Source organism: Mycobacterium sp. NGS41, assembly GCF_059812725.1.
Genome location: NZ_JCALDF010000039.1, coordinates 1 through 45008, shown reverse-complemented (window position 1 = coordinate 45008; position 45008 = coordinate 1). Strand labels below are relative to the sequence as shown.

The 45008-nt window shown below is 63.5% G+C and carries 40 protein-coding genes and 2 pseudogenes; 18 read left to right on the top strand and 24 right to left on the bottom strand.

Going from position 1 to position 45008, the window contains the following annotated elements; genetic code table 11:
• Window positions 1–769: 769 nt before the first annotated feature.
• The 9 genes and pseudogenes from AC5Y21_RS23590 to AC5Y21_RS23550 form a co-directional block, all read right to left on the bottom strand.
• A complete protein-coding gene (locus AC5Y21_RS23590; protein ID WP_499916090.1) occupies window positions 770–964 on the bottom strand; it encodes a hypothetical protein in 195 nt (64 codons plus the stop codon).
• A gap of 82 nt (window positions 965–1046) precedes the next feature.
• Window positions 1047–3284 (bottom strand): NADP-dependent isocitrate dehydrogenase, encoded by a 2238-nt coding sequence (locus tag AC5Y21_RS23585; protein ID WP_499916088.1) that lies wholly within the window; start codon window positions 3282–3284, stop codon window positions 1047–1049.
• Between the two features lie 99 nt (window positions 3285–3383).
• Window positions 3384–3710: pseudogene (locus AC5Y21_RS23580) on the bottom strand (cytochrome P450); the annotation flags it as partial.
• Between the two features lie 206 nt (window positions 3711–3916).
• On the bottom strand, window positions 3917–4444 hold the full coding sequence (locus AC5Y21_RS23575; protein WP_499916087.1) for a hypothetical protein: 528 nt from the start codon (window positions 4442–4444) through the stop codon (window positions 3917–3919).
• Window positions 4445–4682: 238 nt separating this feature from the next.
• On the bottom strand, window positions 4683–5432 hold the full coding sequence (locus tag AC5Y21_RS23570) for a PP2C family protein-serine/threonine phosphatase (protein ID WP_499916084.1): 750 nt from the start codon (window positions 5430–5432) through the stop codon (window positions 4683–4685).
• Window positions 5433–5442: 10 nt separating this feature from the next.
• Complete coding sequence (locus tag AC5Y21_RS23565; protein WP_499916082.1) at window positions 5443–6801, bottom strand: aromatic ring-hydroxylating oxygenase subunit alpha; 1359 nt, start codon at window positions 6799–6801, stop codon at window positions 5443–5445.
• 5 nt (window positions 6802–6806) lie between these two features.
• On the bottom strand, window positions 6807–8579 hold the full coding sequence (locus tag AC5Y21_RS23560; RefSeq protein ID WP_499916080.1) for an N-acyl-D-amino-acid deacylase family protein: 1773 nt from the start codon (window positions 8577–8579) through the stop codon (window positions 6807–6809).
• Window positions 8580–8719: 140 nt separating this feature from the next.
• Window positions 8720–9175, bottom strand: a complete 456-nt coding sequence (locus AC5Y21_RS23555) for an ATP-binding protein (RefSeq protein WP_499916078.1) — start codon at window positions 9173–9175, stop codon at window positions 8720–8722.
• A gap of 16 nt (window positions 9176–9191) precedes the next feature.
• The gene (locus AC5Y21_RS23550; protein ID WP_499916076.1) at window positions 9192–9560 is read right to left on the bottom strand and encodes an STAS domain-containing protein; all 369 of its coding nucleotides are present in this window, start codon (window positions 9558–9560) and stop codon (window positions 9192–9194) included.
• Window positions 9561–9806: 246 nt separating this feature from the next.
• Here AC5Y21_RS23550 and AC5Y21_RS23545 point away from each other — a divergent pair.
• From AC5Y21_RS23545 to AC5Y21_RS23525, 5 genes and pseudogenes are all read left to right on the top strand, one after another.
• Window positions 9807–10332: pseudogene (locus AC5Y21_RS23545) on the top strand (cyclic nucleotide-binding domain-containing protein); the annotation flags it as partial.
• A gap of 238 nt (window positions 10333–10570) precedes the next feature.
• Window positions 10571–11464, top strand: coding sequence for a fructose bisphosphate aldolase (locus tag AC5Y21_RS23540; protein WP_499916074.1), 894 nt, complete (start codon window positions 10571–10573; stop codon window positions 11462–11464).
• Between the two features lie 14 nt (window positions 11465–11478).
• Complete coding sequence (locus AC5Y21_RS23535) at window positions 11479–12294, top strand: enoyl-CoA hydratase/isomerase family protein (RefSeq protein WP_499916099.1); 816 nt, start codon at window positions 11479–11481, stop codon at window positions 12292–12294.
• A 101-nt stretch (window positions 12295–12395) separates the two neighbouring features.
• Entirely contained in the window at window positions 12396–13442 is a 1047-nt protein-coding gene (locus tag AC5Y21_RS23530; protein ID WP_499916072.1) for an ABC transporter permease, read from the top strand.
• 3 nt (window positions 13443–13445) lie between these two features.
• Window positions 13446–14438 (top strand): ABC transporter ATP-binding protein, encoded by a 993-nt coding sequence (locus AC5Y21_RS23525; RefSeq protein WP_499916069.1) that lies wholly within the window; start codon window positions 13446–13448, stop codon window positions 14436–14438.
• A 77-nt stretch (window positions 14439–14515) separates the two neighbouring features.
• Here the strand turns inward: AC5Y21_RS23525 and AC5Y21_RS23520 are convergent, their stop codons facing one another.
• Genes AC5Y21_RS23520 through scoE form a run of 5 tightly spaced genes read right to left on the bottom strand, consistent with a single transcriptional unit; the run spans window position 14516 to window position 21981 of the window.
• The gene (locus AC5Y21_RS23520) at window positions 14516–18718 is read right to left on the bottom strand and encodes an AMP-binding protein (RefSeq protein WP_499916067.1); all 4203 of its coding nucleotides are present in this window, start codon (window positions 18716–18718) and stop codon (window positions 14516–14518) included.
• Window positions 18705–18950: a phosphopantetheine-binding protein gene (locus AC5Y21_RS23515; protein ID WP_499916064.1), complete on the bottom strand. Its 246-nt coding sequence runs from the start codon at window positions 18948–18950 to the stop codon at window positions 18705–18707. The genes AC5Y21_RS23520 and AC5Y21_RS23515 overlap by 14 nt, the downstream gene beginning before the upstream one ends.
• Window positions 18943–20529 (bottom strand): fatty acid--CoA ligase FadD10, encoded by a 1587-nt coding sequence (gene fadD10, locus AC5Y21_RS23510; protein WP_499916062.1) that lies wholly within the window; start codon window positions 20527–20529, stop codon window positions 18943–18945. Before fadD10 ends, AC5Y21_RS23515 begins: the two co-directional genes overlap by 8 nt.
• 22 nt (window positions 20530–20551) lie before the next feature.
• Entirely contained in the window at window positions 20552–21115 is a 564-nt protein-coding gene (locus AC5Y21_RS23505) for an FcoT family thioesterase (protein ID WP_499916060.1), read from the bottom strand.
• Complete coding sequence (scoE, locus tag AC5Y21_RS23500; RefSeq protein WP_499916058.1) at window positions 21112–21981, bottom strand: (3R)-3-[(carboxymethyl)amino]fatty acid oxygenase/decarboxylase; 870 nt, start codon at window positions 21979–21981, stop codon at window positions 21112–21114. The genes AC5Y21_RS23505 and scoE overlap by 4 nt, the downstream gene beginning before the upstream one ends.
• Before the next feature lie 160 nt (window positions 21982–22141).
• Here scoE and AC5Y21_RS23495 point away from each other — a divergent pair, with 160 nt between their 5' ends.
• Window positions 22142–22951, top strand: coding sequence for a class I SAM-dependent methyltransferase (locus AC5Y21_RS23495; protein ID WP_499916056.1), 810 nt, complete (start codon window positions 22142–22144; stop codon window positions 22949–22951).
• Between the two features lie 58 nt (window positions 22952–23009).
• On the opposite strand, the gene AC5Y21_RS23490 is transcribed toward AC5Y21_RS23495, so the two are convergent.
• The 3 genes from AC5Y21_RS23490 to AC5Y21_RS23480 are packed head-to-tail and all read right to left on the bottom strand — an operon-like array spanning window position 23010 to window position 26370.
• Window positions 23010–24143 carry a phosphotransferase gene (locus AC5Y21_RS23490; protein WP_499916054.1) on the bottom strand — a complete coding sequence of 378 codons (1134 nt, stop codon included), beginning with the start codon at window positions 24141–24143 and terminating at the stop codon, window positions 23010–23012.
• A 29-nt stretch (window positions 24144–24172) separates the two neighbouring features.
• Window positions 24173–25345, bottom strand: coding sequence for a sulfotransferase family protein (locus AC5Y21_RS23485; protein ID WP_499916052.1), 1173 nt, complete (start codon window positions 25343–25345; stop codon window positions 24173–24175).
• Window positions 25342–26370, bottom strand: a complete 1029-nt coding sequence (locus AC5Y21_RS23480; protein ID WP_499916097.1) for a DUF1214 domain-containing protein — start codon at window positions 26368–26370, stop codon at window positions 25342–25344. The genes AC5Y21_RS23485 and AC5Y21_RS23480 overlap by 4 nt, the downstream gene beginning before the upstream one ends.
• A gap of 192 nt (window positions 26371–26562) precedes the next feature.
• On the opposite strand from AC5Y21_RS23480, the gene AC5Y21_RS23475 reads away from it, so the two are divergent.
• Window positions 26563–27177, top strand: a complete 615-nt coding sequence (locus AC5Y21_RS23475) for a hypothetical protein (RefSeq protein ID WP_499916050.1) — start codon at window positions 26563–26565, stop codon at window positions 27175–27177.
• On the opposite strand, the gene AC5Y21_RS23470 is transcribed toward AC5Y21_RS23475, so the two are convergent.
• Window positions 27167–27763 carry a TetR/AcrR family transcriptional regulator gene (locus AC5Y21_RS23470; RefSeq protein WP_499916048.1) on the bottom strand — a complete coding sequence of 199 codons (597 nt, stop codon included), beginning with the start codon at window positions 27761–27763 and terminating at the stop codon, window positions 27167–27169. The two genes, AC5Y21_RS23475 and AC5Y21_RS23470, sit on opposite strands and share 11 nt — an antisense overlap.
• Before the next feature lie 105 nt (window positions 27764–27868).
• Here AC5Y21_RS23470 and AC5Y21_RS23465 point away from each other — a divergent pair, with 105 nt between their 5' ends.
• The 3 genes from AC5Y21_RS23465 to AC5Y21_RS23455 are packed head-to-tail and all read left to right on the top strand — an operon-like array spanning window position 27869 to window position 31743.
• Window positions 27869–30094, top strand: coding sequence for an acyl-CoA dehydrogenase family protein (locus AC5Y21_RS23465; RefSeq protein ID WP_499916046.1), 2226 nt, complete (start codon window positions 27869–27871; stop codon window positions 30092–30094).
• 9 nt (window positions 30095–30103) lie between these two features.
• Entirely contained in the window at window positions 30104–31312 is a 1209-nt protein-coding gene (locus AC5Y21_RS23460) for a thiolase family protein (RefSeq protein ID WP_499916042.1), read from the top strand.
• Window positions 31313–31326: 14 nt separating this feature from the next.
• Window positions 31327–31743 (top strand): Zn-ribbon domain-containing OB-fold protein, encoded by a 417-nt coding sequence (locus tag AC5Y21_RS23455; RefSeq protein ID WP_499916039.1) that lies wholly within the window; start codon window positions 31327–31329, stop codon window positions 31741–31743.
• Between the two features lie 168 nt (window positions 31744–31911).
• On the opposite strand, the gene AC5Y21_RS23450 is transcribed toward AC5Y21_RS23455, so the two are convergent.
• From AC5Y21_RS23450 to AC5Y21_RS23440, 3 genes are all read right to left on the bottom strand, one after another.
• Window positions 31912–33369, bottom strand: coding sequence for an aldehyde dehydrogenase family protein (locus AC5Y21_RS23450; protein ID WP_499916037.1), 1458 nt, complete (start codon window positions 33367–33369; stop codon window positions 31912–31914).
• A gap of 159 nt (window positions 33370–33528) precedes the next feature.
• Entirely contained in the window at window positions 33529–34506 is a 978-nt protein-coding gene (locus AC5Y21_RS23445; RefSeq protein WP_499916035.1) for a LacI family DNA-binding transcriptional regulator, read from the bottom strand.
• Between the two features lie 103 nt (window positions 34507–34609).
• Entirely contained in the window at window positions 34610–35263 is a 654-nt protein-coding gene (locus AC5Y21_RS23440; RefSeq protein ID WP_499916033.1) for a TetR/AcrR family transcriptional regulator, read from the bottom strand.
• 98 nt (window positions 35264–35361) lie between these two features.
• Between AC5Y21_RS23440 and AC5Y21_RS23435 the strand changes: the two genes are divergently transcribed.
• The 7 genes from AC5Y21_RS23435 to AC5Y21_RS23405 all read left to right on the top strand — a co-directional run bounded on the left by AC5Y21_RS23435 (window position 35362) and on the right by AC5Y21_RS23405 (window position 42172).
• On the top strand, window positions 35362–35760 hold the full coding sequence (locus tag AC5Y21_RS23435) for a nuclear transport factor 2 family protein (RefSeq protein ID WP_499916030.1): 399 nt from the start codon (window positions 35362–35364) through the stop codon (window positions 35758–35760).
• Window positions 35761–35922: 162 nt separating this feature from the next.
• Complete coding sequence (locus tag AC5Y21_RS23430; protein WP_499916028.1) at window positions 35923–37272, top strand: amidohydrolase family protein; 1350 nt, start codon at window positions 35923–35925, stop codon at window positions 37270–37272.
• A 2-nt stretch (window positions 37273–37274) separates the two neighbouring features.
• Window positions 37275–39602 carry a CaiB/BaiF CoA-transferase family protein gene (locus tag AC5Y21_RS23425; RefSeq protein WP_499916026.1) on the top strand — a complete coding sequence of 776 codons (2328 nt, stop codon included), beginning with the start codon at window positions 37275–37277 and terminating at the stop codon, window positions 39600–39602.
• An 8-nt stretch (window positions 39603–39610) separates the two neighbouring features.
• Window positions 39611–39940 carry a hypothetical protein gene (locus AC5Y21_RS23420; protein ID WP_499916095.1) on the top strand — a complete coding sequence of 110 codons (330 nt, stop codon included), beginning with the start codon at window positions 39611–39613 and terminating at the stop codon, window positions 39938–39940.
• 17 nt (window positions 39941–39957) lie between these two features.
• Window positions 39958–41118: a thiolase family protein gene (locus AC5Y21_RS23415; RefSeq protein ID WP_499916024.1), complete on the top strand. Its 1161-nt coding sequence runs from the start codon at window positions 39958–39960 to the stop codon at window positions 41116–41118.
• Entirely contained in the window at window positions 41115–41531 is a 417-nt protein-coding gene (locus tag AC5Y21_RS23410) for a Zn-ribbon domain-containing OB-fold protein (protein ID WP_499916022.1), read from the top strand. The genes AC5Y21_RS23415 and AC5Y21_RS23410 overlap by 4 nt, the downstream gene beginning before the upstream one ends.
• The gene (locus AC5Y21_RS23405) at window positions 41528–42172 is read left to right on the top strand and encodes a MarR family transcriptional regulator (RefSeq protein ID WP_499916020.1); all 645 of its coding nucleotides are present in this window, start codon (window positions 41528–41530) and stop codon (window positions 42170–42172) included. The genes AC5Y21_RS23410 and AC5Y21_RS23405 overlap by 4 nt, the downstream gene beginning before the upstream one ends.
• 15 nt (window positions 42173–42187) lie before the next feature.
• Here AC5Y21_RS23405 and AC5Y21_RS23400 read toward each other — a convergent pair whose 3' ends face one another.
• The 3 genes from AC5Y21_RS23400 to AC5Y21_RS23390 all read right to left on the bottom strand — a co-directional run bounded on the left by AC5Y21_RS23400 (window position 42188) and on the right by AC5Y21_RS23390 (window position 44347).
• On the bottom strand, window positions 42188–42949 hold the full coding sequence (locus AC5Y21_RS23400) for an SDR family NAD(P)-dependent oxidoreductase (RefSeq protein ID WP_499916092.1): 762 nt from the start codon (window positions 42947–42949) through the stop codon (window positions 42188–42190).
• Between the two features lie 92 nt (window positions 42950–43041).
• Complete coding sequence (locus AC5Y21_RS23395; RefSeq protein WP_499916018.1) at window positions 43042–43254, bottom strand: hypothetical protein; 213 nt, start codon at window positions 43252–43254, stop codon at window positions 43042–43044.
• 262 nt (window positions 43255–43516) lie between these two features.
• On the bottom strand, window positions 43517–44347 hold the full coding sequence (locus tag AC5Y21_RS23390) for an alpha/beta fold hydrolase (RefSeq protein WP_499916016.1): 831 nt from the start codon (window positions 44345–44347) through the stop codon (window positions 43517–43519).
• A 67-nt stretch (window positions 44348–44414) separates the two neighbouring features.
• On the opposite strand from AC5Y21_RS23390, the gene AC5Y21_RS23385 reads away from it, so the two are divergent.
• The coding region (locus AC5Y21_RS23385) for a TetR/AcrR family transcriptional regulator (RefSeq protein WP_499916015.1) at window positions 44415–45008 on the top strand (594 nt) is incomplete at its 3' end.

Here is a 45008-nt window from a genome sequence, read left to right as displayed (position 1 = left end):
CTATATCGACGTCTGACGCCATGACTTCACCCTATTGCCTTGCTGAGGGTTTCATGCGTTGACAGGTACTGTCCCGCCGAATAAGCCCGAAGTCGAGTCGAGATCGAATCCTGAGCTACCCGGCCGCGCAGCATGCTGAAGGATGGGAAATCAATTGTGTTGCAGGGAATATCAGAGATGCGTGTGACCGAGCAGATGAAACTAGACTTGCGCGTGCGGCAATGTGTCGATATGGAATTGCCCACTGAGAGTCAGACCAGCAAAGTTTACGAAGGAACGGCCGTAGCGCGACGGACCCAAACTCGGGTGCGGCTGAGCGGCTGCGGAAGCTGCCCTAGCTGGCGTTCTGAGCGGAACGGCGCAAAGCTAATCGATTGAGCCCGCTGGCACGACCCACTGACAGGCTTGGCCCGTTACTCCGGCAATGAGGTCGAAGTCCGCGTTATAGTGCAGGACGGCGAGCGCATGTTCCTCGCCGGCCGCTGCGATAAGCAGATCCGGGATCTTTCGACCTCGCTGGCTCCGCTGCGCAAATAGACGCTGAACCTGAAGCGCGCGCCGATGATGTGATGCAGTCGATTCCAGAAGCTCGAACGCTCCCAACGCCGTCCCGAGCTGGTCCCACTCCAATTCATTGCGCGCAGAAATCCCACCTCCAAATCCGTTATTCGCGCGCGTGCCAGCTCGCGGGCTGCGGCGAGCGGTTCCACCACCTGCCGCACGGTGGGTTGGCCAAGCCGTTTGATCACGCTGGTGTCGACGACAAATCTCAGCGCCATGCGTCGATGCGATCCTCTGGTGGTGCGGCGGCCAATGTATCGAGGGCGGCGGCCACCTGCTGCTCTCGCTGAGACGTAGCGCGCCAGAGGGCCGCGTTTACCGTGTCCTTGATCGTGGCCGTCCCCAGTTCTGTACGGGCCCTCTCCAATGCCTGCTCATCGAGGTCGACGAGATGTTTTGCCATCGCTTGAGTATATATCGGCCTCGCCCCAATATATACGCGTGGTCATCCGTACCGGCACGGCCTGGAGCAGCCTGCAACGACGTCAGTCGTTGGAACCCGCCAGCGTCTCGTTGAGCGTCTTGCTCGGCCGCATCACGGCCGCGGTCTTGTCTGGGTCCGGGAAGTAGTAGCCCCCGATATCCACCTCTTCGCCCTGTGCCTCGTTGAGTTCGGCCACGATGGTGTCTTCGTTCTTGGCCAGTGCATCGGCCAGCGGGGCGAAGTGTTCCGCCAGTTCTTTGTCGTCGCTTTGCGCGGCAAGCTCCTGCGCCCAGTACATGGCGAGGTAGAACTGGCTACCCCGGTTGTCGAGCTCGCCCGTCTTGCGCGACGGGCCCTTGTTGTTCTCCAGCAGCTTGCCGATCGCGGCATCCAGCGTCTTGCCCAGGATCTTGGCGTGCTCGTTGCCGGTCTTGATACCCACGTCTTCGAAACAGGCGCCTAGTGCGAGGAATTCACCAAGTGAATCCCAACGCAGATGGTTCTCCTCCACCAGTTGGTGGACGTGCTTGGGCGCCGAACCGCCCGCGCCCGTTTCATACATTCCACCGCCGGCCATCAGCGGAACGATGGACAGCATCTTGGCGCTGGTGCCCAGCTCCAGAATCGGGAACAGGTCGGTGAGGTAGTCGCGCAGGATGTTGCCGGTGGCGGCAATGGTGTCCAGACCGCGCATCAGACGTTCGATCGTGTACCGCATGGCACGCACCTGCGACATGACTTGGATGTCCAGGCCCTCGGTGTCGTGATCCTTGAGGTACGTATGGACCTTCTTGATCAGCTCGTTCTCGTGCGGGCGGTAGGGATCCAGCCAGAACAGCACCGGCATCCCGGAGTTGCGGGCACGGGTGACGGCCAGCTTGACCCAATCGCGGATCGGCTCGTCCTTGACGATGGGCATGCGCCAGATGTCGCCGGTCTCGACATTCTGCGTCAGCAGCACTTCGCCGCTGTCGAGGTCGACAATGTTGGCGACGCCATCCTCGGGAATTTCGAACGTCTTGTCATGCGAGCCGTACTCCTCGGCCTTCTGTGCCATGAGCCCGACGTTGGGTACGGTGCCCATCGTCGTGGGATCGAAGGCGCCATTGGTTTTGCAGAAGTTGATGAGCTCCTGGTAAATGCGGGAAAAGGTGGACTCCGGCATTACGGCCTTGGTGTCCTTGGGCCGGCCGTCGGCGCCGTACATCTTGCCGCCGGCGCGAATCATCGCGGGCATCGAGGCGTCCACGATCACGTCGCTGGGCGAATGAAAATTCGAGATTCCCTTGGCCGAATCGACCATGGCCAGCTCTGGCCGGTGTTCGTGGCAGGCGTGCATGTCTCGGATGATCTCGTCGTGCAGCGACGCGGGCAGCGTTTCGATTTTGTCGTAGAGATCAGCCAACCCGTTGTTGACGTTGACTCCCAGTTCGTCGAGCACTGCCTGGTGCTTTTCGAAGGCGTCTTTGTAGAAGACCTTCACCGCGTGGCCGAAGACGATGGGATGGCTGACCTTCATCATCGTGGCTTTGACGTGCAGTGAGAACATCACGCCGGTTTTGCGGGCATCCTCCATCTGCTCTTCGTAGAAGTCGACCAGCGCCTTCTTGCTCATGAACATGCTGTCGATGATGTCGCCCTCGTCGAGCGAGACCTTGGGCTTGAGCACGATGGTCTTGCCGCTCTTGGTGACCAGTTCCATCTTCACGTCGCGGGCGCGGTCCAGGGTCATGGACTTCTCGCCGTGATAGAAGTCGCCGTGCTTCATGGTCGCCGCGTGGGTGCGCGAGGCCATCGACCACTCGCCCATGCTGTGCGGATGCTTGCGGGCGTACTCCTTGACCGCCTTCGGTGCGCGACGGTCCGAGTTGCCTTCCCGCAGCACCGGGTTCACAGCGCTGCCAAGGCATTTGGCGTAGCGCTCCTTAATTTTCTTTTCTTCGTCGGTCTTCGGATTCTGCGGATAGTCCGGGATCTTGTAGCCCTTGCCCTGCAGTTCCTTGATGGCGGCCACGAGCTGCGGCACCGAGGCGCTGATGTTGGGCAGCTTGATGATGTTGGTGTCCGGCTCCTGCGTCAGCTTGCCCAGTTCGGCGAGGTTGTCTGGTACCCGCTGCTCTTCGGTCAGGTCGTCGGGAAACTCGGCGAGGATGCGTGCCGCCACGGAGATGTCGCTGGTCTCTATCTTGATGCCGGCCGGCTCGGCGAAGGCCCGCAAGATCGGCAGAAAGCCGTAGGTCGCCAGCAGCGGCGCCTCGTCGGTCAGCGTGTAGATGATGGTCGGCTGGTCGTCGCTCATGGCTGGTCTCCCGGCGTCACTGTCGTTTGAGGGGCTCCATGTTCCCAATGGCTCCCAGTATCGCGGCTCGGCAAGCTCGGTGGATGCCCGGGTCTGCAGTCAGTGAGAGATCGGCGCTGGATCGAATTCGATGGGCAGGGCGATAGGTCCGCCCAGTGCGTTCACCGGTTTCCATGGGGCCGGTCCGGAACGGCGCGCGTTCGGCATGCGCCGGGTCATGACCGTCAGCGCTTCGGCCAACTCGAGGCGCGCGAGATTGGCGCCGAGGCAGTAGTGCATACCGCCGCCGAACGTCTGGATAGGCGGGGCGGCTGCGCGGCTGATGTCGAGACGGTCGGGGTCGTCATAGACGGCGGGATCCCGGTTGGCCGCACCGGTGTTGACGACGACGATTGTGCCGGCGGGGATCTTGATGCCAGCCAGTTCGGCCGTGATGTGCTCGAGCCACCGTCAACTCACGAGCCGGTAAATCTGCAGAAGAAGTGCGAGTAAAGGCCTGCAGAGTTACAGGCTCGGCGAGATCCGATGACGATAAAGCGAAAATCCCGCAAACCCGATACGTCACCTGACGAGCAGACGCAAAAGCACCCATTTCGTGCCGAAATGAGGTGCTTTTGCGTCTGCTCGGCCGGCTAGGGTTCGACGGAAATACGAAGCGATGCAGTGGGACTGGTGCCGATCGGCTCGTGCGTGCTGACGTCGGTCCTCGTCACGTTGATGGCGCCGTCGCCCTTGCTGACCGTGAAATCTTGCTTGGCATCGAGCCGCATCTCGAGCTCATAGGTGACGACTTGACCACCGTGCTTCAGCTGGAACGGCGGGACCAGGGTTTGCTGTATGTAGTCCATTCCACCCGCTTGGCGGACGTACGGCACGGCCATCCAGGTGTTGGTGCTCGAGTCGAGCATGCGCATCGACCCTTGGGGCATCATGTGTTGCTCGGGGGAGCCGCATGAACAGTGGCCCAGAGAGACCACGATTCCCACCTGCGCAATGTCGTTGGCGGTGGTGTTGAGCAGCGTGACGGCGAAGCGCATTGGCGGCCCGCCCGGCCGGACAGTGGTGCCCTCTTGCGGGTAAATGGTGATCTGGATTCCGTCGGCCTTTCCGGTCCTCTTCGGATCGCTTGAGCCTGGCACGCCGGAGGAGGTGGGTGTCACTTGGCTCGACGGTGCAGCCGACGGGGAAGTGGATTGCGCCGCCGTAGTAGTGCCGGAGCTTGCCGGTTGGCTCGCAGTCGAGCAGCCGGCAAGCGTCAGTGCGACGCTCAATGCGGCCACTGCCGTCAGGCGATTGTCGATGACCATTTGTGTTCCTTCTTTGGTGCATTGTGCCGAGCAGACGCAAAAGCCCCTATTTCTGTGCCGAAATGAGGGGCTTTTGCGTCTGCTCGCCAGGCTATTGACCATTCGCGGGGATGTCGATAACCACAGCGGTGATGTTGTCGGGTCCGCCCGCCTGATTTGCGGCGTCGATCAGCGCCGCACATGTGTCGTCTGGTTCGGGATGTGAATCCAGGATCTGCTCCAGGGACGACTCGTCGACGACGCCGTGCAGCCCGTCGCTGGACAGCAGGATCCGGTCGCCGGGCCGCAGCTCCACCGCCGCGGTATCGGGCAGCGGCCGCGGGGTCATCGCCACATGCCGGGTGATGATGTTGCGGGCCGGGTGCTTGTCAGCCTCCTCGAGGGTGATCTCGCCGGCCTCGATCAATTCCTGGATCAGACTGTGGTCACGCGTCAGGTGCTGCAGATGCTGCTCGCGGTACACGTAGCCGCGGCTATCCCCCAGATGGACGACCAGGGCGCGCGACCCCGCGACGACCACGGCCACCACTGTGCTGTTGGCCCCCGCAACGCGTGGATCGGTGTCGGCGTAGGCGCGAAAGTCGTTGCAGAAGTCCGATACCGCGCTGCCCAGCGACTCGTGAGCGTTCGGATCGTCGACGTCATCTGGCTTGAGATAGCGGGCCACATACGTCGGCAGCAACTCAACTACCAGCCCAGCGGCCAAAGCTCCGTCGGTGCTGCACGCCACCCCGTCGGCAACTATGAACAGAGACTGATCGACATCGGCACCCCAGCGGTCCTGGTTGTTGGTCCGTAGCTGCCCGATGTCGCTCAGACCCGCAAACCGCAAACGGTCCACCGCTACGCCGTCACCGCGAGCGGCCGGTATTGCCCCCGGTCATCCGCTCCGATTCGGGTAGGTCGAGGTAGCGCTCAAGATTTCGATGCATATTGATCACGCGGCGCTCCTCGTTGGACAGCACCAAATGCGTGAACCCGGGCTGGTGCATGCCGCGCTGCAAGCCCGCGAGCACCCGGACGTCCTGGGTCAGCACTATGCCAGGTTCGGCCTCCCCGGCGGTGGTGCGGACGTCCGTCGGCTTGTGTCGCGGCGCGTCCGGCGGCATCCGCGTCATCAGGAACATGACCATCTCGCCTTTATCGGGATCCGAGCCGGGCCGCGAGCACATGATCGTCAAGTGGTCGGCGTTGGTCAGAAACGTCATGTTGGGGAACACGTTGTACTGGTGCAGCCGAGTGATCCGGTCGGTGTCGGCCCAGTCCAGATCCACCCCGCGCTGCGCCGCAAATGACCGTGTCTTTGCGGCGATCAGGTCTTGCACCGTCTGTCCTGGCTGGCGTTTGTCGGCGGGGAACGGCGTGCCTTCCGGTGCACCCATGAGTAGGCCCTGGGTGTAAACGTAAGCGTCCCAGACCTCTTCGTCGCTCAGTGTGCCGTCAAACCGTGGGCTCTGCACACCATAGGGTTGGTCGGACTTGCCGGTGTGGCCCCAGATCTGTTGTGGCGCATGGATATCGTCCACACAACGCAGTAGTTCGGGATGCAGTGTCTGTATGTGGTAGGTCTCGCTGTAACCGTCCGCGATCGTCTTCCAGTTGGCGTCGACCTCGATGGTGAGCGTGGCGTAGCAGCGGAAGTCGCGCAGATTGGCCCAGGCGACGTCGTCGGGTATCGCCTCCAGATACTCGAGCAAGGGCATCGCCTTGAGATCGAGGTTGACGAAGACGAGCCCCTCCCAGGTGTCGACCCGCACCGGTGCCAGTGGGAAATCGGACATCCGCAGCGCGCCGAAGCCCTTACGGTTGGGCACCCGCTTGAGCGTGCCGGCCAGATCCCAGGTCCAGCCGTGGTAACCGCACTTGAGTTCGTGCAAACCAGAACCCGAGCCCACGCACACCGAGTTGCCGCGATGACGACAGGCGTTCTGGAACGCGCGCAGCACGCCGTCGTTCCCGCGGACGATCAGCACTCCATATGGGCCGCAACGGTATTCGAAGTAGTCGCCCGGCTCGGCGACATGGTCGACCATGCAGGCGATTTGCCACACCTTCGGCCACATCCGCTCGATCTCGAGTGCGGCGAACGCCGGTGAGTAATAACGTTCGGCCGGAACCAGCGTTGGACTTTCCGGAGGTTTGCCGATTGCGTCCTCTTGGGCATTAGGGCGGGTACGGGCCGGATTTCCGGCGGCGAGCGAATTGCTCATGGGCTTTAACGTGCGCCGCGCACCAGACGGCCGGGGCGGGCCCCGGTGTCGACGTCCTTGCGACGGGTCACCGTTCCGCTGACGATGGTCGCCGTGTATCCGCTTGCGCCCTGCAGGATTCGGTTCCCGCCGGCTGGCAGGTCGAAGGCCATTGCGGCGGGATGCAGCGTCAGGGCGTTCATGTCGATGACGTTGATGTCGGCCTTCTTACCGACCTCGATGGTGCCGCGGTCGGTCAGGCCGAACAGATGTGCCGTGTCGCGGGACTGCTTGCGGATCACGTATTCCAGCGACAATTTCTCGCCCCGTTTACGGTCCCGCGCCCAATGCGTCAGCAGGAAAGTCGGGTACGAGGCGTCACAGATCATCCCGCAGTGCGCGCCGCCGTCGGATAGGCCGAGCACACCGGCGGGGTGCAGCATCATTTCGCGGATCGCATCGCAGTTGCCGTCGGCGTAGTTGAACAGCGGCAGCATCAGCATGGCGGTCGCGTTCCGTTCGAGCATGAGGTCGTACAGCGTGGACAACGGGTCCTCGCCGCGCGCCTTCGCGATGGCCGCGACGGTGCGGTCCGGGGTGGGCTCGTAGTCGGGCGGGTCACCCAGCGCGTAGAGGCGTTTCAGGGAGTGCTGCACCAAGGCGAACATGCCGTCGAACAACAGGGTCGGGTCGGCGGGCAGGTCTTCTTCGGACAGGATCGCCGCCTTCACCGCGGGATCGGCCAGTCGCTGCGGGAGCTCTTCGCGGCTGTACTCGGCCGCCAGCCGGCGGTAGGTGGGTCGATGGCTGAACCCGTGATGACCTTGGAAGCCGATCATCATGCCGAACGGGCGCGCCGCGACCTGCGGGTACAGCCGGCTCCCCGCCGCGTGCGCGTCCGCGGAGAGGTCCAGCATCTCGCGCCACAACTTCGGATCGGCATCCACCTGGATCAGCGCGAACGACACGGGCCGGTCGATCTCGCCGCTCAACCGCCGCATCCACTCCAGTTCCTTCTTGGGGGCGACGATGTCCTCGCCCGCTGATCCCTGCGGCGCCAGCTCGAACACCGCCTGGCCTCCGGCCGCCATGGCGCGGCCGAGACCGAACAGTTCCTCCTCGGCGGCAAAGGTGCCGGGCACGGGTTCGCCGTCCATCGCGCGGTGTCCCATGGTGCGCGAGGTGGAGAAGCCGAGCGCCCCGGCCTCGATCGCTTCGGTGACCAGTCGGCCCATTGCCGCGATGTCGTCAGGCGTGGCGGGCTCGTTTTTGGCACCCCGCTCGCCCATTGCGTAGGCGCGGATGGCGCCGTGGGCGACCTGGCTGCCCACGTCGATCGCAAACTTCTGCTTGCCGACGGCGTCGAGGTACTCGGGGTAGGTCTCCCAACCCCAGGTGATGCCCTCGGTCAGTGCGGTGCCGGGGATGTCCTCGACACCCTCCATCAACTCGATCAGCCATTCCTCAGTGCCGGGCCGCACCGGGGCGAACCCGACGCCGCAGTTGCCGGTCACCACGGTCGTCACGCCATGCCCGCTCGACGGCTCCAGCAAGCTGTCCCAGCTGACCTGACCGTCGTAGTGGGTGTGGATGTCGACGAAGCCGGGGGCCACCACATGCCCTGTCGCGTCGATGGTTTCGGTGGCACCGGCCGTCTCCAAACCGGCCGGTCCGGTGTCGTCGGCACCGCGGCGGACAACGTCGACGACCTTGCCGTCCTTGATGCCGACATCAGCGCGATAGCGTTCGGCGCCGGTGCCGTCGACGACAGTGCCACCGATGATCTTCAGGTCGAACATGAATTCCTCCAGGGCAGCGAACCCAGGCTTGAGGGGCGATTACGCTACGCGACGTAGCGTATGTATCGACGGTAGGCGTCCCGATGGTTGGAGTCAATGAATCCGTTGGCCGCGGTGGCGCAGCCGAGGGCTCACACGGCTCAGGCGGTCGATCTGGGGTGCGTCAGGTTAGTCCAGGTCAGCCTGACGTTCGTCCCGTGCGGGGTGCCGTCGATGACGGCTTCATCCGCGAGCGCTCGCATCAGTGGGATGCCGCGTCCCCGAACCGCGCACCGTCCTCCCGCGGTGACCGGCGCCGGAACATTCTGACGCCAACGCCCGCGATCGTTGATTGTCACGTCGAGCGTGTCGGAATCGACATCGTAGGCTGCGCTGACATCCATCGTCCCGAGCTGCGCGTCATCGGCGTAGGCGAATTCAGCGGCGTTCGCAATCGCCTCATTCACCGCCAGAAGCAGGTCGTTGAATCGTTCGGCACCGAGCGTGAAATGCCTGTCCAGCCAGCTCCCGAACTCGGTTCGGGTGCGAGCGGCGCTGGGCGCGTCTGCGACAACGCGCTTTCGCACAAACCGTGATTGGTCGTCGACGTGAGACATCGAAGACGGCCAACGATCAGCTATCGCTCAGCGCGCTATCAAGCGTGCTGTACAGCGGTAATACGGAGTCAATTCCCATGAGCTTTATCGGACGGCTGGTCGCCGGTCCCTCCGCGACAACCGCGAACCGAGTGGGCGGCGAGATCTCGGCCTGCGCGGTAACCAGGGCGGTCATGCCGGCCGAGGCGAGGAATTCCACCTTCGACAGGTCGACGATCAACGCCTCGGGCTTGGCGGCCAGGGCAGCGTGTATCGCCTCGGTCAGCTTGGGCGCGGTGAGCATGTCCACTTCACCCGCGACGGTGAGCACGATTGCCTGCCCCGCCTGGTGTCTCCCGACGTCGAACGGCGTCGGTTCGATGGGATTGCCGGATTGTTCGACCATGCTGTTTTCTCACATCCGTCCCTGCCGGGACAGTTCCCAGACAACCACTGCTTAGCCGGGGGCTGTTGCTTCAACCCTTACGGGGGAGTGGCGTCGATCCAAGTGGAGGTGTAGCGGAACCTCCAAGCCAGTCCTCATCGTAGGCCACGCGGGCACCACCGGACGTCAACGGCCCGCGGGGGCGGGTCCCGGACCACGTTTTACCAGCCGCATTCACCCCGCCCGCGCGCTCGCAGCCGGGAGATCCGCGCGATCGCCCTGGATCCGCCGCTGATCCTCGCCGACGAACCGACCGCGCATCTCGACTTCATTCAAGTGGAGGAGGTGCCGCGGCTGATCCGTGAACTCGCGGACCGGGAGCGCGTGGTGGTGGTGGTCGCCACCCACGACACGGATGCTGCCGATGGTCGATCGCGTGGTCGAGCTGACGCCGACTTCACAGTGACGACTCGGCCACCCGAAACGCAGGAGCTGAAAGCCGGCGAAGTACTGTCGAGCAGTCCACCATGGGCGAGTTGACTACGTGGTGTTTGAGGGCGAGATCGAGATCCTGCACGAAATAGCCGATGGCGGCGAGGAATTGGTCAAGGTGATCGGGACGCGGGACTATTTCGGCGAAATGGGTGTGCTGTTTCGTATGCCGCGTTCGGCGACGGCGCGCGTCCGCACCGATGCGACCGTAATCGGTTACACCGCACCGATATTCCGCGAGTGTCTCGGTATAGGTGGTCTGCGCGACGTGGTTGAGCACCGCGAGCTTGCCAGCGACTGATTCGTCAAAGGGTTTCCGCCGGTGTGCCAAGCGCCCAGATCGACGCTAGCGCGGGGTCTACTCGTACATTTCCGCGCTTGCGTCGATCTCGACGGGACCGGCTAGAGCCGCCGGACTAGACTCGCGTCTGACAATCTGCCTTAACTGCGCTGTGGATGGCCGAATATCGTCGGTACGATTCGCGCCTGATTGTGGGTAATCACGAACAGGAGCGACCACCACGAGGGAGGAGAATCCTATGCCGAACGACCAGCAAGCGGACCGGATGACGTCGGGCAAGGGGTTCATTGCAGCGCTCGACCAAAGCGGTGGCTCGACGCCAAAGGCACTGCGTCTGTACGGCATCGAGGAAGACGAGTACTCCTCCGAGGAGGAGATGTTCGACCTTATTCACCAGATGCGTTCGCGGATCATCACCTCTTCGGCGTTCACTGGCGATCGGGTGCTGGCGGCGATCTTGTTCGAGCAGACCATGGACCGCGAGATCGCCGGCACGCCGTCGACGACCTATCTCTGGGAGACGAAGGGTGTGGTGCCCATCCTCAAAATCGACAAGGGGCTGGCGGAGGAGTCCGACGACGTGCAGCTCATGAAGCCGATACCGGGGCTGGACGAACTGCTGGAGCGGGCCGTGCGCAAGGGCGTTTTCGGCACCAAGGAACGGTCGGTGATTGGCGGCGCCAACCCCAAGGGCATCGCGGCGGTGGTTGCTCAGCAGTTCGAGGTGGCCCAGCAGGTGCTGTCGCACGGTTTGGTGCCCATCCTCGAACCCGAGGTCACCATCTCCATCTCGGACAAAGGCGAGGCCGAGAAAATCCTTCGCGATGAAATCACCGAGCGACTCCAATCCGTGCCCGATGGGCAGCGCGTGATGCTCAAGCTGAGCCTGCCTACCGAGGCCAACTACTACCGTCCATTGATTCAACATCCGAAGGTGATGCGGGTGGTTGCCCTCTCCGGCGGCTACTCTCGCGAGGAAGCCAACGAGCTGCTGGCGAAGAACACCGGTTTGATCGCCAGCTTCAGCCGCGCGCTGACCGAGGGACTTTCGGCCGACCAATCTGACGAGCAGTTCGACGCCACACTGGACAAGTCGATCCAGTCGATCTACGACGCCTCGGTCGCCGGCTGAGAACGGCGGCGGCCCTGACCGATCTCACGGTAGCCATAGCCGACGGCGTCGCGCTGCTGACCTTCAACCGTCCTGAGCGGCGTAACGCCTACACCGCGGAGATGGCTGCGCTGCTGAACCACGCCTACCGGCAGTGCGACGACGACGACGCGGTGCGCGCGATCGTACTCACCGGAGCCGGTGACGCGTTCTGCGTGGGCGCGGACTTCTCCGCGGCGGCAAGCCCTTTCGACGCGCCGACGGACTCTTCCGCGTTCACGGCCACACCCACCGACCCGGCCGCGTTCGAGCTACGCACGCCGGTCATCGCAGCCGTCAACGGGCACGCCATCGGGATCGGCTTGACCATCGCGTTGCAGGCAGACATCCGGATCATGGCTGCCGATGCGAAATACGCTGTCGCGCAGGTGCGGCGGGGCGTCATACCCGACTGCATGTCGCATTGGACGTTGCCCCATCTCGTCGGGGGCAGCGTGGCGGCCGACATTCTGTTGACCGGACGCACGTTTGACGGCGCCGAGGCCGCGGCCATGGGGATCGCGACTCGTGCACTGTCCGGCGACAATGTGCTCGAGCACGCGATGACGGTGGCGCGCGACATCGCCGTCAATGTTGCGCCGATGTCCGTCGCGCTGAGCAAACGCCTGCTCTGGGACACGATGATCAAGGGCTATACGCCGCGCCAGGTCGCGGCCCTCGAGACCGAACTGCATCACCGGGTGATGGGCAGCAGCGATGCGCGCGAGGGCATCGACGCGTTCCTTCAGCACCGTCCGGCGCGCTGGAGCCGGTCGGTGTCGGCGGATTGGGAACCGCTGCCAAACGTATGACGCTGCGATGAATGCGAAGTGGGCCTACCGCTTGCGCAATATCCGACATGTTCGGGCAGCAAAGCTTAAAAAATGCGGTCTTGAAAAGGTACGTTCTGGGGATGCTCTTTGCGGCCTTGCGTGACATGCAATGGCGAAAACGGCGCCTCGTCATCACGATCCTCAGCACCGGACTGATCTTCGGGATGACGCTCGTGCTGACCGGGCTGGCGAACGGATTCCGGGTGGAGGCCAGGCACACCATCGATTCCATCGGTATCGACCAATTTGTGGTTAAAACCGGCGCGGCCGGACCCTTCGCGGGTTCGATACCTTTCCCCGAGGTTGACCTGGCCCGGGTGGCGTCTGAGCCTGGCGTCGAGGCTGCCGTCCCCCTGGGGTGTGTGGTGACGATGATGCAGGAAGGCAAGTCAACGCGAAACGTCACGGCCTTCGGCGCGCCCGAGCATGGGCCCGGCATGCCGCAAGTCCCTGAGGGTCGGGCACCCTCGGCACCGGACGAGGTCGCGGTGTCCAGCACAATTAGCCGCCACGTCGGCGACAGCCTGGAGGTCGGTGCCCACGTGCTCCGCATCGTCGGCATCGTGCCGAATTCCACGGCAATGGCGGTTCCCAACATTTTCCTGACGACCCAAGGCATACAGCAACTGGCCTACAACGGGCAGCCGCTGATCACGTCGATCGGGATCAAAGGCAATCCCCGAGCCCTGCCCGACGGCTACCAGACCTTCGACCGAACGGGCGCTGTCAACGAGCTGGTGCGCCCGCTGAAGGTCGCGGTCAGTTCGATATCGATCGTGGCTATCTTGTTGTGGATCGTGGCAGTGCTGATCGTCGGATCCGTCGTATACCTCTCCGCTCTCGAGCGGCTGCGAGACTTTGCAGTGTTCAAGGCCATTGGCGCACCGACACGCTCGATCCTGGCGGGGCTTGCCCTCCAGGCCCTCATCATCGCGCTACTCGCGGCGGTGGTGGGCGTGCTCCTTGCGCAGCTGCTGGCACCACTGTTCCCGATGATTGTCGCGGTGCCCGTCGGTGCCTACCTGGCGCTACCGGTGGTCGCAATCGTGATCGGCCTGCTGGCCAGCCTTCTCGGACTCAGGCGCGTGGTGGCCGTCGATCCCGCGCTCGCGTTTGGAGGTCCTTGAGCGGTGGGCGATCTCAGTATTCGGAACCTGGTCGTCGAGTACTACAGCGGCGGCTACGCTTTGCGGCCGATCAATGGATTGAACCTCGACGTGCCAACCAGCTCGTTGGCAATCCTGCTGGGTCCCAGTGGCTGCGGGAAGACGACGCTGCTGTCTTGCCTCGGCGGCATCCTGCGGCCCAAGTCCGGAGCAATCAAGTTCGAGGGCGTCGACATCACGGCTCTGGACGGCGCCGCACTGGCGCAATATCGGCGGGAAAAGGTAGGCATCGTCTTCCAGGCGTTCAATCTTGTGCCGAGCCTCACTGCGCTCGAGAACGTGATGATTCCGCTGCGCTTGGCCGGATGGTCACGCGGGGCAGCGCGAGAGCGCGCCAAGGAACTACTGGCGCGGGTCAATCTGGACGAGCGAATGAAACACCGCCCTGGTGACCTGAGCGGCGGCCAGCAGCAACGCGTCGCCGTGGCTCGTGCGATCGCACTGGATCCGCCGCTGATCCTCGCCGACGAACCGACCGCCCACCTCGACTTCATCCAGGTGGAGGAGGTGCTGCGGTTGATCCGAGAACTTGCCGACGGTGAGCGTGTGCTGGTGGTCGCCACTCACGACGCCCGGATGCTGCCGCTGGCCGATCGCGTCGTGGAGCTGACACCCGATTTCCCGGAGACCGGTCGCCAACCCGAGACCCTGGAGGTCAAGGCCGGCGAGGTGCTGTTCGAGCAGTCAACGGCGGGCGAGCTGATTTACGTGGTGACCAAGGGTGAGTTCGAGCTTGTGCGTGAATTAGCAAACGGCGGTGAGGAATTGATCAAGGTCGTGGGCCCGTGGGACTACTTCGGCGAGATCGCTGTGCTGTTTCACATGCCGCGTTCGGCCACCGCGCGTGCCCGCACCGATGCGACCGTAATCGGCTACACCGCGCCGGCATTTCGCGAGCTTGTCGGTATGGGTGGTCTACGTGATGTGATCGAGCACCGCGAGCTCACCAGAAAGTAATTCGGTAGGGCCATCCGAGCGATTACGGTTCTGTCGCAACGCAAACGATGCAGAAGACGGACCAACGCTTGAGTTGGCTATCTGACAACCTCTTCCAGTGACTGTGAAAAGTTATGAGTCAGAAGGGACCGCAAATACTGTGGTGGCGCGGCCAGCTCTGCGACGGATTCGACCTCGAGGGCGATGGTCGGGTAATCCGCCAGGTACTCCGTGTATGAGCGTGTGCCCAATTTCATGCCCAAGCTGAGCCAGGCATCAACTACCGACCATCTCCGCGGATTTCCCTTGGCCCAGTCACTTTCATCCAGGCGGTACTTCCACTCAGCGACATCAAGCTCGTCGAGCGCATACCCGCTGAGCAACTCGGCATATGCCACCGCTTCACCGCGTACCACAGTAATTCCGCGTCCCAGCTCCGATGAGTCTGCCAACCGGCCCAAGATTGCGTTCGCCACGGCCCGGCCGGTGGTGACCTCTTCGGTCAATGTCAGGGAAGGGTAAGCCCGCACCGCAATACAGGCATCGACAACCGAGAGCAGAATGTCGGCGGAGTCGTGCAGTTGATGGGCTTCGCCAAGTACCCGCGGCAGACGGACGATGGTGAAATCGAGGGCCTGCGGCGATCCGGCCACGACCAGCTCCGCGAGTGACTTCGATGCCGCATAAGGATACGGTGCATCGCGGGGGTCGGTGACGCGCGGCACGGTGACATCCGCATTGACGACAAACGTCGACAGATGCACCAGCCTCGCAGCATTGTTCGCGCATGCCTCGGCGATAGCGGAAACCAGCCCCACGTTGGCCAACCGAAGTTCGCGGTATGGCACAAGCACATTGGTGTTGCCAATGCAGTTCACGACGGTTCCGGCGCCAGTGTCGCGTATCAGGGCCTCCAGCTCTCCTCGGCCGAACTCAGGAGGCAATTGCTCGATCCGTACCCCATCGGCACTGCGGAGATCTGCCCACGGATTGTGTTCGGGGAGTTTTGATCTCGTGGCCAGGATCACCTCGGGACACGGCACGCCCGACCGTCTGAGATCGAGGACCGCTTGGGCGAACCCCGTGCCGAGAATTCCCGACGCGCCCAGCACGACGATTGCCTCTCCTCCGCGGCTGTTAAGGGCTTGTTTGACGCTCGACTCATCAGGCGGGCGTTGTGGCCGCAGCGAACCAAGATCGGCAGCTATCTCGGCGGCGGTGTCAACGTCCATCCATGCATCGGCTGTCGACGCGTCATCGATTAGGTTGGCGGCGGTATCAGCACTGATCAGATCCAGAATCGAGAGGTGCCGGCCCAGATACGTGCGGGTGTCGGGAAGGATTCTGATGAGATCCAACGAGCCGACCCCTTCGCCCAGGAGCGATGAGTCCGGCCGGATGGCCCTCCCGAGATGCCGACTCCAGACTTCCGCCAGGCCAGCCGCCTGCTCAGCCACCCCGGCGTCGTCTAGCACCGTATTCACGAACTGAGGCATCGTCCGCAAGTTGTCGCTGTCGACCTTGCCGTTGGGCTTTCTAGGTATATTCGGCACGCCCACAACGAAAAACGAAGACACCCCCGAGCTTACGAGGATGAGCCTGATTCGTGCCGCTGCCGCAGCATCCTCGTCGGCCTCGCGGGTCCGTGGGGTTTCGAACCACACCCCGAGACTTCCGTTGTGAAGTTCGACCGCAACATCGGATACCGCGGGGTCTTCGGAGATACGCCTAGTTACCTCAGCGGTGTCGACTCGCTTGCCGGCAATCTTGACGATGGCGTCTTTGCGTCCGGAGAAGACCGGAAAACCCTCGGCATCAAGCGTCACACGGTCGGCGGTGGCAAATGCGCGAAGTCGCGAACCGTCACGGGTGGTCACGGTGCCGAAGCTGCGGTCATCCGTCCCCAGATAGCCCGAGGAAACCAAATCTCCCACGATGATCACTTCACCGAAACTTAGGAACACCGAATTCGGTGCTATCGGCCGGCCCAGCCTGAGCCGGGCGTTGCCCGCAACGGTTGTTTCGCCGCAGGCGATCGGCAAATAGGTGACGACGACCGTGGTCTCTGTCGGGCCGTAAGTCGAGAGAAGCGAGATCGTCTGCGAAACACCAGAATCGAGCCACTTGTCGACGGCGCTGGGGCGGATGGCTTCACCGCCGATCACGATCTGTCGGAGACGAGAGCGGCGGATCACGTCAATCGCGTCGCTGTCTTCGCACAACAGGTGCCAGACGGCGGTCGGCAAGTCGACGACTGTCGCCTCCTTGGCGACGAGATCTCTGGCAAGCGCGTCCAGGTCGCCGGTCTTCATTCCGGTGGATCGGACCAGCCCCGATCCGCAGATCGCGCCCCCGAAGATCTCCTCGACGCTGATGTCCGACGTCAGTGGCGCACATTGGAGGATGGTGTCCTGCGGCCCCCAGCCGTAGGCATGTCTGGCCGCGTCACAGAAAAGCGCGAGTGAACCGTGTGAGATTCGGACCAGCTTGGGTTGCCCCGTCGACCCCGAGGTAGGCATGATGTACGCAGTCCGGGCGGCGAGGGAAATATCTTGTGCCACTTGCCTAATGCGCTCGTTCACGAGCTGTATTGACTCATCACTCAGATTCTCCGCCAGCGGAGCAGCACTCACGTCGACCACATGTGCCGAAACGCCGTCGATGTAGTCGGTAATTGCGTTTTTCCGCAGGGAAATCTCGTCGACGGTGTCGCAGACGCTGTAGCCGCAGCCAGCAAGGTGGCACGCAATCAGTAAATCTATGGTCCTGGCGGTGTTGTCGTCGGTTAACACCAAGACGTCGCCGGGGTCGGCGCCGTTCTGCACCAACCAGGCAACCCACTGCGAAACGTAGGGACGGCTTTCCAGTATTCGGTGCACCCCTCCGGTGGCGTCCAAAAACCACGCAGGCGCGGTCGGCAGCTGTGTCCTGGTTGCCGCATCGTCCTGGCAGCGGGCCCCATCCGGACCGACACCGAACCACTCGTCGACGGTCATGGCAATCGGCCGATCCCACATTGTTGCCATCGATTCCAGCGCAGCAGCGATCCGTTCTGCGACCCGGTGGTGCATCCTATGCTGGGTCAGATCCGCTCTGTTCCAGATAGCCAGGTCAAGTGTGCACTGCTCTTCGTCCAGAACACACGCGACGGTCATGCCCTCGACCGGACCGATATCCGTCGCAACCGGTGCTTCCGACAAGAACGGGCGAAGACCGGGCGCACATGCCTGGCGGATGAAATTGAGCGTCAACGCCTCAACGTGAGATGTCCGGTTGGTCGCCAAATACATTCGGCGATAGTGCTCTTCACGAAACCATCGGCGTCGTACCGCCTTGACATACCCCCGGTCGAGCATTCGCACGACGTCCTGTACCGACGCAAATGGAGAAAACCTGACCGAGTGCGCAACTGAGTTGACCAGGCATGTCGCGACATTCAGATCAGGATCGCCGAACCGGTTGTCCACCGGATGAACGAGCAGGCCGTCGGTGCTTTGCCGAAGGCTCGCATCGACCGCGACGGCAGCTGCGGCCACCAGCACGTTGAGCGGGACCCGCTTCGCTTCCGACAGGGCAAGGATTGCGTCGAAGGCGTGGCCGGAGATCATCACTGATTCGTTGAGGACCCCCTTAGCTGCCATACCAGGAGCATCGTTTGTGCCCTGTCCTTGCCCGCCGTAACGCGCCTCGTCGGCGAGCTCACGCTGCACGACATCGGCGAGACGCTGTTGCGATTCTTCGACTTTGGCCGCCTCACGGCGGTGTGCTTCCGCAAGCTTCGTCAGGCCATCTGTGAGAGAAGGGATTTCGGTAGGAGGACTGGTCGCGAGGTGTCGGGCCAGAGCGACCTCGATGATCGCCGTCGCGCCGCCATCAACCAGAATGTGGTGGGTATGGACGTCGAGGCCCGAAACGTAGCCGTTTTCGTCTGTCCGCACGGTAAAGCGCGCCAGTGGCTTACCGAGGATGCCGGCAGACCACGTGCGCTTCAGGTCGTCGGCACTACCATTAGTCTGGTCTGCCCGCACATGCACAATGTCATCGAATGTCAGCCGCGGTACGAGATCTGGATAGCCAATCCCCGTCGCAGACGTCTCGAGAACGCAAAGTTGCACGGCGTTTTCGAGAATCGTCGCTTCCAGGGCAGCCAGGAATCCCGACAGCTCCAGCGGATGGAACCGATAGCTCTTGCCAATCAGATACAACGCGGGATCGCCATCCTGCAGCACCCCGTTGTAGAGGTTTTGTTGCGACCTACTTAGCGGAACCCGATCCACGCCGGGTTCTTCAGGCGCTCTCACGGAGATTCTCCAGCTCCTTAACCCAGGCCTCTATCGACAGGTTTTCCGCCAGTCGGGACGGCACGTCGGATTCCCGGTCCACGCCAAGGTGCTTCATGATGAGAACGAACCGAACAGAATCCAGCCCAAGGTCTCTGAGATCGGTGGCATCACCGTCAGTGAGATCCGCTTCTTCGATGTACAACACATCGCAGACAGCAGCGAAGACTTTTTCCCTCAAGGTGTCAACCACGAACGACCACCCCGACTTTGTCGCCGCTTATCGTCGCGGCCAGTGAAGTCCGCATGACCTTGCCGGACTGCGTTCGAGGAATATCGGTGACGATCGCGATCGTCGAAGGCCGCGCCATCGACTCCGATTCTTGCCGAAAACGAGCCGCAATTGCTTGTTTGAGCTTGCGGGCTTCTGACTCTTCCAAAGGCGTCGAGGGGATCACAGCCAAACCCACCAGGGCTCCGAACTCCGCATCGGGAATTTCGTAACATGCGGCCTCGCGGACGCCCGAAACCCCCTCCGCGATGCGATCAACCTCGTCGGGCGCGATGTTCACACCACCGGAGATGATCATTTCCGATGATCTGCCCTTGATGTAGAAGAAGCCGTCATCGTGGCGTTCCAGAAGATCGCCGGTATTCACCCACCCGTCGACAAGAACCTCTTGGGTGCGTTCTGGGTTATTCCAGTACCCCAGCATGTTCGCCGGCGATTTGATCCACAACGTGCCGAACGAGGCGGAATGATCATGGCCAACTGCGTTGGGCCCACGGTCATCTGGGCCTGCCAGATAAACCTCCACGCCAGGATACGGACGTCCTACCGCACCCGCCTCGATTTTGGCGATCGAGCCGTCATCGGTCGGCAAACACAAAGCGGTGCAACCCGTCTCGCTCAATCCATAGACCTGTGCGGTGCGAACACCCGTAGCTTCGATGAATCGCACGTCGGCCGCGATTGCCCGTGAACCGCCGTATCCAAGCAGTCGCAGCGACGGCAGCTTCGTGTCGGCCAACTTCAGTTCGGCAACCAGTTTCGAAAGAAGAGTTGGAACCACGCACGTACTGGCGACCTCATTGTTCTTGAGCAGCTCCATGAGGGAGGACGTGTTCTCACCGCCGGTGATACACAAACAACCGCGCATCAAACAAGTGAATATCCACCACAGTCCGCCGACATGCGTAGCCGGCAGCGGCGAGTAGGTGGTTTCGCCGTCGACCCAGGTGACCCAATTCAAACCGTTGTCCCGCAAGATGTCCGGGATGGAAAAGAAAGTGCGATTGGCCAGCAGCACCGCTTTGGGCTCGCCCGTCGTACCGCTGGTGAAGATCATCGCCAGCGGATCGTCGGCGCCCAGTTCTGGGGTGTTCGAATCCACTGGGTGAACGGTCTCACGCACGCCCGCGGTCACATCGACCCTGGTCGCCGGTATCGATTGCAGACCATCAGGCAGGCCGGACGATGCGGTCCTGCTTCCCGGTGCGATGAGAATCGCGCTCGGGGTGGTTACCTGACCGAATCGATCGATGGTGGCGGGCGGGAGATTACCGTCCGCCATGACGGCTATCGCTCCGAGCTTCGCGCAGGCCAGCACGGACAGGTATGTCTCGGGTCCGTTGTCGGAGATGACCAGCACACGGGATCCGCGAGAAACCGACTGTGCGGCAAGCGTCGCGGCAAGCCTGTTGACTTCGGCGACAAGTTCGGAGTACCGCAGAGCGCTTTTGCCGTCGCAGCGGCGCAAGGCGATTGCCTCGGGCCGCTGCCGGGCCTGCTCGACGACCCGTTCCAGCACCGTAAGCGGTGAGTGCGACATGGCTGTAAGTGTCCCCCGTAACTTACGGGATGTTAAGGGCCGCTAATTCGACCTCGCCGGACGCGGCTCCGCCGAACTCGTCCCAGAACTCGATCGAGCACTCGATGTTGAGATAGCGCGTCCTGCGGTCGACCACCTGGAAGTTCTGGCACATCAAGCGTGCGGAGAACGCCGGAGCGTGGATCATCCTTTTGAATCGCGATGCCGTGTTCTTGATCAGCATGCTGGGCAGCTGGAGGTCGAAATAGTCCGAGATCGACCAGCCCCGTAGTACCGGAATCTCCTCGTTGAGGATCGCCGGCGCGAACGCACTGTATGCGAGTTGATTGAAGCACATGATGAATTCCGCGGCATTGAAGTGGCCCGTGCTGCGAATATAGGCGGGCTCGCCAATGCTGAAGTTTCCAGTTGCGAGGACCGAGTCAGGGGTAGCTTTGTACTCGGCGTCAAGCAGATAGCGGCATCCCTTGTAGGCGTACGGGTCAAGGACTCTGACGAGCAGATCCTCTCCGATCGGAGTGGTTTCGGTGATCGCTGCGATTTCTGCCGCGGTCTGGGCGGGGAGGGTCAATTCCATGGTAGTCATGCTGCATATCCTGGTGTCGTCAGGCCGTCCAACATGGTCAGCCGGTGGGTGGTTAAATGGCCTGTGGCAGTGCCGTGCTTTGCGCGATGCATGAGAACGCGGTTGTCCCACAGAATGATGTCGCCAACTTCGTAGTGCTGAGTATGTATAAACGGCGATTCGAATTCGGTATCGAGCTGGCCGGTGGCGGCCATGAGTTCTTGCAGAATCGACGGGTCAAGCAAATTCCCGTCCTTGTCCTCGATCTTGGTGGTGCCCGAGGCGCAGATGTAGAGGATTTCTTCCCCGGTGTGCGGGTGCCTGATGACCGTGGGCCACTTGATGGGGGGTGTGGTCCGGGTGATCTCGTCCCAGACGTCGCCGATTGGTTTGTGCACATCGCTAGGGCGGATTTTGATGTGGCGCCGCGGGTCGTGAGTACTGAGCGTTCCGCGGACTGGGTCCTGCTTAGCGGCGGGCAGCGATTCCCACACTTTATTCAAATCGATGAAGTAGGTACCGCGGTCGCTTCCTGGCACTGAAAGAGGCAATACCATGGAAAACGCAAATGGCTCTGGCATGAACATGTAATCGATGTGCCAGAACGCGCCGGTCTTCGGGACGCCATGTCCTTCCTCGGTGGAGGAGACAAAGATCTCTGAATGATCCTTGTGGTGATACATGGGCTCGTAGTAGGTAACGATGTCCCCGATTATTCTGCCAAGTTTTATGAATTCTTCGGGAGAGGGGTGGACGTCTTTAAGAACAACGAGTTTGTTCGTGTAGACGATTTCACGGATCTCCTCGGTAGTGAGATGGTCCAGGTTCTTGGGATCAAGCCCGGTGACTTGGGCGCCGAGTCCCTCGCCTTTCACATTGAGCGTCATGTACTGTCGTCTCCTGAATTCCCACGCCGTTCGATTGATGTGCATAAGGGAAACCCAGGTCACTCAACGGATTCTTGACGGATCCTTGGAGGATTCTTGGAGTCGCCGAGATAATAGGAAAAGTTCGCACTACCCGCGTCTCGGTGCTTAGGGTGAATCCATGTCAGTCGTCGATGGCCGTCATCTCGACGGGATATCCGAAACCGCTCTGCTCACTCTGCATCAGCGGGCCACGGAGGCCGCGCGGCCTGACGGGATCATCGACGACCCAATGGCTATCGTCCTGCGCGACAGCATCGAGTACGACTACCACCACTTCGGCCGCACCCACCAAGCGACCGCCTTGCGAGCCTTGGCATTCGATAGCGGTTCGCGCGAATATCTGGACACCCATCCGCGTGCCACGGTGGTCGCATTGGCAGAGGGCCTGCAGACCAGCTTCTGGCGCCTCGACAATGGCGAGCTGACCTGGCTCTCGGTGGACCTTGAACCGATCGTGCGGCTGCGCCGGCAGCTACTTCCGGAATCGGATCGGCTGCGCTACTGTGCCCAATCCGCGCTCGCCTATTCCTGGATGGACCAGGTAGACGACACCAACGGTGTGCTGATGACGGCCGAAGGTCTGTTCCAGTACCTGGAGCGCGATGTGGTCTTCGACCTGATCGCGGCCTGCGCCAAACGATTTCCGGGTGGCCAGTTACTCTTCGACAGCATCCCGTGGTTTTTAAGCGCGTATTCGCGCAGACGCGGCTTCAGACCCAGTAAGCACTACACGGTTCCGGCGATGCCGTTTTCCTTTACCGCCAATGAGTACGCCAAACTGCGTGCTTTCGCCGGTGTAAGCGCGGTGCGCGAGCTACCGGCTCCTCCGGCGCGCGGCAAGTTTTTGCGGTGGGCTATTTCGCTGGCATACAGGCTGCCTCAGCTCGATCGACTCCGGGCCCCTGTGACACTTGTCGAATTCGGTTGAGGGCGCTGGAGCCGGTCGGTGTCGGCGGATTGGGAACCGCTGTCGGAGGTGGGACGCGCTACAGCGAAGCCTTCAGCGCCGCGATGGTTTCCAGATCATCAAGCGCGTCGACGCCACGTCGCAATCCCTCCATGGCAATGTCTTCGACCTGCATTCCGCCCATCCCCGCCGTGATCAGCGCGGCGACGTACGCGTACAGCGCGCCCTGGCGGAACCGCAGCCACAGATCGTCGCGGCCCAGCTCGGGTCCGCCGGCTGCCGCCAGGGCCCGACGGTAGTCGTCGAGCAGCTCATGCTGAGCTGCCCGGCGGTCTTCCGGCGTCAGGCTGGTGACCAAGGTGTAGGCGAGTTCACGGGACGGGTGTCCGCGCCGTACCGCTTGCCAGTCCAGAAGTCCCGCCTCGCCGTCGCGAAAGTACATGTTGCCGGGATGAGCGTCGCCGTGCATGACCGTGTGCGGCGGAGTGTCGATCAAAGCCGCGACCGCCCGGTAGTTGTCGGCGATGAACCGGCCCTTGTCAATCGGGATGGTGCTGCGCTCCGCGAGCCGCTTCATCGAGGTTTTCATCAGCGTGCCGGTCAACAGTGAAGTGACGTCACCCGACGGCGTGTAGAGCCACCCCAGCGGGCCCCGCCCGTCACCGGGCATGCGGTCCCAGAAGGTGGCATGCAGCTTGGCCAGCAATTCGACGATGAGGCTGGCCTGGTCGGTGGAGATCGGGTGCAAGGTGTCCGGAAAGACGCACGACGCGGGAAGATCCTCGAGGACCAGCAGATAGCGACCCGTCCAGGTGTCGAATGCCGACCCGTAAGTTTTCGGGACGCCGGTGAGTTCGGGCGCGAGTTGGCTGTAGAAACGCACCTCGGTGTGCCCGAGCCGACCAAGTTCACCCATCAACCGGGTGGCGGCGGTTTGCGCGGCGAGTTTGACGAACACCTGGCCCGGTACGCCGTCGCCGGTCAGGGCCAACCGTGCCCGTGACGACGTCCCCGCGTCGTTATCGAGCACGCTGACAGACGCGACGTTGGTGCCCATGACGTCGGAGAGAACGGCGGCATCGAGTTCATGGACGGTGCGCGGCAGCCCCACTCGGCTTCCGATCGCGGCGTCGGTGGCGACCCGGCCGATGCACCGGCTCAAATGAGCGGCCAATCCGAGGACCGGGAGAGCCTGAGCTACAGGGCTTTTCATAACCATCCATTCTGGCTGCGCGGCAAACATCACCGCAGCTGCTCGGTCGGCACTCCGTAGCGATCCTGATAGGCACTGACCCGCCCACGAACCTCATCGGCATTCAGCCCAGTGTCTGACCAGGTGTAGCGCCCGCGACCGCCGTCCCCCGGATGGACAGTCAGGAAGTCGCGCATCTTCTGCTCGGCCTCGGGTCGCAGCTCGCGGCCCAGCTTTCGATAGATGTCCTCGATCGTCGCCCACGGATCGGTCATGAAATCGGTATACAGCACGTCGATTACCCGGGCGGCGGGCGCGGCACCGCTGTCACGCAGCGCCATCTCACGTTCGAGGCCGACGACGATCTCCTCGTAAGACTGGGCCGCGCACTCAGCGATGCTGGACTCGTCGGTGCCCATTCGCCGTAAGTGGTGGGTCAGCGCTGCGATCGAGGAGATGACATTGAGCGGATCGCGGTGCGTCTGCACAATCAACGCGTCAGGGTATTCGCCGAACAGGTCATCCAGGTGCCACAAATGCGCGGGCGACTTCAGTAGCCACTGACCGGGCACTCCAGATTGCAGATGCTGCAAGAAGATTCGGTGGAAGCGGTAAGCGCCGGCATGGTCCGCCTCATGAAGCAGCCAGCGGTAGTAGCTCGGCAGGCGGTACTGCACCGAGAAGATCATACTGGTGAACTCGCTGGCCGTGATACGCACGCACTCCTGCCCGACGAGCGCGCCCATCGGATGAAAGGCCAGGAACCCGGGAATGATCTGTTCGGAAAGCTCGATGCTGGCCTGTGTGGCCGCGATACGCGGATCGTTGTGGTAGGTCTCAGGCCGCGGCACCGGGCACGGCGCATCGACCTCCCACGTCAGCGGTGCGCGCATCTGCGGATCCTGCGCGAGCAAGTCGTAAAGGATCGTGGTCCCGGTGCGGGGTTGGCCGACAATGAAGATCGGTGAAGTGATTGGCTTGCTGGCGATTTCGGGTCGTTGCTTGCGCCACGCGATGACACCGAGCCGGTTCTTCAGCGCGCGCATGATGTCGAGATAGGCGATCTCCACACCAATCGCCGAAAGCCGCGCCTCATTGACCAACCCGTCGGTGAGAAGCTGCAGTCCGGCCTGCCAGCCGTCCTCGCCGAAGTCGTCGCAGCCGGCTTCCTCGCATGCGGTCGCGACCAGCGCGTCAGGGGCGAACCGCTCCTGCAGCGTCACGTCCGCTCCTCACCTCGGCGTCGCACAGACACTTTGACATCGGGTGGAGTTGGGTTGTCCAGCCAGCGCAGCACCACGAAGCCGCGGTGTCGGCCGCCGGTGTCGAGCCAATGGCCAAACCCGAAGTCCTGCGCCGAGATTGCGATGTGTACCCGTCCGTCAGCGTCGGGCTGTATCTCTTTGTTGGTCACGGAGCTGTGTCGTCGACGCGGCTCTGCGCACTCATGCCAGATGTTTTCCAGCGTGACGTTCCAGTACCGAGTGTCGGGTGGCTGGATGTCGAGCACCAGGGCCTGACCAGGCTCGAGCCGGAAGCTTCCCATCATGTACAGGTTGTCGGGCGTGGTATCGGCCGCACCCAGGTCAGCGGCATGAGCGGTCAGCAGAGTGTTGGGACTATCCAGGAGCTCGGGCTTGATGGTCCGATGCAGCGTGGCCAGTTTCATCAGTGACCACGCCATCGCCGTGAACTGGTCGGCGAGTTCGCTGTCGGTAAGTGGCGCAACGGGACTCGGATCAAGCGCCTCGATCGTCAGCGTTGCCAACCGTTCCGTTTCGCGATCACCGATGTACTCCCGAACGACCACCGACGACGCATCCTCGGGAATCTGCACCCACTGCGCCCCCGCCAGATCGGCAGGCGCCTCTGCCGCGAGCACGATCGCGAAGTTGCCGTCGCTCAGTGCCAGGTCGACGTCGCTGATGTGGTTGGACATTCGGCGTGGCGTCAGTCCTGTGCCGGCGAGAATCTGGAGTCCGAGGTAGGCACTTGTGCCCCTGGTGCCGTTGATGCGGTACCGGCGGTCGCCGAGGATCATCGCCAGGTAGTAGTTGCCGTCGGGATTCGGGCCGCCGATCATCCGGTTCGGGGAGCACATATCGAAGAACGACGGCCGGTCGAGGTCGGCCTCGACCGCCATTTGCGAACAGAGCGAGGACACCCGGGCAATCACGCGCAGCCCTTCAAGAAGTTCCCGCTCCGTTTCGGCATCCTCGGTGACTATATTGGTGACGTTGCCCAGCATTTGCTGGAAGAACTGCCACGCTTCATTGGCGCGAGCAGACGCAAAAGCACCCAAATCTTCGGCGTGTCGGGCGCTTTTGTGTCTGCTCGCCGGGTCTTCGGTCATAGACGCCTGCCTTCTGTGATCCAGGTTGGGCTGATCTTAAAGTCGTATTGGCCAGGTTTGCCAGGCCTGGTGTGGGATGCTGCGTGAGTGTCCGCTGCGAAGGCGGTGCCCCCTGCCGGGGTGGTGACGTTTCTCTTCACCGATGTCGAGGGTTCGACCCGTCGGTGGGAAACCGACGCGGATGCGATGCGGACAGCCTTGGCCGCGCATGACGAGTTACTGCGCAAGACCATTGAGTCTCACGGCGGCCGCTCGCGTGACGCGATGCGCCGAGGCCTGGTGGTCGCTCAAGAGAGCGGCAACCGTTACAACGAAACCCACCTGGCGAATCTTCTCGGTCGTCTCGAGGCCAGATACGGGAACCCTTTGGCTGCGCTCGATTTCCTGGCCCTCGCCATCCGCAACTACCACGACTCGGGCAACAGCACCATCATGCGCGTGCCGCTTGGCCATCTCGCGACGTTTCTCGGCAGGCTCGGACGCGACGAGCCGGCCGCAACCATTGCCGGCTATGCGTTCAGTTCCATCACCGAAGGCTGGATCGAAATCAACAGCGTGATCGCACACCTACGTGATGTCCTTGGTGACGAAAGCTACGAATCGCTCGCTCGCAATGGTGAATCGATGACGCCCACCGCGATCACAACCTACGCCTTTGACCAGATCGACCAGGCCCGAGCAGAACTCAGCGCTATCTTGTAGTCAGCGCTGCCACGATAATTCGGGTGGTCAGTTCGGCGCGGTGCCGTGAATAGCGTTGCACGCCAGACAGGATCGGATAGACGACGCCGCCGACGATGGCGTCCGCGGCGGAGTCGGCGGTCGGTTCGTCGATGCCGCCGTCGCGCAGCCGGTTCCGGACGCTGTCGTGCAGCGGCTTGCTGAACCCGGCGCGCAGCTTCATCGCGGTGTCCTCGTGCTCCATGCCGGCGACCGTCAGGGTGCGCAGCATTGCTGAGCCGCGGACCGTCGTCAGGCTGGTAGCGAGTTTGCCCGCCCACTCGACCAGGTCGTCGGCCAAGTCACCGGTGTGGCGGACCGATGCGAGAATCTTGTCGGCGTCTTCGAGCATGACGTCGGCGACCAGTGCCGACCGGCTGGGCCACCAGCGGTAGATGGTCTGCTTTCCCACGCCGGCCCTGGCTGCGACCGCCTCGATGCTCAAACCGTCGAATCCGCGCTCGAGCAGCAAGTCCCGCGTCGCGGTGACGATCGCCTTGCGCGACTTCTCGCTTCGCCTCCTCGGCGGACTCGCTTGCGGGTTAGCCCGGCTGAGACCGGCTGGCATTTGGTGATCCTCTCCGGGGCCGACCGCGCTTTACATATCATGGCCCGCCCCGTAGTCTGCCACAAGACGAGACGGTTCGTCTTGTAATACGAAAGGTATCTGCCCGTGAGCCTGGGGCTGACCCCGGAGCAGCAGGCGCTCAGTGAATCCGTCGGTCAGTTCGCTGCCCGGAATGCGCCGATAGCTGCGACACGGGATAACTTCGATGCGCTTGCGGCCGGGCATCTTCCGTCATGGTGGGATGCACTGGTTGCCAACGGCTTTCACGCGGTGCACCTGCCCGAGCACCTCGGTGGTCAGGGCGGCCGACCGATGGACGCCGCCTGCGTGCTGGAGTCGGCGGCCAAGGCACTGCTGCCCGGACCATTGCTGCCGACGGTGATCGCGGGAGCCGTCGCGCTGCTGGCCGATCCGGCGCCAGCCGCCGAATCACTGATACGTACCATCGCAGCCGGTACACCCGCGGCGGTCATCCTGCCCGACGACGGCGACTTCCATGCACGTGCCGACCAAGAGCAATGGCTGGTCACCGGCGCCTCGGGCGTCATCGCGGGCGCGCGTTCAGCGCAGATGATCCTGGTCGGCGCACGTGCCACGCAAGGCGACATCGTGTGGGTGCCGGTGGATACCGGCAAACCCACGGCCACAGTCGAATCCGTACGCGGCACCGACCTGGTCACCGATGTGGGAATCCTGCGCCTTGCGAACTACGCTGCGGCTGAGTCAGACATACTCACCGGCATCGAACCTGATCGCGCAGCGTCTATCGTGCTGGGACTGGTCGCGAGCACCACCGCCGGAATCGCTCAGTGGTGTGTCGAGGTGGTGACCGAGCACCTGCGCACCCGAGAGCAATTCGGCAAGTTAATCGGTACGTTTCAGGCCTTGCAACACAACGCGGCGATGCTGTTGGTCAATAGCGAGTTGGCCGCCGCGGCGGCGTGGGACGCGGTGCGTGCCGTCGAGGAATCAATCGACCAGCACCGGCTCGCCGCGGCTGCAGCGGCGGTGATCGCGATCGCGCCGGTGCCCGACCTGGTGCTCGACGCGCTCACCATGTTTGGCGCCATCGGCTTCACCTGGGAACACGACGTACACCTGTACTGGCGGCGGGCCACCAGCCTGGCCGCGTCGATCGGCGGGGCAAACCGTTGGGCCCGACGGCTGGGACAACTGACATGTACCCGGCAGCGTGATATGTCGGTCAACCTCGGCGACGCCGAACCAGAATTCCGGTCGTGGGTGGCCGAGACCCTGGACGCGGCGCTGGAGCTGCGCAACGACCAACCCGGCCGTCAGGGTGACTACGAAGACTTCAAGACCGGGCCGCAACGCACCTTGATCGCCGAAGCAGGTCTGATCGCGCCACACTGGCCTGCACCGTGGGGAATTGGCGCAGGCCCGCTGCGGCAGCTCATCATCGACGACGAGTTCGCCAAGCGACCCGCGCTGGTCCGTCCCTCACTGGGCATCGCCGAGTGGATCCTGCCGTCAATGCTGCGCGCCGCAACAGAAGACTTGCAGGAGAAGCTGATACCGCCGACCCAGCGCGGCGAGATCGCGTGGTGTCAGCTGTTCAGCGAGCCGGGTGCCGGATCCGATCTCGCCGCGTTGACCACCCGTGCGACCAAGGTCGACGGCGGCTGGAATATCAACGGGCACAAGATCTGGACATCGGCGGCGCACCGGGCGGACTTCGGGGCACTGCTGGCCCGTACCGACCCGACGGCCGGCAAGCACCGTGGGATCGGCTACTTCATCGTCGACATGCGATCTCCCGGCATCGAAATCCAACCGATCAAAACGGCAACCGGCGACGCGCACTTCAACGAGGTCTTCCTCACCGATGTGTTCGTCCCGGACGAGCTGCTGCTCGGCGGCGCGTGCGAAGGCTGGAGCTTGGCAATCGCGACCATGGCCGAAGAGCGTTCGGCCATCAGTGGTTACGTCAAGTTCGACAGGGCGGCCGCATTGCGCGAGTTCGCCGCAAAACCGGGTCCGGACCGCGACGACGCGGTGCGAGCGCTCGGCGAGCTGGACGCATACACCAACGCCATCAAGTCACTAGGTGTGCGGGAAACCATCCGGCTGCTGGACGGACAGCCGTCCGGGCCGGCGTCGAGCATCGCCAAGGTGGCGATGAACGTGCTGCTGCGCCGCACGTTCCAGGCCACGCTGCAGTTGACCGGAAGGTTGGCGATGGTCGCCGACTCCGACCCGGCCATCGTGGAGCCGTATCTGCACCTGCCCGCCGAGCTGTTAGGTGGCGGCACCAGAGAGATTCAACTGAATATCATCGCCCAGATGATCCTCGGTCTGCCCCGAAAGTAAGGACAAGACATGGGATTACGCGGAGAAGCCGCGATCGTCGGATACGTCGAGCTGCCGCCGGAGCGGCTCAACAAAGCCTCGCCGGCACCGTTCGTCATCGAACAATGGGCGGACTTGGCCGCCGCGGCTCTCGGTGACGCTGGACTGCCGGCCGACGTCGTCAACGGTATCGTCGCTTCACACTTGGCCGAGTCGCAGATCTTCGTCCCCTCCACAATCGCCGAATACCTGGGCATCGGTGCCAGATTCGCCGAACACGTGGATCTCGGCGGAGCCAGCGCTGCGGCCATGGTGTGGCGGGCGGCCGCAGCGATCGAACTCGGCATTTGCGACGCCGTGCTGTGCGCGCTACCCGCGCGATACATCACGCCCATGTCCAAGAAGAAACCCAGGCCGATGGTCGACGCCATGTTCTTCGGCTCGTCGAGCAACCAATACGGCTCTCCGCAGGCAGAATTCGAGATCCCGTACGGCAACCTCGGCCAGAACGGGCCGTATGGTCAAGTGGCTCAACGCTATGCGGCAGTCTACGGCTACGACGAGCGGGCCATGGCCAAGATCGTCGTCGACCAGCGCGTCAACGCTAACCACACCGAAGGCGCCATCTGGAAAGACAAGTCGCTGACCGTCGAGGATGTGCTGGAAAGCCCGGTCATCGCAGACCCGCTGCACATGCTGGAGATCGTCATGCCCTGTGTCGGAGGCGCGGCCGTCGTTGTCGCCAACGCCGACCTGGCCAGACGCGCACGCCACCGTCCGGTGTGGATCAAGGGGTTCGGCGAGCACGTGCCGTTCAAAACCCCGACTTATGCCAAGGACCTGCTGCACACGCCGATCGCCGAGGCCGCCGAAACAGCCTTTGCCATGACCGATTTGACCCGCGATCAAATGGACATGGTATCGATCTACGACTGCTACACCATCACCGTGCTGCTGTCGCTGGAGGATGCGGGTTTCTGTGAAAAGGGCAAAGGCATGGAGTTCGTGGCCGGCCATGACCTCACCTTCCGCGGCGACTTCCCGTTGAACACCGCCGGTGGCCAACTCGGCTTCGGCCAAGCGGGATTGGCCGGCGGAATGCACCACGTTTGCGATGCCGCTCGCCAGATCATGGGACGCGCGGATGCGGCGCAGGTCCCGAACTGCAACCGCGCCTTCGTGTCCGGCAACGGCGGAATTCTTTCCGAGCAGACCACGCTCATCCTCCAAGGCGACTGAACGGATCCCGGATAATGCCCATCAGCTTCGATCGTCCGATGCCGGTCAAAACACCTACCACCGCGCCGTTTTGGGACGCACTGGCCCAGCACCGAATCGTCATCCAGTACTCGCCGTCAGCGCAGTCCTATGTGTTCTATCCGCGGGTGCGCGCACCGGGGACCCTGGCCGACGACCTGGAATGGCGCGAAATCTCCGGCATGGGGACGTTGTACTCCTTCACCGTGGCCCACCGGCCCGTCAGCCCACACTTCGCCGACGCCGTCCCACAACTCCTCGCGATCGTCGAATGGGACGAGGGGCCCAGGTTTTCCACCGAGATGGTAAACGTCGATCCGGGTGATCTGAAGGTCGGAATGCGGGTGCGGCCGGTGTTCGTCGACTACCCAGAACACAACGTCACGATGCTGCGCTACCAGCCCGCCGACTAGTGGCGATCGCAAGCGCGGCGAAGCCGGGCGCAGCGGGTCGCCACCGTCGGGACTAGTGGCGATCGCAAGCGCGGCGAAGCCGGGGGCAGCGGGTCGCCACCATCGGTACTAGTGGCGATCGCAAGCGCGGCGAAGCCGGGCGCGGCGGGTCGCCACCATCGGAACTAATTACATCTGCGCCCAAACGATTTTCGTCTGCAGGTAGGTCTCGATGCCCGCTTTGCCGGACTCATAACCCCAACCGGACTGCTTGTACCCGCCGAACGGCATGGAGTGGTCGAACTGCATCTGACAGTTCAAGCCGACGGTTCCGGCCTTGAGCCGCTTGGCCAGCCGGTGCGCGCGGCCAAGGTTCGTGGTCCAAGCCGTCGCGGCGAGTCCGTAGGTGCTGTCGTTAGCCAAGGCGATCGCTTCGTCGTCATCGTCGAACGGCAGGATCGTGACGACGGGCCCGAAGATCTCCTCCTGGAACAGCCGACTGGTGGCGGGGTCGACGTTGGTGACCACGGTGGGGTGCACGAAGTACCCCTGTCGGTCTAGCCGGTGCCCGCCGGTGACCAGCTCGTTCCCGTCGGACTTGCCCTGCTCGATGTAGCCCAGGACGCGGGTGAGCTGCTCCTGGCTGATCAGCGGACCGACCATGGCGCCCTCGTCCTTGGGCCCGCCCAGCAGCATGTTGTTGGCCATGTTCGCAATGCCCTCGACGACCTGCTCGTAGACGCCGCGCTGCGCGAAGATGCGCGATCCGCACACGCACGCCTGGCCGGAGTGAATGAAGGTGCCGAACGACGCCATCGGGATGGCCATGTTCAGGTCGGCGTCGTCGTAGATCAGCACCGGCGACTTACCGCCGAGCTCCAGCGTGATCTTGTTGAGGTTGCTGTTCGCTGAGGCATGCACGATTTCCCTGCCGACCTCGGTGGATCCGGTGAAGGCGACCTTTTCGACGTCGGGGTGTGCGGTGATGGCCGCACCCGCGGTGTGACCGTAGCCGTTCACCAAGTTGACGGCGCCTTCCGGCACCCCGGCTTCGGCCAGGATTCGGTCGAGGACCAGCGCTGACAGCGGCGTCTCCTCGGCGGGCTTGACGACGCTGCTGCAGCCCGCTGCCAGCGCCGGCGCGAGCTTGGCGCAGAAATTGAAGACCGGGCCGTTCCAAGGGAAGATCAGCCCCACCACCCCATACGGCTCTTTGAGGGTGTAGGTGTGCATGTGTGAGTCGACGCCGGTGAGGCCGCCGGTGTTCACGTCGCGCGCGATGCCGTCGATCTTGGTGCACCAGCCGGCGTAATAGCGGAACCACTCGGAACCGACTTTGGTGATGATCTGGGCCTGCGCCGGCGGAATGCCGGCGTTGAGCGACTCGAGCTCGGCGAGGATCTCGGCGTTCTGGTCGATCAGATCGGCGACCCGCCACAACACCTTGGCTCTGTCGTAGTCGGGCAGGCCGGACCACACCCCCGACTCGGCCGACGCCTTGGCGCGCGCAACGGCCTCGTTGACGGCTTCGGGCCCGCAGTCGGTGAACTCGGTGATCTGCTCTTCGGTGGCGGGGTCGATGATCGGGATTACGTCACCGGTGCCGGGTCGTTCCCGAATGTCGTCCAGCACAGCCTGCACCGTCATGGGCACTCCTCCTCGAGCAGCCGATCCGTCAAACGGGTAGGTTATGCGCTTAACCTAAGGATGTCCAGCGGCCCGGGCCCTCGTCGCTCGATCGACTGTGACGTTGCAGTCACGCTCGGGCTCGAACGTGACTGCAACGTCACGCTCGCGGTTTCGGCGCTAGGTGGAAGCGCGCACGATCAGGCGGGCGATGTCCGTCGGCTCCGGGGCCGGCGGGGCCGGATATCCCAACTCGGTCAGTACCGCGGCGATCGCGGCGTCGGCGACCGAGTCGGGGTCGAATTCCACCGTGGTCAGCGGTGGTGTGCTCACCACGCCCATGGGAGTGGCGTCGACGCCGATCACCGCCAGATCGTGTGGACAGCGCAGCCGCGCTTTGTGAATTCCGTGGAGAACGAGGCACGCGATCTCGTCGCTCTGCGCGCACACCGCGGTAACGCCGTCCGCTACCCAGCCACCCACTATGTCCGCGGCGTTGTCCGCGGTGACCTCGCCCACGCGGACTGGCGCGAGCCCATGCGATTGCGCCGCACGCGAGACGCCTTCGAACCAGTAGTCGCCCAGGGCACGCCATTTCGCGATCCCGGTATAGGCGAACGCGATCTCTCGGTGACCGCGCGAGACGAGATGTTCGACCCGCATGTCGCCGATCGAGAGATGCGGATCCCCCAGCGCGGGCAGTGTTCCGATCTCGATGTAGGCGATGTCGGCCGTTTTCACCGCGGTCAAAGCGGCTGCGCTGAGCGGGAACAGACTCGTCACCGCAACCGGGTCGAGATTCTTGATCGCGTCGACGACATGCTGGTCGTCCTCGGTCTCGAAGATCTGCACCTGAAGCAAGCCCAGACGCGCGAGTTCGGTGGTCATGCGACTGCCGGCCTGCATCGGCATCTCGCCCACGGCCACATGCGGCACGACGTAAAGGACCACTCCGCTTTTGCCGCGGGCGAGATTTCGCGCCGCAAGGTTTGGTCGATAGCCAAGCCGTTTCGCGGCCCGGTAGACAGCGTCCCGTGTTTCCGGGGAGATTCTGCGGCCCTCGGCGTTGTTCAGCACATAACTGACGGTCGCGGTCGACACGCTGGCCAATCGGGCTACGTCGGCGGTGGTGGGCCGGACAGGTTTGTTAGCCGTCAACTCACCTCACCTTTCGGGCCCGGTCACGCCTCATGGTGGCATATCGGTTCGGCAGCGAGCGATCCCCGCAAGCCTGCGCGACGGACTGGGCGATGCGCCAGCTTCACCGGGAAGCTGCTGGACTGTCGGGCTGGAGGAGAGCCCGGACGGCTGCCTCGAGACCACGCCGGACCCGGTCGAGGTCGATATCGTCGCCGGCGATCAGGTGCTGTAGTGCGAGGCCACGTAGTTGGCCCAGCAGCATCGCCGCGAATGTGTCGGCTTCGACGCTGTCATCGACCTCGCCATGTGCTTGCCCGCGTTCGACGATCGCGGTGACCGCGTCCCGGAACGCAACGTCGGACGCGGCCATGCGCGGGCGCAGCTCGTCGTCGGCAACGGCCGAGGCCCACAGCACCAAAAATGCTCGGTGGATAGAGGGAAGGTCAGCGAGCAGCCCAATGAAGATCGACGACGTACTGACGAGTTCGTCGACACTGGCGTCGAGGCTCCGCACCGGTGCGGTCGCGGTCATGAACTCCTGCTCGACCTGGCTGATCAGTTCTTCGATCAGGGCCGCCTTGGTGCCGAAATGGTGGTTGGCGATCCCGCGGCTATAGCCGGCGCGTTCGCCCACTTGAGCCAAAGTGATTGCGGCCAAGCCGCATTCGGCGATAAGCTCCGCCGCCGCCTGCAGCAGCCGATCACGCGCGGCTGCTCGCCGTTCCGCCTGCGTGCGTCGTGGTCGCGTGAGGCTGACGGTGGGGGTGTCGTCCATGTCTCAGATTCTGGCATTTAACATGCTTGACAGCAAGCAAGTAAGACCGCATAGTCGGTTGACCACGGCTGCAGCCAATTCCAACCGAAAGGCGTCCAATGACTGATCAGGATCGGCGAGCGCGCCGGGAAGCTGTCGTGATCGAGCACATGCAAAGCGAGAACGTGCAGGAATGGGACCGGACCATGGCGACGTTCAGCCACGCCCGCTACGAACTGCCCGACGGGACGGTGATCGACGGCACTGACGACGTGATGCAGTACTGGATCGAGGGCCGCACGCTGGTGCCCGATCAGCGCAACGAGCTGATCGAACTCACCCACCTCGACGACGACCAAGTGCAGATCGAGTTCTGGCTGCGCGGCACACCGACCACCACTAGCGAGCCGTTCGAGGTCCGCCTCTGGGCGGTGTTCGGCTTCGACGACAACGATCTGATGACCGGCGAGCGCGTGTACTTGGCCCGGCCCACAGCCGATCAGGTCGCCGGGCGGTGATCGCAGGCCGCGGCGGGCGCCAAAGGATTGGACTAATAGTCTGAGAAAAACCCGCCGCCAGCTGGTGCGCGATCCAACGATTCCCGGCTGAAACAGCTCGAATCGCCATTGACAGTGTGACTCAGCTCAATGTCTACTAGTCCTTTGGACAAGAGGCAGGGCATGAACAAAGACGACCTCATCTTGATTAGCGTCGACGACCACATCGCCGAGCCGGCGGACATGTTCGACGCGCACGTCCCCGCGAAATACAAGGACCTGGCCCCTCGGGTGGTCCTCGAGCCCGACGGCATCCAGCAGTGGTACTACGGGGAGATCCGCGGCCGGAACATGGGCCTCAATGCCGTCGCCGGAAAACCCCGCGAGATGTACAACATCGACGCCTCGCGCTACGACGAGATGCGGCCGGGCTGCTTCAACGTCGACGAGCGGATCCGCGATATGAACGCCGGCGGCCAGCTGGCGGGTTTGAACTTCCCGAACTTCACCGGCTTCTCGGGCCAAGTCCTCAACCAGGGGCCCGACCGCAACGTCAACCTGGTGATGATCAAGGCCTACAACGACTGGCACATCGACGAGTGGTGCGCGACCTACCCGGGCCGGTTCATCCCCTGCGGCATCCTGCCGCTCTACGACGTGGCCGAAGCGGCCAGGGAAGTCAATCGACTGGCAGCCAAGGGCTGCCACGCGGTGACATTCTCGGAGAATCCGGAAGCGTTGCAAATGCCCAGCATTCACACCAAGTACTGGTACCCGCTCTTCGAGGCGGTGTGCGAGAACAACACTGTGCTGTGCACCCATGTCGGCTCGGCGTCCAGGTCTCCGACGGTATCGACGGACGCTCCGCCCAGCGTGCAGATGACGGCGTCGTCGATGATGAGCATGTTCACCTTCACCGAGCTGATTTGGGCCGAGTTCTGGGCCGACTTCCCGGAATTGAAGTTTTCGCTCACCGAGGGTGACGTCGGCTGGATTCCGTACTTCCTGTGGCGTGCCGAGCATGTCTACCAACGTCACTCGGGTTGGACGCTCGCGAAGTTTCCACCGGGCTACAGCGGACCCACCGACGTGTTCAAGCGGCACTTCTACACCTGCTTCATCAGCGACAAGGTCGGCGTGCGAAACATGGACTGGTTCAACGAGGACATGCTCTGCTGGGAGTCCGACTTCCCGCATTCCGACAGCAATTGGCCGTTCGCGCCGGAGGACGTCATAGAGAACATGGGACATCTCGACGACTCGGTCATCAACAAGATCACCCACGAAAATGCCATGGCCGCTTACTCGTTCGACCCGTTCCGACACATCCCCAAGGAGCACGCTCGCGCCGGCTACCTCCGTGCGCAGGCCGGCGATGTCGACGTGGTCACTCATGTCGGCCGTCAAGCCAGCCAGCGTGACCGTGACGCGTGGACCAGGATGACGCAATTCGCGCTGCAGGCACAGGAATCGGCGCCGGTAACGGCGGAGGCCACCGGGATTACCGGCCGCGCCACCACGCTGGGCAACTGAGGGTGATCAACCGGGCGCCGTTCGCCGACTGGCGTGTTGTGGAGTTGTCCAACGGCATCGCGGTGTCGTACTGCGGCAAGATGTTCGCCGACGCGGGCGCCGACGTGGTGAAAGTCGAAGCTCCGCAGGGCGACTTGGTACGCGGCTGGTCAGCCGGAGGACCCCCCGGCGCGTTATTCGGTTATCTGGCTGCGGGTAAGAAGTCGGTCGTGACCGGGTCCGAGACGACGGCGCTGCTGGTCGGTGCCGACCTCGTCATCACCGACCTGACCGACGGCTGGACTCTCGATGGCATCACCGCCCACACCGGCCCAACGGCGGTAGTTGTCGCCGTAACGCCCTTCGGGACAACGGGTCCCTACGTCGACGAGCAGGTGGTGGCCAACGAGTTCATCCTGCAGGCGTTGTGCGGCTCGATCGCTGGCCGGGGCTGGCCGGACGACGAACCCGTGCAGGCCGGTGGCCGGCTCGGCGAGTGGCTCGCGGGCACGTTTGCCGCGGCTGTGGCCGTCGCGTCGGTGCGGCATGCCTTGCGAGGAGGCGGCGGCGAGGTCATCGACCTGTCGACATACGAGGCGATGGTGATCGGAATGGGCGGCCTGTCCGCTATGTCGGCCAGCGTACTTGGTGGGGATTCCCTTATGCACCTACGTAGTCTGGAACTCCCGTCCATCGTTCCGACGGCTGACGGCATGGTCGGTTTCTGCACCATCACCGCACAGCAGTTTCAGGATTTCCTGGTGATGATCGACCGTGCCGACCTGGTCGACGACGCCGACCTGGCATCGATGACCGGCCGGATCGCACGTCGCGATGAATTTGTCGGCATGGTCACCCAGTGGACAGAGAACCGCACCACGGGAGAGATCGTCGACCTCGCCGCCGCGTTCCGGATTCCGGTAGCTCCCATAGCGACCCCGGCCACACTTCCCGAGATCGACCAGTTCGTGCAGCGCGGTGTATTCGTCGAAGCGGAGTCCGGAAAGCTTGCGCCGCGGGTGCCGTATCGCAGCGACGCGATCACGACTAGGGCGCCCGGGCTACCCCCCACGCTGGGCGCCGACACCGGCCGCGTGCACTGGCCGCCTCGACCGGAGCGCACGCCCCCACACGAGGTCGGCCAACTTCCATTGTCAGACATACGGATAATTGACCTCACCGCGTTCTGGGCGGGACCGGTCGCCACCCAGCTGCTGGGTGCGCTAGGCGCCGACGTGATCAAGCTCGAAGGCGTGCGCCGGCCCGACGGTATGCGCTTCTCCGCGGGTCGTCCACCTGACTGGGACCAGTGGTGGGAGTGGGGCCCGGTATTCCTGTGCAGCAACAACAATAAGCGCGACATTAGCGTGGAACTCAGTAACGAAGCCGGACGTGGCGTCGCTCTGGAGCTCATCGCCGCAAGCGATCTCGTCATCGAGAACTTCTCACCACGGGTGATGCAGAACTTTCGTCTGGAATGGGACGTCGTCAGTGCTGCCAACCCGCGTGCTGTCATGGTTCGGATGCCGGCGTTTGGCCTCGACGGGCCGTGGCGCGATCGGGTGGGCTTCGCCCAGACGATGGAGCAGGCAACGGGAATGGCGTGGATGACCGGGTTTTCGGATGGACCGCCGATCATTCCGCGTGGCGTGTGCGACCCGATAGCGGGGCTGCACGCGGCGTTCGCCGCCGTCGCGGCGCTGGTGGTGCGTGACCGTGACGGGATCGGTGTGCACGTCGAATCGACGATGGTGGAATCGGCGCTGAATGTAGCGGCCGAGATGCTGGTCGAGTACTCGGGTAACGGAATCGAGATGCACCGCAACGGGAATCGGGGATCCGGTGTAGGTCCCCAGGGTGTGTATCCCTGCCAGGGTGATGACCAGTGGGTTGCGCTTGCCGCGATGGACGATGCCGCCCGCAGCGCGGTGGCCGAACTGATCGGCGAATCCCCGCTGCCGTCGGCGGGTTGGCGAGATCGGGCCGACGAGCTGGACAAGCTGATCTCGGCTTGGACCGTGCGACGCTCGGTGAGTGCTGCGGTTGACGAACTGCGCTCCCATGGGGTGGCGGCGGCGCCGGTAGTGGCACCGCCCTCCCTGCTGAGTGATCCGCAACTGCTCGCGCGCGGGTTCTGGGAAAGCGTCGACCACCCCGTCGCGGGTACGTTCCTGTGCACCGGAATGCCATTCTCGTTCGTCGGGAAACCTCGCCGCTGGATCCGCCGGGTGCCGCCGCTATATGGCCAGCACACCGACGAGGTGCTGACGGGTCTGCTGGGACACAGCCCACAAGACCTGAACGCGTTGCGAAAGTCCGGTTCTACGAGTATGCGACCGGCGGGATTGTGACGCAACGTATCTCAGTGACCCTCTGCGTGCCGCCCCGCGCCGGCGAGCTGTGCGCACCGGTCCGGTTCCTGGTGCGGCAGGTCTCGCTGGTGATGGAGTTGACCGCTCGTCACCGGATTATCAGCGTCGAGTGGGATGAACCTGAACGCGCGGTGGTGATGGTCGTCGAGATCACCGACCCGCAAACCGCTCGGCCCGTCGACGTGCGCATCGACGTCGTCGAAGCCGGTACGGCACACGGCGATCCGCGGACCAGGATGATCGGCAACATCGTGCGCGATGGTCGCCAGTTTGACGTGCTGGGAACGTATCTCGGCATCGTCGCGGACGAGAACTGAATGGGAGCGGGGTAATAGTGAGCGCCACAAAGCGCACCGCGGCCATAGTCGGGGTGCACAACACCCGACAGGGCCGTCGGCTGGACGGGGAAACGTCCCGCGGCCTTGCGCTCAAAGCCATTCGCGGAGCACTGGACGACGCCGGTCTGAGCCTTGACGATGTGGACGGAATCAGCGCAGGCCCACAGTCCACCGCGCTGATCTACGACTTGCGCATCGGACCGGCGTGGCAGGGGCTGGGCTTCGGGGTCGGCATGATCACCGAAGCGGCAGCGGCAATCGAGCACGGCATGGCCGACGTGGTGGTGCTCGTCGCCGCGCAGGCCGGCGAATACCGCGATCACGAGGCCACCGCCCCATGGACAAGGCCGGAGAACGAATTCGTAGCGCCGTGGGGAATGTTCACCGCCGCCGAGTTCGCGCTCATCGCCCGGCGCCACATGCACGTCTACGGCACGACGCGCGAACAACTGTCCATCGTCGCGGCGACCATCCGCAACAACGGGTCGCGGAACCCGGAAGCCGTTTACTACCAACGTGGTCCGTTCACACCCGACGACATCACGGCATCACGTCTAGTGGCTGAGCCGTTTCATCTGCTCGACTGCGCCACCACGTCCGAGGGCGGGTGCGCTCTGGTCGTCGCGAACATCGGCAAAGTCGAAATCGCCAGCCGGCCGATATATATCCTGGGCAGCGGCGCCGACTTTCACGGCCCGTCCTATCAGCACCCGCCGGCGTGGGATCTCGCAGGCCGGCGCGGCGGTTACGTCAATGGCGTCGTGGGCAGGCATGCGGCCGACCGTGCGTTCAGCTTTGCCGGAGTCCGCCGCGACGACGTGGATGTGCTGGAACTCTACGACCCGTTTTCGTTCGAGATCATCCGCCAGCTCGAGGCGTTCGGGTTCTGCGGTGACGGCGAAGGCGGCCCTTTCGTCGCCGATGGCCACATCGCTATCGACGGCAGCCATCCGATCACCACGGACGGAGGAACCATGTCCTTCAGCCACGCGGGTGCCAACCCGCAAATGATGCAGCGCGCCGTCCGGGCCGTCGAGCAATTGCGTGGTGTGGCAGGCGATTTGCAGGTGCCTGACGCACACGTCGCGCTATGCAGCAACGGGGGCGCCGGAGCATTGTTCACCACGGTCCTGATCTTGGGAGATGAGCCGACATGACATCATTGAAACCACAAACCGGACCCGTGCCCCATGCCAGTAGCCAGGTCAGCGCTCCGTTTTGGGAGGCGTGCCGATTGGGGGAGCTGCGTTACCAACGTTGCGAGGTGTGCGGCCTGTCGAACTTCCCGCCGACCGAACACTGCCGCCAATGTCTTTCGGACGAGCTGGTGTGGGCCCGCAGCGGCGGTGTCGGCGAAATCTGCAGCTGGACAGTGGTTTACCGGCCCGTGACTGCCGAGTTCACACCGCCCTATGCGCCCGCAATCGTCACGCTGGACGAGGGTTATCAGATGCTGACTAACGTCGTCGGCGTGGCACCGGACGAGCTGGCGATCGGGATGCGGGTGCAGGTGCAGTTTCATGCGGTTGGTCCCGACGTGGTGCTGCCGTACTTCACGGGTTTACCGTGAGCCCGCAGCGCACCGCCAACGGCCTGCCGGTAACCGCCTACCTCGTTCTGGGTGTGCTGGCCGCCAACGACGAGCAGCTTACGGCCGGCGAGATCAAGATGCGCGCCGAACTGTCCGTCGGCCACTTCTACTGGTCGCCGTCGGTCAGTCATGTGCGGCGTGAACTCAACCGGTTGCTCGCGCGGGGAATGGTCAATGAGATCGGCGCGCAGTCCGGCAAGCGCGCGATCACGTTGTACGAGACCACCGATGCCGGGCTCGACGCGCTGCACCGGTGGGTGCAGCACTTTCCCGGCCAGGAGCAGGTTGTCATCAAGCACCCGGTGATCCTCAAGACCTGGCTTGCCCACGATGACGATCCTGAGCGTGTCGTCGACACCCTGGATCGCCACCTCGAGGCGACGCGGGCCCGGCTGGACGAGGCGCTTTGGTCACGGCAGCGTTCCCGCGAAGTCGGCATCATCGACGACCCGCAGCAGCGTTACTCCTTCGCCGTCCTCGACTATGCGATCCGCGGCCTCTACGCCGAGATCTCCAACATCACGCAGTTGCGCGACGAAATCGCCGGCGGCACAACCCGAGATCCGGTCAAGCGGGTGCGTCGGTCCAAGGGGCAGATCCGCCGCCGAGCGCCGCGCTAAGTGTGCTCGCCATGGTTAGCCGCCCACCATCATCAGTCCACCGTCGACCGCCAGCAGCTGCCCGGTAATGAATCCCGAACCAAATCCGGCCGGAAAAACCAATATCGGGCCGACGTCCCGCGCGGGATCGCCCAACGCCCCGCCGAGCGGAATCATCGTCTTGAGCTGTTGGTCGATGAGCGGGCTGGCGTGCGGACCGAGAAAATCCCGCAACCGGTCGGCGCCGGGCGTCTGCACCGCGGGCGCCAGTGCGTTGACGGTGACATTGTCGGCGGCCCAGGCCCGGGCAGCCGATCGCGTCCATGCCTGCACTGCGCCCTTGGTGGCGGCGTAGACAGCCGAGATCGGGCTGCCCACAACGGCTTCCGAGGAGCCGAAGTTGATGATCCGGCCACCTTTGGGATCCTGCTGTTTCATGACGGTGTATGCGGCCTGATTCGTGAGGATCGTCGCTTTCACGTTGGTGTCCAACAGGAATGAAATCTCGTCCGCGCTGATGTATCCGGGAACCCCCGGCTGCCAGAGTCCGGCGGCGTTCACCAGGACGTCGAGCCCGCCGAGCTTCTCGGTCGCGCGGCGCACCGTCGCCGAGACGGCTTCGCCGTCGCGCGCGTCGCACTGCAGCCAGGTTGCCGCCAGATCATCCGGCGGTGGAGTCTGGTGATACGTCGCAACGACCGCGGCACCCGCCTCATTAAGGACCCGGACGGCGGCCGCGCCGATACCGGTCGCCGCACCGGTCACCAAGATCCGTCGTCCCCGCAATGGTGGCGTCACGTCTGACATAGCGGAAACGGTATATGCCGAGGACAACCGCGCCCCAATCGGAGACAACTCCAATGCACGGCGCTTGCCGACGTCCGACTCGACTACAGCAGCGGCGTCTGCTGACTCAGGCTGAACAGCAGGTAGGCGACGCAGACAAGAAAGTTCAACACCACCAGAACCAAGCCCGCGAACACCAGTGAGCGGGTGCTGCGGCGGCGCAGGCGCCTGGCCCTCGCTGAGCGCGTGTCATGGTTGAATCGCGTCGCGATCAGAGCGAAATTGACGTCGGTCATTTCGTCGTCTGTGACGGGCATGCCCGCGAGCATCTCCTGAAGTCGCTCCGGCGAGGTGTGGACCCCGACACGGGCGAAGCACCGGCTCAACCGCCGGGCTCTCCTGCGGCACAGCACCTGCCCTCGTATGTTTAGCTGCCGCGACAGCCGCCTTCGTTGATCGCCCCAGGGATTCGACGGGCTCGTCACAACGGGGGATTGTAGTTCGCCGCGTCTGCCTTCGGAGCGTTACGCAGCAAATACCTCGGCAGAGCGGAAACGCCGCGTGCTGGGGTGGAGCCGGCTAGGCCCGCACGGCGATCGTCGACAGCAGATCGGCCAGCCGGTCCGGCCGGTCCAGCATCGAGAACGTCCGCGCACCTGTGATGACCTCGAGACGGGCATTGGGGATGGTCGCGGCCAGTCGCTTGCCGTCGTCGAGCTCGAAGAACTTGTCGTCGGCCGACCAGGCGATGAGCGCGGGCTTGTCGAACTCCGGCAGCCGGGCCGCCACACCTGTGGTGACTTCCGTGCGCAGCGACAGCGAGAACTGGCGCAGGTCCTCCGCGATCGCGGGGTCGGACATCGCCGGACGCACCCAGGCCGCTGCGAGATCCTCGAGGTTCTGGTACGCGAGATCGCCATAGGCCCGCCTGCGCGCGACCGGGGCCCGCATAACCTGGATCGCGCTCCGGAACAGCGTCTTCGATTTGGCCGCCGCGATCACCGGCTTGAGGATTGGCGGTGGAAAGTGTTCGAACGCATCGCAACTCGTCAGCACCAGCGCACCGATCCGCTCGGGATGATGCACCGCGACGAGTTGGGTGACCACCCCGCCGGTGTCATTACCGACCAGCACCACGTCGTCGAGGTCGAAGGCTTCGAGTGTGTCGGCGACGATGTTGGCGACGCCGGTGATGGTTCGATCGGCGCCGGGGCGCAGCGGTTGTGGATGCGCGCCGAGCGGCCAGGTCGGGGCGATGCACCGCAGGCCCTGACCGGCGAGGCGCTGGCTCACCTCGCGCCAGATCTCTCGGCCCATCATGTACCCGTGCACGAACACCACAGGCCTGCCGTTTTCGGGTCCGATTGCTTCGTAGTGGATGGTTCCGGCACTAATGTCGATCGTCGACATGGATTGACTCCTACTTCGAGTTATTGTTACAAACAGGCTGTCTGTTCGTAAGTTACCAACAGGTTGTATGGAAATCAAGAGACGCACTCAGGAGGAGCGCTCCGCGGCGACCCGCGACGCGCTGATCTCGGCTGCTCGCAAGCTGTGGGGACAGCGGGGTTATGCGGAGGTGGGCACCCCGGAGATCGCCAAGGAGGCTGGGGTCACGCGGGGCGCGATGTATCACCAATTCGCCGACAAGGCAGCGCTATTCCGCGGGGTCGTCGAGGCGGTGGAGCAGGATGTGATGGCCCGGATGGCCACTGTGGTCGCCTCCTCGGGCGCGACGACGCCCGCCGACGCCATTCGGGCCGCAGTCGACGCCTGGCTTGATGTGTCCGGCGATCCCGAGGTGCGTCAGCTGATCCTGCTGGATGCGCCCGCCGTGCTCGGCTGGGCCGGCTTCCGCGACGTGGCCCAGCGCTACAGCCTGGGCATGACCGAACAACTGCTCACCGAGGCCATCCGCGCGGGCCAACTGGTTCGTCAACCGGTGCGACCGCTGGCCACCGTGATGATCGGCGCGCTCGACGAGGCGGCCATGGCCATCGCGACGGCCGAGGATCCGAAGCGCGCCCGCAAGGAGATCAGGTTCGTGCTACGGCGGCTCATCGACGGCATG

What these genes read in the sequence shown, in the direction of transcription:
- fadD10 (WP_499916062.1), bottom strand. Translation starts at nt 20,529, where the DNA reads ATGTCGCACTCACCGCTTACGGTGCTGGAACGGGTCGTCGAGCAGGCC.
- AC5Y21_RS23390 (WP_499916016.1), bottom strand. Translation starts at nt 44,347, where the DNA reads ATGTCGACGATCGACATTAGTGCCGGAACCATCCACTACGAAGCAATC.
- AC5Y21_RS23565 (WP_499916082.1), bottom strand. Translation starts at nt 6,801, where the DNA reads ATGAGCAATTCGCTCGCCGCCGGAAATCCGGCCCGTACCCGCCCTAAT.
- AC5Y21_RS23540 (WP_499916074.1), top strand. Translation starts at nt 10,571, where the DNA reads ATGCCGAACGACCAGCAAGCGGACCGGATGACGTCGGGCAAGGGGTTC.
- AC5Y21_RS23530 (WP_499916072.1), top strand. Translation starts at nt 12,396, where the DNA reads ATGCTCTTTGCGGCCTTGCGTGACATGCAATGGCGAAAACGGCGCCTC.
- AC5Y21_RS23585 (WP_499916088.1), bottom strand. Translation starts at nt 3,284, where the DNA reads ATGAGCGACGACCAGCCGACCATCATCTACACGCTGACCGACGAGGCG.
- AC5Y21_RS23505 (WP_499916060.1), bottom strand. Translation starts at nt 21,115, where the DNA reads ATGACTACCATGGAATTGACCCTCCCCGCCCAGACCGCGGCAGAAATC.
- AC5Y21_RS23410 (WP_499916022.1), top strand. Translation starts at nt 41,115, where the DNA reads ATGACATCATTGAAACCACAAACCGGACCCGTGCCCCATGCCAGTAGC.
- AC5Y21_RS23395 (WP_499916018.1), bottom strand. Translation starts at nt 43,254, where the DNA reads ATGCCCGTCACAGACGACGAAATGACCGACGTCAATTTCGCTCTGATC.
- AC5Y21_RS23495 (WP_499916056.1), top strand. Translation starts at nt 22,142, where the DNA reads ATGTCAGTCGTCGATGGCCGTCATCTCGACGGGATATCCGAAACCGCT.
- AC5Y21_RS23550 (WP_499916076.1), bottom strand. Translation starts at nt 9,560, where the DNA reads ATGGTCGAACAATCCGGCAATCCCATCGAACCGACGCCGTTCGACGTC.
- AC5Y21_RS23455 (WP_499916039.1), top strand. Translation starts at nt 31,327, where the DNA reads ATGCCCATCAGCTTCGATCGTCCGATGCCGGTCAAAACACCTACCACC.
- scoE (WP_499916058.1), bottom strand. Translation starts at nt 21,981, where the DNA reads ATGACGCTCAATGTGAAAGGCGAGGGACTCGGCGCCCAAGTCACCGGG.
- AC5Y21_RS23490 (WP_499916054.1), bottom strand. Translation starts at nt 24,143, where the DNA reads ATGAAAAGCCCTGTAGCTCAGGCTCTCCCGGTCCTCGGATTGGCCGCT.
- AC5Y21_RS23460 (WP_499916042.1), top strand. Translation starts at nt 30,104, where the DNA reads ATGGGATTACGCGGAGAAGCCGCGATCGTCGGATACGTCGAGCTGCCG.
- AC5Y21_RS23430 (WP_499916028.1), top strand. Translation starts at nt 35,923, where the DNA reads ATGAACAAAGACGACCTCATCTTGATTAGCGTCGACGACCACATCGCC.
- AC5Y21_RS23450 (WP_499916037.1), bottom strand. Translation starts at nt 33,369, where the DNA reads ATGACGGTGCAGGCTGTGCTGGACGACATTCGGGAACGACCCGGCACC.
- AC5Y21_RS23470 (WP_499916048.1), bottom strand. Translation starts at nt 27,763, where the DNA reads ATGCCAGCCGGTCTCAGCCGGGCTAACCCGCAAGCGAGTCCGCCGAGG.
- AC5Y21_RS23440 (WP_499916033.1), bottom strand. Translation starts at nt 35,263, where the DNA reads ATGGACGACACCCCCACCGTCAGCCTCACGCGACCACGACGCACGCAG.
- AC5Y21_RS23435 (WP_499916030.1), top strand. Translation starts at nt 35,362, where the DNA reads ATGACTGATCAGGATCGGCGAGCGCGCCGGGAAGCTGTCGTGATCGAG.
- AC5Y21_RS23555 (WP_499916078.1), bottom strand. Translation starts at nt 9,175, where the DNA reads ATGTCTCACGTCGACGACCAATCACGGTTTGTGCGAAAGCGCGTTGTC.
- AC5Y21_RS23590 (WP_499916090.1), bottom strand. Translation starts at nt 964, where the DNA reads ATGGCAAAACATCTCGTCGACCTCGATGAGCAGGCATTGGAGAGGGCC.
- AC5Y21_RS23480 (WP_499916097.1), bottom strand. Translation starts at nt 26,370, where the DNA reads ATGCTGGGCAACGTCACCAATATAGTCACCGAGGATGCCGAAACGGAG.
- AC5Y21_RS23560 (WP_499916080.1), bottom strand. Translation starts at nt 8,579, where the DNA reads ATGTTCGACCTGAAGATCATCGGTGGCACTGTCGTCGACGGCACCGGC.